This window comes from Sphingomonas carotinifaciens (genome assembly GCF_009789535.1).
Lineage (GTDB): Bacteria > Pseudomonadota > Alphaproteobacteria > Sphingomonadales > Sphingomonadaceae > Sphingomonas > Sphingomonas carotinifaciens.
The window spans coordinates 1,123,135-1,178,216 of the sequence record NZ_WSUT01000005.1 but is presented as its reverse complement, the minus strand read 5'-3'; the positions used below and the strand labels follow the sequence as shown (position 1 = coordinate 1,178,216).

At 67.8% G+C, this 55,082-nt stretch carries 56 protein-coding genes and 1 other RNA gene (2 of these 57 only partly in view); 31 read left to right on the top strand and 26 right to left on the bottom strand.

Annotation, left to right across the window (positions count from 1 at the left end; genetic code table 11):
* From GQR91_RS07535 to GQR91_RS07520, 4 genes are all read left to right on the top strand, one after another.
* Positions 1–403, top strand: the 3' portion of a protein-coding gene (locus GQR91_RS07535) for a hypothetical protein (RefSeq protein WP_149682228.1). The gene continues 107 nt to the left of window position 1, outside the view; 403 of the gene's 510 nt are visible here — the last part of the coding sequence; the start codon falls outside the window, past its left edge; the stop codon is at positions 401–403.
* A 259-nt stretch (positions 404–662) separates the two neighbouring features.
* Positions 663–1,916 carry a putative DNA modification/repair radical SAM protein gene (locus GQR91_RS07530; RefSeq protein WP_149682229.1) on the top strand — a complete coding sequence of 418 codons (1,254 nt, stop codon included), beginning with the start codon at positions 663–665 and terminating at the stop codon, positions 1,914–1,916.
* A gap of 80 nt (positions 1,917–1,996) precedes the next feature.
* Entirely contained in the window at positions 1,997–2,482 is a 486-nt protein-coding gene (locus GQR91_RS07525; RefSeq protein WP_149682230.1) for a hemerythrin domain-containing protein, read from the top strand.
* Between the two features lie 35 nt (positions 2,483–2,517).
* Positions 2,518–3,909: a UdgX family uracil-DNA binding protein gene (locus tag GQR91_RS07520; protein WP_149682231.1), complete on the top strand. Its 1,392-nt coding sequence runs from the start codon at positions 2,518–2,520 to the stop codon at positions 3,907–3,909.
* Between the two features lie 268 nt (positions 3,910–4,177).
* On the opposite strand, the gene GQR91_RS07515 is transcribed toward GQR91_RS07520, so the two are convergent.
* The gene (locus GQR91_RS07515; protein WP_149682232.1) at positions 4,178–4,975 is read right to left on the bottom strand and encodes an aldo/keto reductase; all 798 of its coding nucleotides are present in this window, start codon (positions 4,973–4,975) and stop codon (positions 4,178–4,180) included.
* Positions 4,976–5,064: 89 nt separating this feature from the next.
* Here GQR91_RS07515 and GQR91_RS07510 point away from each other — a divergent pair, with 89 nt between their 5' ends.
* Positions 5,065–5,700 (top strand): DedA family protein, encoded by a 636-nt coding sequence (locus GQR91_RS07510; protein WP_112381973.1) that lies wholly within the window; start codon positions 5,065–5,067, stop codon positions 5,698–5,700.
* Here the strand turns inward: GQR91_RS07510 and GQR91_RS07505 are convergent.
* The 11 genes from GQR91_RS07505 to ssrA form a co-directional block, all read right to left on the bottom strand.
* Entirely contained in the window at positions 5,681–7,072 is a 1,392-nt protein-coding gene (locus GQR91_RS07505; protein WP_149682233.1) for a hypothetical protein, read from the bottom strand. The two genes, GQR91_RS07510 and GQR91_RS07505, sit on opposite strands and share 20 nt — an antisense overlap.
* Positions 7,072–7,533 (bottom strand): hypothetical protein, encoded by a 462-nt coding sequence (locus GQR91_RS07500; RefSeq protein WP_112381971.1) that lies wholly within the window; start codon positions 7,531–7,533, stop codon positions 7,072–7,074. Before GQR91_RS07500 ends, GQR91_RS07505 begins: the two co-directional genes overlap by 1 nt.
* 14 nt (positions 7,534–7,547) lie before the next feature.
* Positions 7,548–8,090, bottom strand: coding sequence for a demethoxyubiquinone hydroxylase family protein (locus GQR91_RS07495; protein ID WP_235903999.1), 543 nt, complete (start codon positions 8,088–8,090; stop codon positions 7,548–7,550).
* Positions 8,087–8,581 (bottom strand): disulfide bond formation protein B, encoded by a 495-nt coding sequence (locus GQR91_RS07490; RefSeq protein ID WP_149682377.1) that lies wholly within the window; start codon positions 8,579–8,581, stop codon positions 8,087–8,089. The genes GQR91_RS07495 and GQR91_RS07490 overlap by 4 nt, the downstream gene beginning before the upstream one ends.
* Positions 8,581–9,915 carry a S41 family peptidase gene (locus GQR91_RS07485; RefSeq protein WP_112381969.1) on the bottom strand — a complete coding sequence of 445 codons (1,335 nt, stop codon included), beginning with the start codon at positions 9,913–9,915 and terminating at the stop codon, positions 8,581–8,583. The genes GQR91_RS07490 and GQR91_RS07485 overlap by 1 nt, the downstream gene beginning before the upstream one ends.
* Positions 9,916–10,814: 899 nt before the next feature.
* A complete protein-coding gene (locus GQR91_RS07480; RefSeq protein ID WP_149682234.1) occupies positions 10,815–11,978 on the bottom strand; it encodes a murein hydrolase activator EnvC family protein in 1,164 nt (387 codons plus the stop codon).
* Between the two features lies 1 nt (position 11,979).
* Positions 11,980–12,402, bottom strand: a complete 423-nt coding sequence (locus GQR91_RS07475; protein ID WP_149682235.1) for a 23S rRNA (pseudouridine(1915)-N(3))-methyltransferase RlmH — start codon at positions 12,400–12,402, stop codon at positions 11,980–11,982.
* Positions 12,403–12,415: 13 nt separating this feature from the next.
* Positions 12,416–12,817: a ribosome silencing factor gene (rsfS, locus tag GQR91_RS07470; RefSeq protein ID WP_112381966.1), complete on the bottom strand. Its 402-nt coding sequence runs from the start codon at positions 12,815–12,817 to the stop codon at positions 12,416–12,418.
* 29 nt (positions 12,818–12,846) lie between these two features.
* Positions 12,847–13,479, bottom strand: coding sequence for a nicotinate-nucleotide adenylyltransferase (locus GQR91_RS07465; RefSeq protein ID WP_112381965.1), 633 nt, complete (start codon positions 13,477–13,479; stop codon positions 12,847–12,849).
* Positions 13,443–14,705 (bottom strand): glutamate-5-semialdehyde dehydrogenase, encoded by a 1,263-nt coding sequence (locus GQR91_RS07460; protein WP_149682236.1) that lies wholly within the window; start codon positions 14,703–14,705, stop codon positions 13,443–13,445. Before GQR91_RS07460 ends, GQR91_RS07465 begins: the two co-directional genes overlap by 37 nt.
* A gap of 113 nt (positions 14,706–14,818) precedes the next feature.
* Positions 14,819–15,189, bottom strand: a transfer-messenger RNA (tmRNA) gene (gene ssrA, locus GQR91_RS07455).
* A gap of 37 nt (positions 15,190–15,226) precedes the next feature.
* Between ssrA and GQR91_RS07450 the strand changes: the two genes are divergently transcribed.
* Positions 15,227–15,658, top strand: a complete 432-nt coding sequence (locus tag GQR91_RS07450; RefSeq protein WP_112382261.1) for an RrF2 family transcriptional regulator — start codon at positions 15,227–15,229, stop codon at positions 15,656–15,658.
* Here the strand turns inward: GQR91_RS07450 and mscL are convergent.
* Positions 15,655–16,140 (bottom strand): large conductance mechanosensitive channel protein MscL, encoded by a 486-nt coding sequence (gene mscL, locus GQR91_RS07445; RefSeq protein WP_149682378.1) that lies wholly within the window; start codon positions 16,138–16,140, stop codon positions 15,655–15,657. The two genes, GQR91_RS07450 and mscL, sit on opposite strands and share 4 nt — an antisense overlap.
* Positions 16,141–16,245: 105 nt before the next feature.
* On the opposite strand from mscL, the gene GQR91_RS07440 reads away from it, so the two are divergent.
* Genes GQR91_RS07440 through GQR91_RS07425 form a run of 4 tightly spaced genes read left to right on the top strand, consistent with a single transcriptional unit; the run spans position 16,246 to position 18,858 of the window.
* Positions 16,246–16,833 (top strand): LemA family protein, encoded by a 588-nt coding sequence (locus GQR91_RS07440; protein ID WP_149682237.1) that lies wholly within the window; start codon positions 16,246–16,248, stop codon positions 16,831–16,833.
* A 5-nt stretch (positions 16,834–16,838) separates the two neighbouring features.
* Entirely contained in the window at positions 16,839–17,693 is an 855-nt protein-coding gene (locus GQR91_RS07435) for a TPM domain-containing protein (RefSeq protein WP_149682238.1), read from the top strand.
* Positions 17,693–18,361, top strand: a complete 669-nt coding sequence (locus GQR91_RS07430; RefSeq protein ID WP_149682239.1) for a TPM domain-containing protein — start codon at positions 17,693–17,695, stop codon at positions 18,359–18,361. The genes GQR91_RS07435 and GQR91_RS07430 overlap by 1 nt, the downstream gene beginning before the upstream one ends.
* Positions 18,358–18,858, top strand: a complete 501-nt coding sequence (locus GQR91_RS07425; RefSeq protein WP_112381959.1) for an NUDIX hydrolase — start codon at positions 18,358–18,360, stop codon at positions 18,856–18,858. Before GQR91_RS07430 ends, GQR91_RS07425 begins: the two co-directional genes overlap by 4 nt.
* 62 nt (positions 18,859–18,920) lie before the next feature.
* On the opposite strand, the gene GQR91_RS07420 is transcribed toward GQR91_RS07425, so the two are convergent.
* The 3 genes from GQR91_RS07420 to GQR91_RS07410 are packed head-to-tail and all read right to left on the bottom strand — an operon-like array spanning position 18,921 to position 22,719.
* A complete protein-coding gene (locus GQR91_RS07420) occupies positions 18,921–19,202 on the bottom strand; it encodes an ETC complex I subunit (RefSeq protein WP_112381958.1) in 282 nt (93 codons plus the stop codon).
* A gap of 12 nt (positions 19,203–19,214) precedes the next feature.
* Complete coding sequence (hrpB, locus tag GQR91_RS07415) at positions 19,215–21,680, bottom strand: ATP-dependent helicase HrpB (protein WP_149682240.1); 2,466 nt, start codon at positions 21,678–21,680, stop codon at positions 19,215–19,217.
* Between the two features lie 28 nt (positions 21,681–21,708).
* On the bottom strand, positions 21,709–22,719 hold the full coding sequence (locus tag GQR91_RS07410; RefSeq protein ID WP_149682379.1) for a polyprenyl synthetase family protein: 1,011 nt from the start codon (positions 22,717–22,719) through the stop codon (positions 21,709–21,711).
* Between the two features lie 119 nt (positions 22,720–22,838).
* Here GQR91_RS07410 and GQR91_RS07405 point away from each other — a divergent pair, with 119 nt between their 5' ends.
* Positions 22,839–23,117 carry a chorismate mutase gene (locus GQR91_RS07405; RefSeq protein WP_112381955.1) on the top strand — a complete coding sequence of 93 codons (279 nt, stop codon included), beginning with the start codon at positions 22,839–22,841 and terminating at the stop codon, positions 23,115–23,117.
* 4 nt (positions 23,118–23,121) lie between these two features.
* On the top strand, positions 23,122–23,796 hold the full coding sequence (locus GQR91_RS07400) for a nucleoside/nucleotide kinase family protein (RefSeq protein ID WP_149682241.1): 675 nt from the start codon (positions 23,122–23,124) through the stop codon (positions 23,794–23,796).
* Positions 23,797–23,844: 48 nt separating this feature from the next.
* Here the strand turns inward: GQR91_RS07400 and GQR91_RS07395 are convergent, their stop codons facing one another.
* Complete coding sequence (locus GQR91_RS07395; protein WP_149682242.1) at positions 23,845–24,447, bottom strand: NADPH-dependent FMN reductase; 603 nt, start codon at positions 24,445–24,447, stop codon at positions 23,845–23,847.
* Between the two features lie 121 nt (positions 24,448–24,568).
* Here GQR91_RS07395 and GQR91_RS07390 point away from each other — a divergent pair, with 121 nt between their 5' ends.
* Genes GQR91_RS07390 through GQR91_RS07380 form a run of 3 tightly spaced genes read left to right on the top strand, consistent with a single transcriptional unit; the run spans position 24,569 to position 27,851 of the window.
* On the top strand, positions 24,569–26,614 hold the full coding sequence (locus GQR91_RS07390) for a carbon starvation CstA family protein (protein ID WP_149682243.1): 2,046 nt from the start codon (positions 24,569–24,571) through the stop codon (positions 26,612–26,614).
* Entirely contained in the window at positions 26,611–26,796 is a 186-nt protein-coding gene (locus GQR91_RS07385; protein ID WP_112381951.1) for a YbdD/YjiX family protein, read from the top strand. Before GQR91_RS07390 ends, GQR91_RS07385 begins: the two co-directional genes overlap by 4 nt.
* On the top strand, positions 26,793–27,851 hold the full coding sequence (locus tag GQR91_RS07380; RefSeq protein ID WP_249042524.1) for a sialidase family protein: 1,059 nt from the start codon (positions 26,793–26,795) through the stop codon (positions 27,849–27,851). Before GQR91_RS07385 ends, GQR91_RS07380 begins: the two co-directional genes overlap by 4 nt.
* A 64-nt stretch (positions 27,852–27,915) precedes the next feature.
* On the opposite strand, the gene GQR91_RS07375 is transcribed toward GQR91_RS07380, so the two are convergent.
* Both GQR91_RS07375 and GQR91_RS07370 read right to left on the bottom strand, forming a co-directional pair.
* The gene (locus tag GQR91_RS07375) at positions 27,916–28,587 is read right to left on the bottom strand and encodes a DUF1013 domain-containing protein (RefSeq protein WP_112381950.1); all 672 of its coding nucleotides are present in this window, start codon (positions 28,585–28,587) and stop codon (positions 27,916–27,918) included.
* A 123-nt stretch (positions 28,588–28,710) separates the two neighbouring features.
* On the bottom strand, positions 28,711–29,712 hold the full coding sequence (locus tag GQR91_RS07370; RefSeq protein WP_174236634.1) for an NAD(P)H-quinone oxidoreductase: 1,002 nt from the start codon (positions 29,710–29,712) through the stop codon (positions 28,711–28,713).
* Between the two features lie 74 nt (positions 29,713–29,786).
* Between GQR91_RS07370 and GQR91_RS07365 the strand changes: the two genes are divergently transcribed.
* The 13 genes from GQR91_RS07365 to GQR91_RS07305 all read left to right on the top strand — a co-directional run bounded on the left by GQR91_RS07365 (position 29,787) and on the right by GQR91_RS07305 (position 42,170).
* On the top strand, positions 29,787–29,981 hold the full coding sequence (locus tag GQR91_RS07365; protein ID WP_149682244.1) for a DUF1192 domain-containing protein: 195 nt from the start codon (positions 29,787–29,789) through the stop codon (positions 29,979–29,981).
* A 154-nt stretch (positions 29,982–30,135) separates the two neighbouring features.
* Entirely contained in the window at positions 30,136–32,460 is a 2,325-nt protein-coding gene (gene clpA, locus GQR91_RS07360) for an ATP-dependent Clp protease ATP-binding subunit ClpA (RefSeq protein WP_112381948.1), read from the top strand.
* A gap of 141 nt (positions 32,461–32,601) precedes the next feature.
* Positions 32,602–32,805 carry a hypothetical protein gene (locus tag GQR91_RS07355; RefSeq protein ID WP_112381947.1) on the top strand — a complete coding sequence of 68 codons (204 nt, stop codon included), beginning with the start codon at positions 32,602–32,604 and terminating at the stop codon, positions 32,803–32,805.
* A 48-nt stretch (positions 32,806–32,853) separates the two neighbouring features.
* Positions 32,854–33,093 (top strand): exodeoxyribonuclease VII small subunit, encoded by a 240-nt coding sequence (locus GQR91_RS07350; protein ID WP_149682245.1) that lies wholly within the window; start codon positions 32,854–32,856, stop codon positions 33,091–33,093.
* Between the two features lie 2 nt (positions 33,094–33,095).
* Positions 33,096–33,995: a polyprenyl synthetase family protein gene (locus tag GQR91_RS07345; protein WP_149682246.1), complete on the top strand. Its 900-nt coding sequence runs from the start codon at positions 33,096–33,098 to the stop codon at positions 33,993–33,995.
* Positions 33,992–34,495: a pantetheine-phosphate adenylyltransferase gene (gene coaD, locus GQR91_RS07340; RefSeq protein ID WP_149682247.1), complete on the top strand. Its 504-nt coding sequence runs from the start codon at positions 33,992–33,994 to the stop codon at positions 34,493–34,495. Before GQR91_RS07345 ends, coaD begins: the two co-directional genes overlap by 4 nt.
* A gap of 88 nt (positions 34,496–34,583) precedes the next feature.
* A complete protein-coding gene (locus GQR91_RS07335; RefSeq protein ID WP_149682248.1) occupies positions 34,584–35,303 on the top strand; it encodes a peptidylprolyl isomerase in 720 nt (239 codons plus the stop codon).
* The gene (gene queA / locus GQR91_RS07330; RefSeq protein WP_149682249.1) at positions 35,300–36,337 is read left to right on the top strand and encodes a tRNA preQ1(34) S-adenosylmethionine ribosyltransferase-isomerase QueA; all 1,038 of its coding nucleotides are present in this window, start codon (positions 35,300–35,302) and stop codon (positions 36,335–36,337) included. The genes GQR91_RS07335 and queA overlap by 4 nt, the downstream gene beginning before the upstream one ends.
* The gene (locus tag GQR91_RS07325; protein ID WP_149682250.1) at positions 36,334–36,870 is read left to right on the top strand and encodes an EF-hand domain-containing protein; all 537 of its coding nucleotides are present in this window, start codon (positions 36,334–36,336) and stop codon (positions 36,868–36,870) included. Before queA ends, GQR91_RS07325 begins: the two co-directional genes overlap by 4 nt.
* Positions 36,871–36,874: 4 nt before the next feature.
* Positions 36,875–38,017 carry a tRNA guanosine(34) transglycosylase Tgt gene (gene tgt / locus GQR91_RS07320; protein ID WP_149682251.1) on the top strand — a complete coding sequence of 381 codons (1,143 nt, stop codon included), beginning with the start codon at positions 36,875–36,877 and terminating at the stop codon, positions 38,015–38,017.
* On the top strand, positions 38,014–38,238 hold the full coding sequence (locus GQR91_RS07315; protein WP_149682252.1) for a hypothetical protein: 225 nt from the start codon (positions 38,014–38,016) through the stop codon (positions 38,236–38,238). The genes tgt and GQR91_RS07315 overlap by 4 nt, the downstream gene beginning before the upstream one ends.
* A gap of 7 nt (positions 38,239–38,245) precedes the next feature.
* Positions 38,246–41,077, top strand: a complete 2,832-nt coding sequence (locus GQR91_RS07310) for a M16 family metallopeptidase (RefSeq protein ID WP_268878318.1) — start codon at positions 38,246–38,248, stop codon at positions 41,075–41,077.
* Positions 41,078–41,114: 37 nt separating this feature from the next.
* A complete protein-coding gene (locus GQR91_RS07305) occupies positions 41,115–42,170 on the top strand; it encodes a cell wall hydrolase (protein WP_235904002.1) in 1,056 nt (351 codons plus the stop codon).
* Here the strand turns inward: GQR91_RS07305 and GQR91_RS07300 are convergent.
* Positions 42,097–42,420, bottom strand: a complete 324-nt coding sequence (locus tag GQR91_RS07300) for a hypothetical protein (protein WP_112381938.1) — start codon at positions 42,418–42,420, stop codon at positions 42,097–42,099. The genes GQR91_RS07305 and GQR91_RS07300 overlap by 74 nt on opposite strands.
* Before the next feature lie 164 nt (positions 42,421–42,584).
* Here GQR91_RS07300 and GQR91_RS19110 point away from each other — a divergent pair, with 164 nt between their 5' ends.
* Positions 42,585–42,743 (top strand): hypothetical protein, encoded by a 159-nt coding sequence (locus GQR91_RS19110; protein ID WP_162843979.1) that lies wholly within the window; start codon positions 42,585–42,587, stop codon positions 42,741–42,743.
* A gap of 831 nt (positions 42,744–43,574) precedes the next feature.
* Here GQR91_RS19110 and GQR91_RS07295 read toward each other — a convergent pair.
* The 6 genes from GQR91_RS07295 to GQR91_RS07270 form a co-directional block, all read right to left on the bottom strand.
* Positions 43,575–43,964, bottom strand: coding sequence for a hypothetical protein (locus GQR91_RS07295; protein ID WP_164727743.1), 390 nt, complete (start codon positions 43,962–43,964; stop codon positions 43,575–43,577).
* A 52-nt stretch (positions 43,965–44,016) separates the two neighbouring features.
* A complete protein-coding gene (locus tag GQR91_RS07290) occupies positions 44,017–44,490 on the bottom strand; it encodes a hypothetical protein (RefSeq protein ID WP_164727742.1) in 474 nt (157 codons plus the stop codon).
* Between the two features lie 94 nt (positions 44,491–44,584).
* Positions 44,585–45,040 carry a DUF3597 domain-containing protein gene (locus GQR91_RS07285; protein WP_112381935.1) on the bottom strand — a complete coding sequence of 152 codons (456 nt, stop codon included), beginning with the start codon at positions 45,038–45,040 and terminating at the stop codon, positions 44,585–44,587.
* Positions 45,041–45,520: 480 nt separating this feature from the next.
* A complete protein-coding gene (uvrA, locus tag GQR91_RS07280) occupies positions 45,521–48,427 on the bottom strand; it encodes an excinuclease ABC subunit UvrA (RefSeq protein ID WP_164727741.1) in 2,907 nt (968 codons plus the stop codon).
* A 106-nt stretch (positions 48,428–48,533) separates the two neighbouring features.
* Positions 48,534–50,366 carry a methyl-accepting chemotaxis protein gene (locus tag GQR91_RS07275; protein WP_149682253.1) on the bottom strand — a complete coding sequence of 611 codons (1,833 nt, stop codon included), beginning with the start codon at positions 50,364–50,366 and terminating at the stop codon, positions 48,534–48,536.
* Between the two features lie 184 nt (positions 50,367–50,550).
* Complete coding sequence (locus GQR91_RS07270) at positions 50,551–53,634, bottom strand: TonB-dependent receptor domain-containing protein (RefSeq protein ID WP_149682254.1); 3,084 nt, start codon at positions 53,632–53,634, stop codon at positions 50,551–50,553.
* 196 nt (positions 53,635–53,830) lie between these two features.
* Here GQR91_RS07270 and GQR91_RS07265 point away from each other — a divergent pair, with 196 nt between their 5' ends.
* Entirely contained in the window at positions 53,831–54,862 is a 1,032-nt protein-coding gene (locus tag GQR91_RS07265) for a glycosylasparaginase (RefSeq protein ID WP_149682255.1), read from the top strand.
* Positions 54,859–55,082, top strand: partial view of a copper homeostasis protein CutC gene (locus GQR91_RS07260; protein ID WP_149682256.1) — the 5' end (the start) only. It continues 520 nt past the right edge of the window; 224 of the gene's 744 nt are visible here — the first part of the coding sequence; its start codon is at positions 54,859–54,861; its stop codon lies off the right edge, out of view. The genes GQR91_RS07265 and GQR91_RS07260 overlap by 4 nt, the downstream gene beginning before the upstream one ends.

The window sequence follows — 55,082 nt, the reverse complement described above, 5'->3', positions numbered from 1 at the left end:
CGTCCGCGCGCTGTATCTCGGCAACTGCCTGCGCGAACTGGACCGCTTCCTCCACGTCCTCATGGACGAGATCGCCGGCGGCGAGCCGATACGCCCGCTGTCGCTCCACCATACCACCGCGAACAAGCTGGGCGGCCACGCCCATGCCCGGTGGGACATGGCGGCCGACCAGGCGCGTCTCAACGCCCTGTGCCGGTCGCGCACCTGCCTGTTCCATCATGACGGCTGGGTACGCCGCCCCGATCTGCCCCGCGGCCGCTGGATGACCGCCGGCTGGCCCGCCCCTGCCTCGACCACGCTGCGCCGCTATGCGGTGGGCGAGCATCTCCATCTGTCGGGCGCCGATCTTGCCGACACCTGCGCCTTCTACCAGCATCTGGCCGATCGCCTCGTCCGCGCCTGAACCGCCGCCGGCATCGCCTGTGCCGAACTGTCCTACACCCGCCCGACCTGCTATGACGCCGGCATGCCCCCGGTGCCATCAGGTCCCGCCCCGATCCGCCATATTGCGATTGCAACAATAGTAAGTGGACACGGACCGGGGGACGTAGTGTCCACTTCCACGCTCTTGGCACCCTCCCCGCGCGCTTTTTGCCCCGCGAATCACCGGCAGGTCCGCGCCGCGCCTTGCCCCTGCCGCCCCCCGAACATATATCGAACGAATGGCGCAGCTCGACACCCGGCAGAAGCTCGAAATCCTTGCCGACGCTGCGAAATATGACGCATCCTGTGCGTCCTCCGGCACCGCCAAGCGGAACAGCCGCGATGGCAAGGGGCTGGGCTCGACCGAGGGCATGGGTATCTGCCACGCCTATGCGCCCGACGGTCGCTGTATCAGCTTGCTCAAGATCCTGCTGACCAACAGCTGCATCTTCGACTGCCATTATTGCATCAACCGCAAATCCTCGAACGTCCGCCGCGCCCGCTTCACCGCGGATGAGGTCGTGAAGCTGACCATCGCCTTCTACAAGCGCAATTATATTGAGGGTCTGTTTCTCTCCTCGGGCATCATCCGCTCGTCCAACTATACCATGGAGCAGATGGTGGAGGTCGCCCGCGCCTTGCGGGAGGACCATCATTTCCGCGGCTATATCCATCTCAAGACGATCCCCGACGCCGATCCGGAGCTCGTCCGCCTCGCCGGCCTGTATGCCGACCGCGTCTCGATCAACGTCGAGCTTCCCACCGCCGGCGGACTGAAGCGTCTCGCCCCGGAGAAGGACGGCGCCCGGATCGAGGGTGCGATGGCCGATGTGAAGTCCTCGATCATCGACACGCGCGATGCGGCCAAGCGCTACAAGTCCGCCCCCCGCTTCGCGCCCGCCGGCCAGTCGACGCAGATGATCGTCGGCGCCGATGCGGCCACCGACCGCGACATCGTCTCGCGCGCCTCGACCCTCTACGACCGTTTCCAGCTTCGCCGCGTCTATTATTCCGCGTTCAGCCCGATCCCCGACGCGTCCGCCGTGCTCCCGCTCCAGCGCCCGCCGCTGATGCGCGAACATCGCCTCTACCAGTCGGACTGGCTGATGCGCTTCTACGAATATCAGCCGCACGAGGTCGTCGCCGCCGCCGACGATGCCACCGGCATGCTACCGCTCGATATCGATCCGAAACTGGCCTGGGCGCTGAAGTTCCGGCAGCATTTTCCCGTCGACGTCAACCGCGCGCCGCGCGAACTCCTGCTCCGCGTGCCCGGCCTGGGGGTGAAGGCGGTGAACGGCATCCTCGCCAGCCGCCGCTGGCGCCGCCTGCGCCTCGACGATGTCGCCCGCCTCACCGTCTCGGTCGCCAAGCTGCGCCCGTTCATCGTCACTGAGGATTGGCGCCCAGTCATCCTGTCCGATCGCGCCGACCTGAAGACGCTGGTCGTCCCCAAGAAGAAGAAGGAGCAACTCGAACTGTTCGCCGCCTGACACGCTCTGGTGTGAGAATGAATCGCGGATGAAACGAGCAAGCCTTTCGCCGGTTGAACCGGCCAAAGGAGACAGCACCGATGGCCACCGCTCAAATCTACGCCGACCTGAAGCGCGACCATGACAAGCAGCGCGACATGCTCAAGCAACTGGCCGAGCTGAAGGGCGATTCGTCCGAGCGCCAGAAGCTGTTCGAGGCTTTCCGGCTGGAGGTGCAAAGCCACGCCGCCGCCGAGGAGGAGTCGCTCTACGCCACCATGCTCGGCGACCCCGAACTGCGCGACGATGCCCGCCATTCAGTCAGCGAGCACAAGGAGGTAGACGACCTGCTCGGCGAGTTGATGGACCTCGATTTCGCCTCCGACGAATGGGAGTCGAAATTCTACCACATGCGTCACCGCTACGAGCATCATATCGATGAGGAGGAGGAAGAGATGTTCCCCGCCGCGGAGAAGGAACTCGACGACGCGACCGAGCAGAAGCTTGGCCAGATCTATGAGGACCGCAAGCCCAAGGAACTGGAAGAAGCCAAGGCGAACCCGCCGGGCGGCGACGAGCGCGAATGATCGACCGGATGACCGTCGGGGCGGCCGGCTGAACGATGCGCGTCGTCACCCTCCCCCAGCCCGATGATTTCGACGGTTGGCGTGACGCCGCGCGCGGCCTCGCCGCAGACGGCGTACCGCCCGACGACATCGTCTGGCAGGTCGGCACCACCCCCACCGACCTGTTCGCGGGTGAGGCCGTGGCGCACGCCGCGCCCTCACCAAACGCCGGCTTCTCGGTGCCCCGCCCGTTCATGGACCTTGCCCGCCGCGCCGCGCTGGCCTCCGATCCCGAGCGCTGGGCGCTGCTCTACACCGCGCTGACCCGGCTGCGTACCCAGCCCAAATTGCTGGAGGATCAGGCCGATCCGCTGGTCCGCCGACTGGAATCGCTCGCCAAGGACGTTCGACGCGACATTCACAAGATGCGCGCATTCGTCCGCTTCCGCGAGGTGGACGAGGACGGCACGCCGCGCTTCGTCGCCTGGTTCGAACCCGACCATCATATCGTCCGCGCCAACGCCGCCTTTTTCGTCAATCGCTTCGCCTCGATGCGCTGGTCGATCCTGACGCCGGAGGTGTCGCTGCACTGGGACGGCGAAACGCTCAGCGAGGGCCCCGCCGCCAGCAAGGCCGACGCCCCCGATGGCGACCCGACCGAGGAGGTGTGGAAGACCTATTATGCCAGCATCTTCAATCCCGCCCGCATGAAGGTCGGCGCGATGTTGAAGGAGATGCCGCGCAAATACTGGAAGAACATGCCGGAAACCGCGCTGGTCCCGCAACTGATCGCCGGCGCACAGGCACGGGAGGCGCGCATGATCGACACCGCACGGCAGGAGGTGGGCGGCAACAGCCAGATGGCGTGGGAGGCGCTGCGCGAGGAAGCCGCCGGCTGCACCCGCTGCCCGCTCTACAAGCCGGCGACGCAGACGGTTTTTGGCGAGGGGCCGGTCGATGCGCCGCTGATGTTCGTCGGCGAACAGCCTGGCGACCAGGAGGATCTGGCCGGCCGCCCCTTTGTCGGCCCGGCCGGCCAATTGTTCGACCGCGCGCTGGCGCAGGCCGGTGTCGACCGCACCCGCGCCTATGTCACCAATGCGGTCAAGCACTTCAAGTTCGAACCCCGCGGCAAGCGCCGCATCCATGCCAAGCCGAACACCGGCGAGATCGACGCATGCCGCTGGTGGATCGAACAGGAACAGATGCTGATTCAGCCCAAGGTTACCGTGGCGCTCGGTGCCACCGCCGCACGTTCGCTATTCGGCCGCACGATGACGATCAGCCGCGAACGCGGCCGCGCCCAGACGCTGGCGGACGGCGGCACGGCGTTCATCACCGTCCACCCCAGCTACCTGCTACGCCTTCCCGACCCGGCCGCGGCAGAAGCGGAATATGCCCGCTTCGTGGAGGACCTGAAACAAGCGCATGCCGCACTGACGGGCTAGGGTCGAATTTGATCGTAGGTGGTCGCCCTCACCCTTCGCCGCTTTCGGCGTTTTTTCCCTCTCCCGCTGCTGGAGGGAGCGGCGCAGCCGAGGAAGGGTGAGAGTGACCGAAGGCGATCGAATTTTTCACTCTAAAATGCCGCGTGTCACTCCATCACCACGACCGCGTTTTCTCCCCACCATCCGTTCGTGCTGAGCGAAGTCGAAGCACAGCCTCGCTCAGCAGGAACCGAGCGGTCTGGAAATGCTCCCTTGTCGCAGACAGCCCTCAGAACGTCGCGGGATCCGGCCCGATCCGCCCATCCTCCCGGTCCAGCCCGTCGATCGCGGCCATATCCTCGGTATCCAGCGTCAGGTCGCTGCTCGCGAAATTGTCGCTCAGATGCTCCGCATCCGCCGCCTTGGGGATCACCGACAGACCGTGCGCCAAATGCCAGGCGATCACCACCTGTGCCGCCGACCGCCCGTGCTTCTCCGCGATCCCGGCGATCACCGGATCCTTGAGCAACGGGCCACCCTGCCCCAGCGGGCTCCAGCTCTGCGTCACGATACCCTTGTCGGCATGATAGTCGCGCAAAGCCCGCTGCTGGAAATTCGGGTGCAGCTCGATCTGGTTGACCGCCGGCGCGACGCCCGTCGCATCGATGATCGCATCCAGATGCTCGGGCAGGAAGTTGGACACGCCGATCGACTTCGCCTTGCCCGCCTCGCGCAGAGCCACCACGGACTTCCACGCCTCGACATGATCGCCCGCCGCGGGCACCGGCCAGTGGATCAGGTAGAGGTCGACCGCCTCGACACCCAGGAGCGCCAGGCTCTCGTCCAGCGCCGCCTCGGCATCGCGGTGCCGGTCGTTCCACAGCTTGGTGGTCAGGAACGCATCGGCGCCCTTGTAACCGTCGCCCACCCCGCGCTCGTTGTTGTAGATCGCGGCGGTGTCGACCAGTCGGTATCCGATATCCAGCCCGCGCCGCACGATGGCGGCGACATGGGCATCGGGAATCTTGAAGGTGCCCATGCCCAGTTGCGGCATGGTGCGGCCGTCGTTCAGCGTCAGATCGGTCATGCCCGGGCCAACCGCCCGCCCCCCGATCGGGTTCCGCCGGCCACGCGGGCGATTGACGCCCGCATCGCGATCGCGCAAGTCCGCACCCCATGGTCGAGCAGATTTTGGGCGCCCTCGCATCCTTTGCGATCTGGGTCATTTCGTCGGGTGGCTATCTGGGCATCATGCTGCTCATGGCGATCGAAAGCGCATGCATTCCGCTGCCGTCCGAGATCATCATGCCCTTTGCCGGCTATCTCGTCTCCACCGGCCGGTTCGACCTCTATCTGGCGGCGACCGCCGGCGCGCTCGGCTGCAATCTCGGCTCGATCGTCGCCTATGAGATCGGCAAGCGGGGCGGCCGCCCCCTGGCGGAGCGCTGGGGTCGCTATCTTCTGATCGGCCCCGGCGAACTCGACGCGGCCGACCGTTTCTTCGCGCGCTGGGGCTCGGCGGCGGTGCTGATCGGCCGCCTGCTGCCCGTCATCCGTACCTTTATCGCCTTTCCCGCCGGCGTCGCGCGCATGAAGCTGGTGCCCTTCCACCTCTACACCTTTATCGGCTCCTGGCCCTTCTGCCTCGCGCTTGCCTATGTCGGGCGCGAGCTGGGCGAGAAGTGGAACAGCGATCCGCGGGTCAAGGCCTTCTTCCACCAGGCCGATCTGCTCATCGGCGTCGTGCTCGTCGCGGCTGTCGCCTTCTACGTCTGGCACCGCATCCGCGGCCTCAAGCGCGCCCGCGCCTGACGCTCCAGCCCAGTGCCGCGACCAGCGGCACCGCCACCACGGCCCATAGCGCCAGCCCTTCCCAGGGCGACCATCCCCACCATTCATTGGGGATGGTGCGCAACTGCCCCGTCACGAACCGTTCCCGCCACACCGCGTCCCGCAGCGCATTGGGCACCGCGGCATAGGCCATGATCTCGGCCGACGCGATCACCAGGTTGATCGCGATCGACAGCGCCAGCACCGCACAGGCCATCATCCGCGCCCAGGTCGATCGCAACGCTGCCCAGAATTGGGCCAGCCCCAGCGCGGCAAGCCCCGCCAGCGGCATGGCATGGCGCGGCCCGGTCGAATTGCCGCCATCCCAATAGACATAGGCGGCATTCACCAGCAGCGCGATCACCACCACACCCGCCGCCATGATGCCGATGTCGCGCGTCCGGCGCCCCTCCACCAGCAGGCACAATCCCGGCACCGCCAGCGCCAGAATCGGCGCCACCCAGATCAGCCCCCGCCGCACGCTGAACAGGATCGCCTTCAGCACGTCCATCCGCGGCATGGTCAGCCCGAACAGCCCCTGCTGCATCCCCTCGAACCCGACCACGCCCGAATATCCGACCCGGAACACGGTGCCGAACGCGAACAGGTTATAGGCCAGCAGCGGCAGCAGCCCGATCATCCCCGCCCCGATCAGCACGCCGACGTTGCGCCCGGCCCGGGGCTCGCCCCGTGCCCGCCAGATCGCCCACAGCGCGATCACGCTGCCGGCCAGCACCGCCTGATATTCGACCACCACCGCCCAGCCGAGCGCCAGTCCCGTGACCGCCAGCCCGCGCGCACCGCCACGCATCCCGCTCCAAGCGGCGATCACGAACAGCGCCGCCACCACCGCATGGCCGAAGATCGTCGTGGACCAGCCCCAGACCGGCGTGCCGAGCGCATAGCCCAGGCTGGTGAACAGCGCCGCCGCCGCCGATCCGCTCACCATCAGCGCCATGTCGAACAACAGGACAGCGGCAATCGCCGTCAGCAACGCGGGCCCGGTCGCCGCCGCGATCCGGGTGCGCAACCGCATGTACCGCTCGAACCCCGGATCATAAACCGCCAGCGTATGATCCGCCGCCCGCTCGCCCGTCACCCGATCGGCGATCCACACCGCGGGCAGCGCCATCAGCGTCATGCCCGGCGCCTTGTCCAGATAGGCGTGGCGCTCGAACACCGCCTTGTCGATCGTCATCGGTGCAAAGGCATCGATCCGCGCGCTGCCGTCCTCCACCATCGCCACGGCGGCGAACAGGCGCGTCGCGTTGTTGGGGTTGAACTCCCATGATCCGAACCAGGCGCAGGAAAACCAGACCAGCAGGAACAGCGCCGCCCGCATTCCCCTCCGCATCAGGGCACACGCGACTCCTGCAGGCGCCGATCGGCGTTCACCGCACGATTTTCGCGAACGCGCTGGTTGAAACAGCCGGTCTGTCCGCCCGCCCCGATCGTGGAGCAACTGCCGATGCTGTTCGTGCCGACGCCCTCGTTCGTCGTACCGGTGGCGCGCACCGCCCAGCTTTCATTCTCGGGCGTGATCTGCAGCTCGCGCAGTTCCTTGGGCACGCGGAACTGTTCCTCGGCACTGCGCCGCACGCACACCACGATCTCGTTGCCGTTATTGTCGGTCGGGCAGCGCTCGTTGCCGAACAGCGTCAGCACGCCGTTGACCGGCGCGTTGCGCGACACCTCGCCCGGCCCCGTCACCGGCTTCGGCTTGGTCGCACCGGGCAGCGCCACGCCCTGCACCGCCTGCGTCGCCGCCGCGGGTCCGGCGACCAGCACCAGCGCCATCAGCCATGCCTTGGTCATCACCACCCTCTCCCTCAGATCCGCTTCGCCGCGGCGATCGCCGCCTTGCAGCCCAGCCGGATGAACCCATACAACACCGGATAGCCGAACGTCTCCTCCGCGCCGGATGCCAGCGCATGGTCGCGATGTTCCAGCTCCTCGGCCTGGAAATCGGCGATCGCCTCGGACAGTTCCGGATCGCTGTCCGCCAGCTGGTCGAGCTGCGCCTGGTAATGCTTGTCGATCTCGGTCTCGACCGCGGCGGTACACGCCATCGCCGCATTCGGCCCGATCGCCGCGGTCACCGCGCCCAGCGCGAAGCCGGCCACGTCCCAAAAGGGCTGGAGTATCGTCGGCCGCACCCGCCGTTCGACGATCATCCGGTCGAAAAAGGCGCGGTGCCGCTCCTCCTGCTCCGCCATATGGTGGATCGCCCGCGACGAGGGGTGCCGGTCGCCCAGCACCGCCAGCTGCCCCGCATAGATGCGGGTGGCGCCATATTCGCCGGCCTGATCGACCCGGATCATCGCCCGCGTCGTTTCGCGCCGGTCGCCCGGCATCCATCCCAAAGCGCTCATCGTGCCTTCCTCATCAGCACCAAGATGGTGGCCGCGCCCCCCAACGAGAAGAGGGCGTTGAACCCGGCCAGCGAGATGCCGGCCAACGTCCACTGCGCCACGTCGCAGCGGATGACGGGCGCGCGCATGATCGCATCCAGCCGTTCGGCCGCGCTCATGCCCCCCATCTGCACCGTGGAGGTGCAGGCGGTGAAGCCCTGCCACCAACCATATTCCACCCCGGCATGCGCCACCCCGATCGCACCGGACACCGCGATCAGCAGCGCCGCCAGGATGATCAGCGACCCGCGAATGCTGCGCTGGGGCACGAAGAACGCCGCAAAGGCCGGCACCAGTGCCGCATAATGCGGCCAGCGTTGCCAGTGGCACATCTCGCACGGGTACAGCCCGCCGATCAGTTGCGACGCCCATGCCCCCGCCAGCAGTGCCGCCGGCAGCAGGAACGCGATCCGGTTCGCCTGCCGTTCGCCCGCCGTCACCCGCCGCGCCATCACTTCACCGGCGGCTTGGTCGCCGCGGCGACCTGCGTCGCCCCGCCCAGCCGCGCGATCGTCTTGAGCGCATAATAAAGCTGGAAGTCCTCGATCCCCTGCTTCTTCAGGCTGTCGGGCGTCGCGGCGAAGCGCGGATCGGTCTTGGTATCCTCTTCCAGTATCTTGTCGTCGGCCTTCACCTCGTTGATCAGGTGGCGGCGCAGGTCGGCCTCCCGGAACACGGGGCGTGACTTGTAATCGGGATCGGAAATCTGCGGCACCGCCAGGTCGGGTTCGATCCCGCCCTCCTGCACCGAACGGCCGGACGGCGTGTAGTAGCGCGCCGTGGTCAGGCGCAGCGCCGTTTCCGGCCCCAGTGGCAGCAGCGTCTGCACCGATCCCTTGCCGAACGTCCGCTCGCCCATCACGATCGCGCGGTGATGATCCTGAAGCGCGCCCGCCACGATTTCGGAGGCGGAGGCCGTGCCCGAATTGGTCAGCACGATCACCGGCAGGCCATGGGCGTCATCGCCGGCCTTGGCATAATAACGCTCGATATCGCTCTTCTCGCGGCCGCGCTGCGACACGATCTCGCCACGCTCCAGAAACGCGTCGGACACCGCGATCGCCTGGGTCAGCAGGCCGCCGCCATTGTCGCGCAGATCGACGACGTAGCCGAGCGGGCGATGCCCCAGCGACTTGTCGATCGCCATGATCGCCGCGCGCGTATCCGCCCCGGTGTTCTCGGAGAAAGTGTTGATGTTGATGTAACCGACATCGCCGCGCACTTCCCACTTCACCGGACGCTGCACGATCACCTCGCGCACCAGCGTCACCTCCAGCGGCTTGTCGCGCCCCGGCCGCACCAGCGTCAGTGCGATCTTGGTCCCCGGCTTGCCGCGCATCACGCCGATCGCCTCGTCCAGCGACTGGCCATAGATCAGCTTGCCGTCGATATGCGTGATATAGTCGCCGGACTTGATGCCCGCCCGCCCCGCCGGCGTATCCTCCTGCGGCGCGATCACCTTGACCGCGCCATCCTCCATCGAAACGGTCAGGCCCAGTCCGCCGTAATTGCCCTCGGTCTGGATCTTCAGATTGTCGAAATCCAGCGCATCGACATAGCTGGAATGCGGGTCGAGCGCCGCCAGCATCCCCTGAATCGCACCCTTTATCAGCGTCTTGTCATCGACCTTGTCGACATAGTCGGCCTTGACGCGGTTATACACCTCCAGGAACTGGTCGAACTCGCGATAGGTACCGCTGTCGACGGCGGCCATCGCGGCGGTGGCGAGCGGCACCATGGCAAGCGTGCCGACGATCGCAGTGGCAGTAAGCAACGGACGGGGCATCGAGGGTCCTGAGCCTTGGAGGAATATGCCACATTAGCGGCAACCGCGCCGCCGATCAAAGCGATAGCGCGGCTGAACAGAGGCTGGCTGGCGGCAGGAGGTGCAACCGTTTGGATAATGGCGGCCCATCCCGTGGACAGATCGCCCCGACAGCGCGATATCTTTGCCGGAGAAGATGGGCCACGGCGGCCATCACGGGGATGGCAGATTGCGCGACATGCTGACCATCTGGACCTTGGACTGGGTTCCCAATGGGCCCCGCGGGTTCGTGCGTGATCTTCGGCTGCGATGGGCGGCCGAAGAGGCAGGACTGGCCTACACGGTCGCCACCGTCCCGTTCGACGGGCGCCAGAGCGGTTTCCGACCGATCTAGAGCAAGCTGCGTGAAATCCGATTCACCCCGCTCCGTTCGTGCTGAGCCCTTCGACTGGCTGGCAAACCAGCCGCTCAGGATAAACTTCAGCGCTAAGCTGAAGTCGAAGCACAGTCTTAGCGCTTGGCCTTCGACTTCGGCACCACGCGCCGAAATTTATCCTGAGCTTGTCGAAGGGCTCAGGCCGATCGGATGGATACGGATGTGTGATGCAGATCCAACGCGCAATTTACTCGACCGTGATGATTTTACCTTGACCCGTTCGTGCCGAGTAGAGATCGAGTAGCTCCGCAGGAGCGTATCGAGAGCTCGTATCGAGGTACCGCCGCGCGAGCCAACCTGTCTCTCGATACACCGTCTCGATACGCGGCTCTGCCGCTACTCGACGGCTACTCGAGACGAACGGATGATAATCAAACCTCACGTCATCCGGCTCAAGCACTGACGACCTTGTCTGTACGTCGAGTTCGCGCGTGATCGATTATTGAAGACCGCGACACGTCCCCATCACGCCCGCGTTGCACTCTCACCCCAACAACGCCGCGATATCCACCGGCTGCCCCCGCCGCCGCAACTCCACCGACACACGCGGCGTCTCGTCCCCACCGGCACGGCCAAGCGGCGTTCCCGCCGTCACGCGCATACCCGGCCGTACCGCCAGCGCGCCCAATCCGGTGACCAGGCTCGTCCACCCCCCACCGTGATCCAGGATCACGATATCGCCATAGCCGCGGTAGCGCCGGGCATAGCGCACCAGGCCGTCCGCCGGCGCCATCACCGTCGCCCGTGGCTCCGTGACCAGGGTCAGTCCGCGTGCCCGCACCCCAGCGGGGGATAGCTCGCCAAACCCGCTGACCAGCCGCGCGTCGCGCACCGGCAATCGGTAGGTTCCGGGCTCCGGCACCGATCCCGTCACCCCCGGCGCCAATGGTCGCGCCAGGGGCACGGGCAGCGCGGCAAGATCGCTCGCCGTGGTTTGGGCCGCGCCATCCTGCGCCATGCGGTCGACCAGGTCGCGGGCCGCCTCGCCCATCGCCAGCGCGCGGTCCGCCTCGCCGATCGCGGTCTGGCCGATCGCCTCCGCCCGCGCGCGGTGACCGGCGGCGGTGTCGGCCAGTTCGCGGCGCGCGCCCTCCAGCTTGCGGCGCCCGGCGACCAGCGCCTGTGCCGCCACTTCGGCACGCGCACGCATCACCCGCGCCGCGGCGATGCCGCGCCGCACGGCCTCGGTCCGGGTGCGGATCGCCGGCAGGGTGCTGGCCAGTACCGCGCGGCCATGCACCAGATCGCTGACCGATCCCGGTTGCACCAGCGTCGCCGCCATCGGCCGCACCGCCAGCCCCTGCATCGCCGCCAACAGGCGCGCGACCGGCGTCTGCGCATCCGCCAGCCGGGCCTCGCGCGCTTCGCGCAGACGGTCGATCAACGCGACCCTCGCCTCGGCCGCGCGCACATCCGCCGCCGCCGCCTCGACCCGTGCCGCCATCGCACGCTCGCGCACCTCGGCCCGCTCGGCCACGCCGCGCACCCGCGCCGCATCCGCCATCAACTGCACCGCCCGGTCCTGCGCCACCACCGCCGCCCGCTTCGCCGCCGCCAGCCGCCGCGCCTGCTCCGCCGCATCGGGCACCCGCGCCGCACCGCTCCCCGCCAGGATCAGCGCCAGCGAGAAACCGAATGCGACCCGCATGTCAGCCTTCGCGGTGATAGGGATGATTGGCCAGGATGCTGGTCGCGCGGAACAGTTGCTCGGCCAGCATCGCGCGTGCCATCAGGTGCGGCCATGTCGCGCGCCCGAACGACAGCAGCAGGTCGGCCTCGGCCCGCGCCGCATCGTCGAAGCCGTCCGCAGCGCCCAGCATGAAGCGCACCTCGCGCACCCCATCGTCACGCCAGCGACCCAGCCGCTCGGCAAAGGCCATGGAGGGCAGGTTCTCGCCCTTTTCGTCCAGCAGGATCAGCCGGCTCTGCCCTTCGCGCGGCGGCACGCGGCCGCCCGTATCGGGCAGTTCGGTGACGCGCGTTGGCCAGGCGATCCGCTTCAGATAGCGGTCGACCAGTTCCGCCTCGGGCGAACGTCCGATTCGCCCGCGTGCGACGATGTGCAGCAACACGGGCGGTGAAGCGTCAGGCTTGGGGGGCAGGCGTCGGGGCGGCCGCCGGCGCATCGCCGAACGCCCACATCCGCTCCAGATTGTAGAAGGTCCGAACCTCGGGCCTGAACAGGTGCACGATCACGTCATTCGCATCGAGCAGCACCCAGTCGGCGGTCTGCAGCCCCTCGATCCGTACGATCCGGCCGAATTCGGCCTTGATCTTCTCGGCCAGTTTCGTCGCCATCGATGCGACCTGCCGGGTCGAACGTCCGCTGGCGATCACCATATAGTCGGCGATCGAGGACTTGCCCGCCAGCGGGATCGAAACGGTCTCCACCGCCTGGTCGTCGTCCAGCGAGGCGAGGATCAGGCGGTGCAGCGCCTCGACCTCTGCGGCGTCGGACGGCTTGGGCGATTGGGGGGAAGTGGCCAAGTTAGCTCCTGGGTTGGACGACGGCATGCTTAAACTTTACGCACATGCCAGTCTGGATCGCGGGCACGTACGCCCGTGGCGGAAATGGGGTCGGGGCGAAAGCGCAACAGCACAAGGGCCGGCCGTCTCCACGTCATCCAGTTCGTCGCCTGGTCCGGGCGCCGTTCAAAGCGCCGGAACCAGCCCATGGCGGGTGCCGATTGGGCCGATGTAGTGTATCCCGGACGCGCGACAACCGCAATCGGGATTGCGCGGGCAATGGTGCGCCAATCGCGCCAGCGGTGAAACTGCGCAAGATTGTCGCTCCCCATCAGCCAGATGAAGCGGATGTCGGGGTATCGGCGGATCAGTTTGCGGATGGTGTCCACGGTGTAGCGCGTGCCCAGCCGGGTTTCGATCGCGCTTGCGCGGATGGGGGCGCGGCGTGCCATCCGGCGCGCCGATGCCAGGCGTGCGGCCAGCGGCGCCATGTCCGTCGCGCCCTCCTTCAACGGATTGCCGGGCGAGACCATCCACCACACTTCATCCAGCTTCAGCGCGCGGATCGCGTTCAGGCTGATGCCGCGATGCCCCTTGTGCGCCGGATTGAACGATCCGCCGAGCAGGCCGACATAGCGTGGCCGGCTCACCCGCGGATCTGCCCGCTCCCGCGGCCGACCCATTTATATGTCGTCAGGCCCTCCAGCGCGACGGGCCCACGCGCGTGCAGGCGCCCCGTCGCGATGCCGATCTCCGCGCCCAATCCGAATTCGCCGCCATCCGCGAACTGGGTGGACGCATTCCACAGCACGATCGCGCTGTCGACCTGCGCCAGGAAGCGCTCCGCCACGTCCTGATCTTCGGCGACGATCGCATCGGTATGGCCGGAGGAATGCGCCCCGATATGCGCCAGCGCGCCGTCCAGCCCGTCGACCAGCGCGACCGACGCGATCGCGTCCAGATATTCGGTGTCCCAATCCTCGGGTGCGGCGGCGGCCACCTCGGGCACCAGCGTGCGAATGCGTCCGTCGCCCCGTACCTCGCATCCGCCCCCGCTAAGGACCCGTACCAGCCCCGCCACGTCGCGGTAACTGCGGTCGATCAACAGCGTTTCCATCGCGCCGCAGATTCCGGTGCGCCGCAACTTGGCATCGCGCACGATCCGGCCGGCCATGTTTTCGTCTGCCGATCCATCGACATAGACATGGTTGATGCCATCCAGATGCGCCAGTACCGGAACCCGCGCCTCGGCCTTCACCCGCGCCACCAGGCTCTTCCCCCCCCGCGGAATAATCAGGTCGATCGCGCCTTCCGCGGCGAGCATCGCGCCGACCGCGGCCCGGTCCGTGGTCGATACCAATTGCACCACATCCGTCGGCAGGCCAGCTTCGGTAAGGCCGTTTGTGAAAGCCGCATGGATCGCCCGGTTGCTGTGCGCCGCTTCGGAACCGCCGCGCAGGATTGCGGCATTGCCGGACATCACCGCCAGCGCCGCGGCATCCGCCGTCACGTTCGGCCGACTTTCATAGATGATGCCCAGCACGCCCAGCGGCACGCGCACACGTGTGAGTTCCAGCCCGTTGGGGCGGGTGCGCGTGTCGATCACTTCACCCACCGGGTCAGGCAACGCCGCCACTGCTTTAATGGCATCCGCAATAGCCTCAACACGTCGGGCATCCAGTCGCAACCGGTCCTGCATCGCGCCGGACAGATCGTTGGCCTCAGCCCGTGCCATATCCTCGGAATTGGCCAGGAGGATCCCAGCCAAATCCGCGCGTACGGCCTCGGCGGCTGCGCGAAGGCCATTTGCCTTGGCAGAAGTCGGCTGATGGGCGAGCGCGCTTGACGCGCGGCGCGCACGTGCCGCCATTGCAGCGATCATCTCGAACGGACTATCGATATCGGCCATGCGTCGCGGCTTATCATGCACCCATTCAGCACGCCACCATGCCCGCGGACGTATCACGACACCAGATATGAGGAAGTGGGGAGCTTCTGTTGCTCGGTGCCCCCCGTACCGCCGGTGTCTGCTTCTGTTGCCCGGTGCAGCCCAACCGCGCTTTTGTCCGATGTAATTTAAACCGTGAGGTTCAAATTACGCGGCAATCGCAAGAGCCTCGTTATCGTTGGCACTTGTATATATGGGCCGTCACGGTGGTCCCATTCCGAACGAAAACAGCGCTTTTCAACACACGTCGATCCTGGTTCGGCCCCATCAGCGACGCTGGTCGCACGAAACTCGCCATGGCGAATCCCTTACGTCAGCTGCGATGGTGGAGCCGCCGGGTACTGCCCCCGGGTCCGCTGCGTCTATTATACGCCGCAATTTATCGCCATAGTCGGGTGAACCCGACGGGAGCGATATAGGGATCGGAGAAGCGGAGCGCAAATGCCTTTCGCTTGCCCCAATTTGGGTTCATGGGAAGCACCATGTTGACCCAGCGTTCCCGTTACGCGCTGCGTGCGATGCTGTTCCTGGCGCAAGCCCAACCGGGCTCCCCGCCCACCTCCATGACGCGGATCGCGGCGGAGGCGAACGTGCCGCGCAAGTTCCTTGAGCTGATCCTGGCGGATCTGCGTGGTGCGGGGCTGCTCGACAGCCATCGCGGCAAGATGGGCGGATATCGCCTGTCGCGCCCCGCGCACCTGATCTCTCTCGGCGACATCATTCGCATCATCGAGGGTCCGCTTGCGCTCGTTCCATGCGTCAGCCGCACCGCGTATCGCCCATGCACCGATTGCAAGTCGGAGGCAGACTGCGCGATCCGGCATGCGATGGCACGCGTGCGTGATGAAACCGCACGCATCCTGGACGGGACCAGTCTGGCCGACGCGACCGCGAAATCCCTCGCCGCCGCCTAACGGGGCTCGGATGCGGTGGGCGGCGTCGACCGGCTGCGCAACTCGTCGCGGATTTCGCGCAACAGCACCACGTCGGCAGGATCGGCCGCCGGCGGCGCCGTTCCCTGCTTTTTCTCATGTTCGGCCAGCGCGACCAGCCGGTTGACGCTGCGTACCAGCATGAAGACGATGAAGGCCAGGATCACGAAGTTGATGACGACGGTGATGAACTCGCCATACCCCAGCAGCGGCACTCCCGCCGCCTTCAGCGCGGCATAGCTGTCCGGCGAACCGCGATAGCTGGCCGGAATCGGTCCGAGCCGAAAGAAGTAGCTCGAAAAATCGAAACCCCCGAAGATCCAGCCGACAACCGGCATGATGACATCATCAGTCAGTGACTTGGTGATACCGCCAAACGCGCCGCCGATGATAACGCCGACCGCCAGGTCGAGCACGTTGCCGCGCGCGATAAAGGTCTGGAATTCCTTGAAGAGTCCCGCCATCGACGCTTGCTCCCTATTGCTGTGGGCAAGGTTAACCCTGGATATTGCTTTCGCCAAGCCTGCCGACTGTCCTATAGGAACGATACAGGTTCAGGAGACCCGTCGATGAAGTTTCGCGCCCCGCTTACCATCATGGCCGCCGCGTCGCTGGCCGGTTGTGGCCTCAACAGCGTGCCGACCTCCGAGGAAAATGCCAAGGCCAAGTGGGCCGACGTGCAGGCCGCCTATCAACGCCGCGCAAGCCTCATCCCCAATCTGGAAGCGACGGTGAAGGGTGCTGCGGCATCCGAGCGGCAGATATTGACGGACGTGATCGCGGCGCGGGCACGGGCGACGCAGGTGCAGGTGACGGGGGATGAGCTGACCGACCCGGCGAAGATGGCGCAGTTCCAGGCGGCGCAGGGGCAGTTGAACGGCTCATTGGGGCGGCTGCTCGCCAATGTCGAGGCTTATCCCGAACTCAAGAGCCAGAACAATTTTGCGACCTTCATGGACCAGTTGGAAGGCACCGAAAACCGCATCAACATCGCGATCCTCGACTATAACAAGGCCGTGCAGGAGTATAACACGCGCATCCGTACCTTCCCCGATGCGGTCGGGGCGCGTGTGTTCTACGGAGCCAAGCCGATGGTCCCCTATCAGGCAACGACGCCGGGTGCCGAGAACGCGCCCAAAGTGGATTTCGGCGGCTGATCGCGATGGTCCCGCTGCGCCGGCTGACGATGCTGACAGGGCTGTGCCTCGTCGCAACGACAGCGCAGGCACAAACCTTTCCGAAGTTCAGCGGCCTGGTGGTCGACGCGGCGGATGTGCTGCCGCCCGCACGGGAAACACAGGTCCGGCAGCGGCTCGAGGCGCTTCAGCAGCAGACCGGGCGACAGCTCGTCGTGGCCACCATCCCCGACCTTCAAGGCTATCCGATCGAAGATTACGGCTACCGCCTGCTGCGCGCCTGGGGGGTCGGGCTGAAGGACGCCAATAACGGTGCGATCCTGCTGGTGGCGCCTGGTGAGCGCAAGGTTCGGGTCGAAGTGGGGTACGGTCTGGAGCCCGTTCTGACCGACGCGTTTTCCGGCAACGTCATCCGGCAAGACATCATACCGCGCTTCAAGGCGGGGGACCTGCCCGGTGGTGTCGTGGCGGGTGCCGATGCGCTGGCCGAACAGCTGGCCCGTCCAGACGCGGAAGCAAAGGCAAAGGTGGCGGAGGCCGCAAAGACGTTCGATGCGGCGCAGCGCGGGCGGACGCGCGAACAGGGCAACGTTCCCATCGGCCTCATCTTCTGGGGGATCATCGGCTTTGCCGTGTTGATGTCCTTTGTCGGTCGGCGGGGCGTGAAAGGCCGGCGATATCGCGGGGATAGCGGGATGATGCCGGTGATTCTGTGGAGCATCGCCAACGAGATCGGGCGGGAAGCCGGCCGGGGTGGCGGCGGCGGTGGCGGATGGGGTGGCGGCTCGTCCGGCGGCGGCGGTGGGGGCTGGATGGGCGGCGGGTTTACCGGCGGTGGCGGCGGATCGGGCGGCGGCGGCGGCGCTTCGGGGAGTTGGTGATGCGGCTGAGCGACACGGATCATGCGCGCGTCGCCGGGGCGGTTGCCCGTGCGGAGGCAAACACCGCGGGCGAGATCGTGACGGTGCTGGCGCGCCGGTCGGACGCCTATCACGATGCGGCATTGCAATGGTCGGTGCTCGCCATGCTGCTGATGCTGGCGCTGCTCGCCAGCGTGCCGGGCATGGCCGAGGCGGTGCACGCGACCTTCGAGCCCTGGGACGAAGCCCCCTCCCCGCGCACCCTGATGCTGATCGCGCTGGTGCTGGCGACGCTGACCTTTATGGGCGCACGCCTGCTGCTGGCGTGGCGGCCTTTGAGGCTGGCGCTGACACCGGGGCGCACCAAGACGCGGCGCGTGCATCGGCAGGCATTGGCGCTGTTTCGGGCAGGGGCCGAGAAGCGGACCAAGGGGCGGACCGGCGTGCTGCTCTACGTGTCCGCCGAGGAACACCGCGCCGAGATCATCGCCGACGCCGCGATCCACGACCATGTCTCGCCCGAATGCTGGGGCGAGGCGCTGGCGCCTCTGCTGGCCAAGATGCGGGCCGGGCGCCCGGCGGACGGGATCGTCGCCGCGGTCGAGCGGATCGGCGCGATCCTGGCCGAACGCATCCCATCCAAGGAGAATGACGTGAACGAATTGCCCGACAGGTTGATCGAACTGTGAGCGTCGTCTGGGAAGGAAAATACCTGGCCGCGCACAAGGAAGGCACGTGGGAATATGTCGCGCGGCGCGGCGGCATCGGCGCCGCGGTGATCGTCGCGGTGCATGAGGGCCACCTGATCCTGGTCGAGCAGCACCGGATACCGATCGGCCGCGCCTGCCTGGAGCTGCCGGCCGGACTGGTCGGCGACGAGGATGCCGGCGAAGCGACGACCGACGCCGCCGCGCGCGAACTGGAGGAGGAAACCGGCTACCGGCCGGAGCGGATCGAGGATTTGGGCTTCTTCTATTCGTCGCCCGGCATGTCGTCCGAAGGGTTCAACCTCGTTCGTGCGACCGGGCTGGCGCGCGTGTCGGACGGCGGCGGGCACGAGGGCGAGAACATCACCGTCCACCGCGTACCGCTGGCCGAGGTGCCCGCCTTCATCGCGCAGAAGCGCGACGAAGGACTGGGGATCGACGCAAAGCTGCTCTACGTGCTGGGCGCGGGGCTGGCCTGACAGCGTCGCTGGAAACGCGCAAAAACGCGCGTTTCAAAGCAGCGCCGCCCCCCCCCCCCGCCTCAGCGGAAATTGTCGGCGTAGGCCTGCAGCTTCAGGGTCGCGGTCGGGGTGGGGACGACGTGATGATCGATCCCCTCGCGCTCGCAATAGGCGACCGCGGCCTCCAGCGTCGGGAAGAACAGACGCACCTGATCCCGCGTGTCGCCGCTGCCGGCCCAGCCGGTCAGCGGATCGGCCTTCTTGGCCTCCGCGGGGGCGAATTCGAGCTGCCAGTGATCGGTCCGGGCTTTGCCGGACTGCATGGCGTTCTTGGGGCGCTTGAAGATACGGGCAGTGGCCATAATGGCGTCTCCTTATCGCGAACCGGCGGCTCTTGCATCCGCCTTTTTCGTGCGCAGCGTCGGCGCCGCACCCGCAGGGTCGTCCGGCCAGGGATGGCGCGGATACCGACCGCGCATCTCCTTGGCGACCGCCGCCCAGCTTCCCGCCCAGAAACCGGGCAGATCGCGCGTCGTCTGGATCGGTCGCCCGGCCGGCGAGGTCAGGCTGAGGACGAGGGGCACGCGGTCGCGGCCGATCACCGGATGCTCGGCCAGCCCGAACAACGCCTGCGCCCGCAATTCGACGCGCGGCCCACCCTCCGCCGCATAATCGATCGCATGCGTACTCCCGGCCGGGCTGGTGAAATGCGGCGGGGCCATGGCGTCCACCCGGCGCTGTTCATCCCAGTCGAGCAGGTTGCGGATCGCCTCGGTCAGCGCAGCCGGCGCAATGGCATCGAGCCGGCGGCGGTTTTCGAGCAGCGGCGCAAGCCATTCGTCCAGCCGGTCGACAAGCGCCGCGTCATCCAGCGCGATGCCGGCATAGGCGGCCCGTGCCCGGTAGGCATGGGCGCCGTCCGGCCAGGGCAGGCGATCGAGGCCATGGGTACGCACCCCCTCCAGCAGCGCAGCGGCGATGGTGGCGGGGTCGGCGTTCGAATCGGGACCGCCCAACAGGCGAAGCGCACCAAGGCGGCGTTCGCGCTGCGGCTGGACGCTGCCGGTCAGGGGATCGAAGACGGCCGTGCGGCGGATCTCGATACGATCGGCGAACAGCGCCTCCACGGTCGACGGATCGATCGCCGCGGCGGAGAGGATGCGCGCGCCCGACGCCGCGCCCTGCGTCTCGCCGACGGCGAGCCATTCGGCGGTGGCAAGCGGTGACGCGGGGTCGAGACGGAAGCCGCGGCCACCGACAGAGGCCCAATGCTCGCCGCCCTGATCGCGGCGGCGCGCGATGCGATCGGGATAGGCAAGCGCAAGGCAAAGCCCCGGTGTGACGTCCAGATCGGGTCGCTCGGCCGGCTGGTCGCCTGTTCCACGCGGTAACGGGAGGGTGGACCATCGCCGGGCGAGCGCGCGGGCGGCGTTGGCCTTGGGACCCCGGTCGCTGCGCCACCGACGCAGGCGATTGTCCAGATCGACATCGTTGCCGCCGAGACCGCGTTCGCCGAGCAGGACGGCGATGTCGGCGGCGAGCGTGGTGGCGCCGTGATCGGCGGCGCGGATCAGCATATGGGCAAGGCGCGGCGGCATCGGCAGACGCGCGATGGCACGGCCATGCGCGGTGGGGCGGCCGGTGTCGTCCAGTGCCTCCAGGGTGGTGAGGCGGGCGCGTGCCTCCACCACGGCAGGTTCGGGTGGAGCGTCGAGCCAGTTCAGGTCGCGAGGGTCCGCCACGCCCCAGATGGCGGTGGCGAGCAACAGCGCCGACAGGTCCGCTTCCAATATCTCGGGCGGGTCGAAGCGCGGCAGGCCGGCGGTCGCGGCTTCCTCCCACAGCCGATAGGCGGTGCCGGGCCCCTGCCGGGCGGCACGGCCCGCACGCTGCACCACGGCGGCCTGGCTGGCGCGTTCGGTGACGAGGCGGGTCATGCCGGCGGCGCGATCATAGCGCGGGCGGCGGGCGAGGCCGGAGTCGATGACGATGCGGATACCGTCGAGGGTCAGGCTGGTTTCCGCGATCGAGGTGGCGAGGACGATCTTGCGGCGCCCCTGTGGATCGGGGCGGATGGCGGCGCGTTGCGCGGCGGGGTCGAGGGTGCCGTGCAGGAGGTGGAGCGCGATGGCGTCGGGCAGGGTGGCGAGGCGTTCGGCGACGCGCTCGATCTCGCCGACGCCGGGAAGAAAGGCGAGGATACCGCCCTCCTCCTCGACAAGGGCGCGGCGGATGGTGGCGGCGACCGCATCCTCGATGCGGGCGTTCGGGTCGCGGCCGACATGGCGGAGCGTCAGCGGGTAGCTGCGGCCTTCGCTCTGGATGATGGGGGCCTGGCCCATCAGAGTGGCGAAGCGGCTGCCGTCAAGGGTGGCGGACATGGCGACGAGGCGCAGGTCGGGGCGGAAGCCGCCTTGCGCATCGAGCGCGAGGGCAAGGCCGAAATCGCCGTCGAGGCTGCGCTCATGCACCTCGTCGAACAGGACGGCGGAGACGCCGGCGAGTTCGGGATCGGCCTGAATGCGGGCGACAAAGATACCCTCGGTCACCACGGTGATGCGGGTGGCGGCGCTGGTCGCGCTGTCCATGCGGGTGGCATAGCCGAAGCGGTGGCCGACGGGCTCGTTCGCGATCGCCGCCATCCGCTCGGCCGCGGCGCGCGCGGCAAGGCGACGGGGGGAAAGAAGCAGGATCTCGCCGTCGCACCAGGGCTGGTCGAGCAGCGCGGGCGCGACGCTGGTGGTTTTGCCGGCACCCGGCGGCGCGACGAGCACGGCGTTGCGGCCGTCCGCCAGCACGGCGAGCAGGTCGGGCAGAACGGCGTCGATCGGGAGCGTCATGCCGGCACCCTGCCCGCCCGCAACAGGATCAATAGGCGCGCGCGACCGCGAATTCGACCGCTTCGATCATCGCCGCCTTGGCCGGGCTGGCGGGGAAGCGGGCGATCGCCTCGATCGCGAGGCTGCCATAATGGCGGGCGCGGGCGAGCGTGTCGTCCACCGCCTTGGTACGGCGGACGAGCTCGATCGCATGGGCGAAATCCTCGTCGGAGGTGCGGCGCCCCTCCACCGCGTCCTTCCAGAAGCGGCTGTCCTCGTCCGACCCGCGGGCATAGGCGAGGATGACGGGCAGCGTCATCTTGCCCTCGCGGAAATCGTCGCCCGCATCCTTGCCCATCGTGCCCGCGTCCGAGACATAGTCGATCGCATCGTCGACGAGCTGGAAGGCGATGCCGAGATTGCGGCCATAGGCATCGAGCGCCTGCTCCTCCGCCTCCGACCGATCGGCGACCACCGCGGCGATGCGGCAGGCGGCGGCGAAGAGCGCGGCGGTCTTGGCGTCGATGATCGTCAGATAGCGATCCTCGGTCAGCGTCACCTGCCGCGCGGCGGTGAGCTGGTTCACCTCGCCCTCCGCGATGACGGCGGACGCGTTCGACAGGATGTCGAGCACCTTCAGGCTGCCCGCCTCGACCATCAGCTGGAACGAGCGGCTGAACAGGAAATCGCCGACCAGGACGCTGGCCGGATTGCCCCAGATGATGTTGGCGGTGCGGCGGCCACGGCGCAGGTCCGAGCCATCGACCACGTCGTCGTGCAGCAGCGTGGCGGTGTGGATGAATTCGACCGCGGCGGCGAGCACGTGGTGATGCGTTCCCTGATAGTCCAGCAGCAGCGCGCTGGCGAGGGTCAGCATCGGGCGCATGCGCTTGCCGCCCCCGGCGATCAGATGACCGGCAAGTTGCGGAATCAGCGGGATATCGGAGGTCATGCGATCCAGGATCACCTGGTTCACACGATCAAGATCGGCCGACACGAGCTGGACCATCGGCTCCAGCGACGGCGCGGACGGGGCGAGGCGGGTGGCGGTGGCGGTCATGGACACGGGTTCAGCCTGTGACGGCATCGGGGGGCGAACGCAAGTGTTCTTGCCTGAAGCGCTTGCCCTTGCGCTGGCCCGCCCGCAAAGAGGCTCCGCCTGTTGCCAAGGAGAATTTCGTGCCGGACGACGTGCTGAAGGGCTATCGCCAGTCGATCGACAATATCGACGCCGCCTTGGTGTGCATGCTGGCCGAGCGGTTCAAGGTGACGCAGGCGGTCGGCCGCTACAAGGCGGAGAACGGCCTGCCGCCCGCCGATCCGGGGCGCGAGGAGGCGCAGATCGCCCGGTTGCGCCAGCTGGCCGCCGATGCGCAACTCGACCCGGAATTTTCCGAGAAGTTCCTGCGTTTCATCATCGACGAGGTGATCCGCCACCATGAACGACTGAGGGGCTGAAGGCATGGCCTTTCTGCTGGCGATCGAGGGGGCGGACGGCGCCGGCAAGGCGACCGCGACCGCCGCGGTGGTGGCGCATCTGGCGGCACAGGGGCTGTCCGCCTGCGCGCTGTCCTTTCCGCGCTACACCGACACGGTGGGCGGCTGGGCGCTGGGCGAATATCTGGCGGAGCGATTGCCCCGCGCGGTGAGCCCGCAGGCGGCCGCGACGCTTTATGCGCTCGACCGGTTCGAGTCGCGGGCGCATCTGGTCGACATGGCGGCGCGCCATGACGTGGTGGTGTTCGACCGTTATATCGCGTCCAACATGGCGTATCAGGCAGCGCAGGTGCCGGATGGCGAGGCGGAGGCGCTGATGACGTGGATCGCGCGGCTGGAAACCGGGCAGTTCGCGCTGCCCGTGCCTGATCTGTCGGTCTATCTGGATACGCCGCTGGCGGTGGCGCGCACGCTGATCGCGCAGAAGCGCCGGCGCAGCTACACCGACGACACCTATGACGCGTATGAAGCCGATCTGGGGCTGCAGGCGCGGGTGCGGGCGAATTATGCCGCGATGGCGGATGCGGCGATGCTGGGCGAGTGGATGACGGTGGAAACGGTGGCGCATGCCGCTCTGCGCCCGCCCGAGATGATCGCGGCGGAGATCGCCGACGCGGTGATCGGGCGGCTGGAGGGTTAAAGGCTGCGCCATCTGCACGGGTGCACCCTCGTGCGAACGGCGACTGCCCTATGTCTTCGATTCGATCGTGCCCGCGAGCGGGGCGAAACGGGCGACCTGACGGCCGACCAGGCGTAGTTGGTCGACCACCGCGGGCTCGCTGGCGCTGCCCTCGTCGTCGAACTTGGTGAGCTGGCTGTTGATCGCCGCGGCAAAGGGCGTCGGCCAGCCGCGCAGGGCGTGGACGATCGAGCGCAGCGCCGCGATGGTCGAGCCCGTCGCCTGCCAGCCATAGGCGGTGGCGATCAGGCCAACGGGCATATCGGCCAGATAGGGTCGCGGATCGCGCGCGGTTTCCTCCAGCAGGTCGAGCGCGTTCTTCACCACGCCGGAAATGCTGCCGTGATAGCCGGGGCTGGCGATGATGACGGCGGAGGCCTGGCGGACGGTGGCGACGAACTCCTGTTCCTCTGCGGTACGCTCGGGCGCGCGCGGGTCGTAGAGCGGGAGGCGGGCGAGATCGGCGCCCCCGAAGACGCGGGTGCGGAATCCTTCCGCCCCGGCCGCCTCCACCGCGATGCGGAGCGCACGCTCGGTGGAGGAAACGCTGCCGATCGTGCCGCCGATGCCGACGACGAGCGGTGCAGCGGTGGAGGGTGCCAAAGATGCCATGCGCGCCTTTCAGCCCGGCAGGCCCCATGGGGGCAAGCGGAATGTTCAAAAAACGGCGGCTGCAAACATTTTCATCCGGCCGCTCTGGCAATGCGGCGGCGCCCGTCTAGAACATGGGGCCATGGTAAAGCATCTCCCCTGGATCGCACTGGCGCTGGTAGGCGCCGGTGCCCTGGCCGTGATCGCCAGCGTGCGCGGCGAGCCGATCAGCGCGCTGTGGATCGTGGCGGCCGCGATGTCGGTCTATCTGATCGCCTATCGCTACTATGCGCTGTTCATCGCGCGGGTGATCGGGATCGATCCGTCGCGGCCGACGCCGGCGGTGCGGCGCGCGGACGGGCTGGATTACGTCGCGACCGACCGCACCGTGCTGTTCGGCCATCATTTCGCGGCGATTGCGGGGGCGGGGCCTCTGGTGGGGCCGGTGCTGGCCGCGCAGATGGGCTATCTGCCCGGCACGCTGTGGATCCTGGCGGGCGTGGTGCTGGCGGGCGCGGTGCAGGACTTTCTGGTGCTGTTCATCTCGATGCGGCGCGACGGGCGTTCGCTGGGCGAGCTGATCCGCATGGAGATGGGGGCGGTCGCCGGCACGGTCGCGCTGTTCGGCGCGTTCATGATCATGGTCATCATTCTCGCCGTGCTGGCGTTGATCGTGGTGCGGGCGCTGGCGGAGAGTCCGTGGGGGATGTTCACCGTCGCGGCGACGATCCCGCTGGCGATGCTGATGGGCGGCTATACGCGCTGGCTGCGGCCCAGCCGGATCGGGGAGGTGTCGATCATCGGCTTTATCGGCCTGATCGCGGCGATTATCTTCGGGCAGTCGATCGCCCTGTCGCCGACGCTGGCGCCGCTGTTCACCTTTACCCCCGTCCAGCTCTGCTTCATCCTGATCGGATACGGCGCGGTCGCCTCTGTCCTGCCGGTCTGGCTGTTGCTGGCGCCGCGCGATTACCTGTCGACTTTCCTCAAGATCGGGGCGATCGCGGCGCTGGCCATCGGCATCGTCGTCATGGCGCCGCCGCTGCGCATGCCGGCGCTGACCCAGTTCATCGACGGCTCCGGCCCGGTGTGGGCGGGCAGCCTGTTCCCGTTCCTGTTCATCACCATCGCCTGCGGTGCCGTGTCCGGCTTCCACGCGCTGATCGCCAGCGGCACCACGCCCAAGCTGATCGCCAGCGAGGCGCATGCCCCGTTCATCGGATACGGCGCGATGCTGATGGAAAGCGCGGTGGCGATCATGGCGCTGGTCGCCGCATCGATCCTGGACCCCGGCATCTATTTCGCGATGAACGCGCCGGCCGCGGTGCTGGGCACCGATCCGGCAAGCGCGGCGGCGGCGGTGACCGCGATGGGCTTTCCCATTTCCGGCGACGCCCTGGCGCAGGTGGCGCGCGACGTGGGCGAGACCACGATCATCAGCCGTGCGGGCGGCGCCCCGACGCTGGCGGTGGCGATGGCGGAAATCTTCAGCCACCTGATCGGCGGACAGGCGATGAAAGCGTTCTGGTATCACTTCGCCATCCTGTTCGAGGCGCTGTTCATCCTGACCGCGGTGGATGCCGGCACGCGCGCCGGCCGCTTCATGCTTCAGGACCTGATCGGGCTGGCAGTGCCGCGCTTCCGGGGGACGAGCGCGGTGGCGCCGGGGCTGATCGCAACCGCCCTGTGCGTCGCGGCCTGGGGCTTCTTCCTCTACCAGGGAGTCACCGATCCGCTGGGCGGGGTGAACACGCTGTGGCCGCTGTTCGGCATTTCCAACCAGATGCTGGCCGCCGTCGCGCTGATGCTGGCGACCGTGGTGCTGTTCCGGATGAAGCGCGAGCGGTTCGCCTGGATCACGGTGGTGCCAACCGTCTGGCTGCTCGCCTGTACCGTGTCGGCGGGGTGGCTGAAGCTGTTCTCGGCCGATCCGCGCGTCGGCTTCCTGGCGCATGCGGCGAAGTTCTCGGACGCCGCAGGCCGCGGCGAGGTGCTGGCCCCGGCCAAGTCGATGGCGGACATGGGGCGGATCGTGTTCAACGATCGCATCGACGCGGCCCTGTGCGCGATCTTCCTGGGCGTGGTCGTCGCGATCTTCGTCTATGCGGTGCGCGCCTGTCTGAGCGCGCGGCGCATCGACCGGCCGAGCGTAACCGAGGTGCCGCCGATGCTGGTGGCGGCGGAATGAGCGCGTTCCTCGCGCGGCTGGCGGAGACGGCGCGGCTGATGGTCGGCGTCCCCAGCTATGACGCCTATCGCCGCCACATGGCCGAGCATCATCCGGATGCCGAGCCGATGAACGAGGTGGCGTTCTTTCGCGAGCGGCAGGAGGCACGCTATGGCGGCAAGAATGGCGGGCGGTGTTGTTGAGCGGGTGGCGTGGGGCCGTCGGTGCGGTGGCGGCGGTCATGAGCATGGCGGCGCCGGCCGCTGAGCAGGCGCCATCGCCGATCCTGTTCCGCGAGTTCATCTACCGCACCGCCCCCTATCCACAGGCGCATGCCTCCACGCTGGTCGAGCTGCCCGGTGGCGAACTGGCCGCATCATGGTTCGGAGGTACCGGCGAGAGCCGGCCCGACGTGGCGATCTGGTTTGCGCGGCGCGGGAGCAAGGGCTGGTCGACGCCGGTCGCGGTCGCTCGCGGCGATGGCCAGCCGACCTGGAACCCGGTGCTGTTTCAGCCACCGGGCGGAGACCTGCACCTGTTTTACAAGGTGGGGCCGAGCCCGCGCGAATGGTGGGGGATGGTGATCACCTCCGCCGATGGCGGCCGCCACTGGTCATCGCCCCGACGCCTGCCCGATGGCGTGCTGGGCCCGATCAAGAACAAGCCGGTGATCGCACCCGATGGCGCATGGCTGGCACCATCGAGCAGGGAGGAAGGCAGCGCCGCCGACAATTATTGGTCGCTGCGTATCGAGCGGAGCGTGGATCAGGGCCGGACGTGGCAGGTGGGGACGCGCATCCCCTCCCCCATGCATATCGAGGCGATCCAGCCGAGCATCCTGACCCACCGCGACGGCCGGATGGAACTGGTGGCGCGCACGCGGCAGGGCGCGCTGGCGATGAGCTGGACGCGCGATGGCGGCAAAAGCTGGTCGCCGCTCGCTGCGATCGACCTGCCCAACCCCAATGCCGGCGCCGACGCGGTGACCCTGCGCGACGGGCGGCAGCTGATCGTCTACAATCACGCCGCGCACCGACCCGACACGCCGGGCGACGGCGATCGCTGGCCGCTGAACATCGGGCTGTCCGACGACGGCGTGCATTGGCGCGCCGTGTTGACGCTGGAGAGCGAACCGGTGCCCGACGGCTATGCCTATCCGGCGGTGATCCAGACCCGCGACGGGATGGTGCATGTCACCTACACGCACAACCGCACGCGTATCGCGCATGTGGTGATCGACCCGCGGCGCATCCGCTGACGCGAAAAAGGGCACCGCCGCACCGGCGATGCCCTTTTCCCCAAGCCTTCCGGCCGCGCGCCGATCAGTTGCGGAACAGCGCGTGCGGGTCGGTGATCTCGTCGCTGCGGCCGGTGCCGTCGGCGTCGCGCTCCTGCTGCGCGCGTTCGGCGCGCAGGCTGGCGATCAGGGCCTCGCGGTCGCCCTCCAGGCGGGTGTCGGTGGGGGCAGGTTCGGTACCCGCGGCCTTGCCGGCCTTGGAAACGGCGGTGTCCAACTCGCGCTGGGTGGTCAGGCCCAGCGTCACCGGATCCTTGGGCGTGATGTTGGCGATGTTCCAGTGGCTGCGGTCGCGGATCGCGGCAATGGTCGTGCGCGTCGTGCCGATCAGGTTGGAGATCGCACCGTCCGAAATCTCGGGATGGTTGCGGATGATCCAGGCGATACCGTCCGGCTTGTCCTGCCGCTTGCTGACCGGCGTGTAGCGCGGGCCCTTGGTACGGCGGACCTGTTCGGGGCCCTTGGTCATCTTCAGGCGATAGTCGGGGTTCTTCTGGCCCTTGTCGATCTCGTCTTGCGTCACCTCGTGCGCGCGGACCGGATCGCGGCCGGTCAGCTTGGTGGCGGCGGTGTCGTCGGCGATCGCCTGCACTTCCAGGATGTGGAGGCCGCAGAAATCGGCGATCTGCTCGAAGGAGAGCGACGTGTTGTCGACCAGCCAGGAGGCGGTCGCATGGGGCATGAGCGGCTGGGCCACGGGGTCACTCCGTCGGAAAATAAAAGGGCCGCCCCTCATCGGAGCGGCCTTAGCATGGCTTCGACTTAATACCGCGGCGGTATTTCGGCAAGGTGTCGCGGGGCCCCCGCCCCTTATCCGCGCCTATCCGACGGTCAGCACGATCTTGCCGACATGATCCCCCGCCTCCATCCGCGCATGCGCCGCCGCCGCCTCGGCCAACGGGAAGACGCGGTCGATCACCGGGCGCAGCTTGCCCGCCGCGACATGTGGCCAGACGGTGCGGATCAGCTCGTCGGCGACCAGCGACTTGAACGCGGCGTCACGGGCGCGCAGCGTGGAGCCGGTCAGCGTCAGGCGGCGGCGCATCACCTGCCACAAGGGAATCGTCGCCTCCGCCCCGCCCTGCACCGCGATCGAGACGTGACGGCCATCCTCGCCCAGGCATTGCAGGTTGCGCGGCACATAGTCGCCGCCGACCATGTCGAGCACCGCCTGCACCCCCTTGCCGCCGGTGATCGCCTTGACCTCGGCGACGAAATCCTGCCGCTTGTAGTTGATCGCGTGCGCGGCGCCCAGCACGCGGGCGGCGGCGCATTTCTCGTCCGAACCGGCAGTGACGATCACGGTCAGCCCGAAGATGCGGCCGAGCAGGATCGCCATGGTGCCGATCCCGCTGGTGCCGCCATGGACCAGCACCGTATCCCCCTCCGTCGCATAGGCGCGCTCGAACAGGTTGGTCCACACGGTGAACAGCGTTTCGGGAATCGCCGCGGCCTCGACCATCGACAGGCCGTCGGGCACCGGCAGGCACTGGCCGGCGCAGACCGCGACATATTCGGCATAGCCGCCGCCCGACACCAGCGCGCATACCGGCTGGCCGAGCAGCGCATCGTCCACATCGGGGCCGAGCGCGACGATCGTGCCGGCGACCTCCAGTCCGGGAATGGACGGCGCGCCGGGCGGCGGGGGATAATTGCCCTGGCGCTGCGCCACGTCGGGCCGGTTGACGCCGGCGGCGGCGACGCGGATCAGCACCTCCCCCTCGGCGGGTTGCGGCACCGGGCGCGTGACGGGGACGAGTATCTCCGGCCCGCCATGCCCCTCCGGGTCGATCGCCGTCATCATCTCTGGCACCTGCGCCATTCGATCGCCCCCGTTTGCCGATAATGGCACCGTTATTGACATCGCGGGCGGGCGGGTCAACGCTGCGTCCCGTCATGGACATCGACGACTCTCCTGCCCGACGCGACGACCCGCTGACCCTGCTGGCGAAGGCGGACCTCGATCCCCTGTCGGTGGCCGAGCTGGAAGCGCGAGTCGCGGCGCTGGAGCGGGAGGCGGCGCGGACCCGCGATCACATGCAGCGCGCGGGCCGCCACCGCGTCGATGCAGAGGCGCTGTTCAAGCGGTGAGACACCGTGCACCGGCCGGGCGCGACGCCATTTGCCGGTGCGGCTCCGTTGCGAGCGATATCGAATCCGGCGTGATGCTTGATGCCGACCCCCGGCGTTCCGACATAGTGTGCAACGGGCATGCCCTGACGGGTTGCCCGACTGGAGTACCCTGATGCCATCTTTCGCCCCCGCTCTTGAAACCACGCTGCACAAGGCCCTGGAGGCCGCATCGTCGCGGCGCCATGAATATGCGACGCTGGAGCACCTGCTGCTCGCGCTGATCGACGACGAACATGCGTCCAAGGTGATGCAGGCGTGCCAGGTGGACCTGGGCGAGCTGAAGGCCACCGTGGCGCATTATCTGGACACCGAGTTGGACGCGCTGAAGGTCGATGCGGCCACCGACCCCTCGCCCACCAGCGGGTTCCAGCGCGTGGTGCAGCGCGCGATCCTGCACGTCCAGTCGTCGGGCCGCGACGAAGTAACCGGCGCCAACGTGCTGGTCGCGCTGTTTTCCGAGCGCGAATCCTATGCGGTCTATTTCCTCCAGCAGCAGGACATGAGCCGGCTGGATGCGGTGAGCTTCATCAGCCACGGCGTCGGCAAGGGCGGTCAGGCGAGCGAGGCGGCCAGCCCCAAGGGCGCGGCCGAAGAGGAAAAGCCCGCCAAGGCGCAGCCCGAAAAGGGCAAGACGGAAAGCGCGCTCAAGCAGTTCACCGTCGACCTCAACGAAAAGGCCAAGAACGGCAAGGTCGATCCGCTGATCGGGCGCGGGCCCGAGGTGGACCGCACCGTGCAGATCCTGTGCCGCCGGTCGAAGAACAATCCGCTCTATGTAGGCGATCCGGGCGTCGGCAAGACCGCGATCGCGGAAGGACTGGCGCGCAAGATCGTCGAGGGCGAGGTGCCCGACGTGCTGAAGCCGGCGGTCATCTACTCGCTCGACATGGGCGCGCTGCTCGCCGGAACGCGCTATCGCGGCGATTTCGAGGAGCGGCTGAAGGCGGTCGTGAACGAACTCGAAAAGATGCCGCATGCCGTGCTGTTCATTGATGAGATCCATACCGTGATCGGCGCCGGCGCCACCAGCGGCGGCGCGATGGATGCGTCCAACCTGCTGAAGCCGGCTTTGTCGGGCGGCACGATCCGCTGCATCGGTTCGACCACCTACAAGGAGTTCCGCAACCACTTCGAGAAGGATCGCGCGTTGCTGCGCCGGTTCCAGAAGATCGACGTGAACGAGCCGACGATCGAGGACACGATCAAGATCCTCGCCGGACTGCGTTCCGCGTTCGAGGAACATCATTCGGTCAAGTATACGCCCGATGCGATCAAGTCGGCGGTGGAGCTGAGTGCACGCTACATCAACGACCGCAAGCTGCCCGACAAGGCGATCGACGTGATCGACGAGGTGGGCGCGATGCAGATGCTGGTGCCGCCGTCCAAGCGCAAGAAGACGATCACGCCCAAGGAGATCGAGGCGGTGATCGCGACCATGGCGCGCATCCCGCCCAAATCGGTCTCGTCCGACGACCGGCAGGTGCTGGAGACGCTGGATACCGACCTGAAGCGTGTCGTGTTCGGCCAGAACAAGGCGATCGAGAACCTGTCGGCGGCGATCAAGCTGAGCCGGGCGGGCCTGCGCGATCCGGACAAGCCGATCGGCAACTATCTGTTCACCGGCCCCACCGGCGTCGGCAAGACCGAGGTCGCCAAGCAGCTGGCCGCGATCCTGGGCATTCCGCTCCAGCGGTTCGACATGTCCGAATATATGGAGCGCCATTCGGTCAGCCGGCTGATCGGTGCGCCTCCGGGCTATGTCGGCTATGACCAGGGCGGCCTGCTGACCGATGCGGTCGATCAGAATCCGCATTCGGTGCTGTTGCTCGACGAGATCGAGAAGGCGCATCCCGACCTGTTCAACATCCTCCTCCAGGTGATGGACAACGGGAAGCTGACCGATCACCACGGCAAGACGGTCGATTTCCGCAACACCATCCTGATCATGACGACGAACGCCGGCGCGTCCGACATGGCGCGCGAGACGGTGGGCTTCGGCAACCTGACCCGCGAGGGCGAGGACGAGCAGGCGGTGCAGCGGATGTTCACGCCGGAGTTCCGCAACCGCCTGGATGCGATCGTGCCCTTCGGATACCTGCCGCCCGAGGTCGTGGCGCGGGTGGTGGACAAGTTCATCCTGCAACTGGAACTGCAACTGGCCGATCGCAGCGTGCACATCAGCCTGGACGATGCCGCCAAGAGCTGGCTGACCGAAAAGGGCTATGACAAGCTGTACGGCGCACGGCCGATGGGCCGCCTGATCCAGGAGAAGATTAAGCAGCCGCTGGCCGAGGAATTGCTGTTCGGCAAGCTGGTGCACGGCGGCGAGGTGACGGTGAAGATGAAGGACGGCGCGCTGTCCTTCGCGATCGAGCCGGCCGCGCCCAAGAAGCAGAAGAAGAAGGGCGGCCGCGCAGAGGCGATCGACGCGAAGTAAAATTACCCGCCAGGCGATTCGACAAAGAGGCCCCGGCAGCGCATCCCGCTGCCGGGGCCTTCTTCTTTGCCGCGGCCTAACCCGGCCAAGCAGTTGAATACGCGCCGGAATGGCGATACGCCTGACGACAGGAGATCGATCATGCGCGAGCGTCGGATCATTGCTGCGGTTATTGCCCTGCTGGTGCTGGGGCTGATCGTGCGACATCCGACCGCCGATATCCGCCTGATCACCCATGATCGCAGCGATCCGGCACCACATCAGATGCAGGCGGCGCTCGATACCGGCCTGATCGGGGTGCGCGTGCTCTATACCTGGACGGTACGGTCGCTGGACGCCCGTTAACTGCCGCTTGCCTTGCCTCCCCTGCCCGGCTGGCCCATAGCAGGCGCCATGAATATTCCGATCGAAGACCTGTCGTTTGAGGACGCGCTGAAGGAGCTGGAGCGGATCGTCGGCCGGCTGGAAAGCGGCGAGGCGAGCCTGGACGAATCGATCCGCCTGTACGAGCGCGGCGACCGGCTGCGCGCGCGCTGCGCCGAGCGGCTGGACGCGGCCCAGGCCCGGATCGAGGCGATCCGGCTGGACGCCGAGGGCAAGCCGACCGCTACCCGTCCCTTCGCGGCAGGCTGAGCATGGCGACCGCCACGGTGATGCTGGGCGACGCGCTGGCCGATGTCGCAGCCGAGATCGATGCGCGCTTCGATGCGCTGCTGGAGGTGCCGGACGATCCACGCGCGCCGCTGTACCGGGCGATGCGCCACGCCGCGATCGGCGGGGGCAAGCGGCTGCGCCCGTTGCTGGTGTTCGCCACCGCGGCGCTGTTCAACGTCGACAAGGACCGGGCAGCCCGCGTCGCCACCGCGCTGGAGGCGATCCACGTCTATTCCCTGATCCATGACGACCTGCCGGCAATGGACGATGACGACATGCGCCGTGGCAAGCCCACCGTGCACAAGGCGTTCGACGAGGCAACCGCGATCCTGGCGGGGGACTGCCTGCATGCGCTGGCCTTTGAAATACTGGCGGAGCCGGACACGCATCCCGAGCCGCATGTCCGCGCCGAACTGATCCTGGACCTGGCGCGTGCCTCCGGCCCCTCGGGGATGGCGGGTGGACAAGCGATGGACCTGGAGGCCGAGACCGGCGATTTCGACCTGAACACCGTCACCCGGCTGCAACAGATGAAGACGGGCGCCCTGATCACCGCGGCGGTGGAGGCGGGCGCGATCCTGGGCCGGGTGGGGCCGGAGGGCCGGACGCATCTGCGCGGATACGCGCATGACCTGGGCCTTGCCTTTCAGATCGCCGACGATCTGCTGGACGCCGAGGGCGACGAAACGGTGGCGGGCAAGAAGCTGCGCAAGGACGGCGATGCCGGCAAGGCGACGTTCCTGACCCTGCTGGGCGTGGAGCGGGCGCGGGCGCAGTGCGGGATGCTGGTCGACCAGGCGGTCGAGCATCTGCGCCATTACGGGCCCGAGGCGGATTTGCTGCGCGCGGTTGCCCGCTATGTGGTGGAGCGCGACCATTGACCCGGATCGGCGTCTATCCCGGCACCTTCGACCCGGTCACGCTGGGCCATATGGACATCATTCGGCGCGGCGCGAAGCTGGTCGACCGGCTGGTGATCGGGGTGACGACCAACCCCTCCAAGTCGCCGATGTTCACGCTGGACGAGCGCATGGCGATGGTCCGGCGCGAGGTGGCGGATGTGGGCGGCGAGATCCATGTCGTCGCGTTCGATTCGCTGCTGATGGATTTTGCCGAGCGTGAAGGCGCCCGCGTAATCGTTCGCGGCCTGCGTGCGGTGGCCGATTTCGAGTATGAGTATCAGATGGCCGGCATGAACCAGCAGATCAATCCGCGGGTCGAAACCGTCTTCCTGATGGCCGACGTGGCGCTGCAACCCATCGCCAGCCGGCTGGTCAAGGAAATCGCGCTGTTCGGCGGCGAGATCGGCCGCTTCGTGCCCCCGACCGTGCGCAACGAGGTGGTGGCACGGGTCGGGCAGATCGGACGCAAGGGTAGCTGAAACCCGACGCCACCTGCGCGACGTTCAGTTTGGCGCAAGTGCGGATTTGCTCTAGAGCGCCGTGATCCTGATAGCCCTTGGGGAAGAAATGCGCGTTTTCGCCGGTATAGTTGCAGTGGTGGCCAGCTTGTTCGCGGTGCCAGCCGCCGCGCAGGTGCAGGCACCGGTGGCCCCGCGGGCGGCACCGCCGCTGGTCACGGACAAGGAAAATCTGTGGCTGCTCGATCTGTCGACCGGTGGCCGGGTGACGATCTGGCTGCGTCCCGATGTCGCGCCCAAGATGGTGGAGCGCATCAAGACGCTGACCCGACAGCATTTCTATGACGGGCTGCTGTTCCACCGCGTGATCGACGGCTTCATGGCACAGGGCGGCGATCCCAAGGGCGACGGCACCGGCGGGTCGGAGCTGCCCAACGTCCCGTCCGAATTCAACTATCTGCCGCACGTGCGCGGATCGGTGTCGGCGGCACGCGCCGATGATCCGAACAGCGCCAACAGCCAGTTCTTTATCGTCTTCCAGCCGCGCCTCGCGCTCGACAAGAAATACACGGTGTTCGGCCGGGTGATCGACGGCATGCAATATGTCGATCCGATCGAGCGGGGCGAGCCGCCGGCGAACCCGTCGCGGATCGTCCATGCCTATATTGCGGCGGACAATCCCCCGCCCTTCCAGCCGCTGCCCGTCGCCGCCCCCGCGGCCGGGCTGGGCGCGCCGGTGACGTTGCCGGGGGCCGCGGTCGCCGCGCCCAAGCCGGCTGTCCGGACTCCGGCGCCGGCGGCGCGGAAGGCCGCGCCGAAGCGCCAGTGAACGTCGACCTTTTCGACTTCGCGCTTCCCAACGACCGCATCGCGCTGCACCCCGCCGCCCCGCGCGATGCGGCGCGGATGTTGGTGCTGGATGGCGAGGCGACGCGCGACGCAGAAGTGCGCGACCTGCCCGGATGCCTGCGTGCCGGCGACCTGCTGGTCTTCAACGATACGCGCGTCATCCCGGCGCAACTGGAGGGCCGACGGGGCGAAGCGCGGATCGGGGCGACGCTGCACAAGCGTGAAGGGCCGCGCCGGTGGCGTGCCTTTATCCGCAATGCCAAGCGGTTGCGCGACGGCGATGTGATCGATTTCGGCGCGGGCGTTGCCGCCACTGCGGGCGAGCGGGGCGAGGATGGCAGCTTCGTGCTGGATTTTGCCGGTGACGAACCAGTCGAGTTGCTGCTGGAGCGTGCCGGCCGCATGCCGCTGCCCCCCTATATCGCGCAGAAGCGTGGGATCGAGGCGCGCGATGCGGACGATTATCAGACGATGTTCGCCAACGAACCCGGCGCGGTGGCGGCACCGACCGCGGCACTGCACTTCACGCCCGGCCTGATCGCGGCGCTGGAGGCGGCGGGGATCGGCCATGCCACGCTGACCCTGCATGTAGGTGCGGGTACCTTCCTGCCGGTCAAGGCGGACGATACCGCGGATCACCGCATGCATGCCGAATGGGGTCGCATCGACCAGGCGACCGCGGACCGGCTGAATGCGACGCGCGCGGCCGGCGGGCGGATCATCGCGGTCGGCACCACCTCGCTGCGCCTGATCGAGAGCGCCAGTGGCGAGGACCGGATCGTGCGACCGTTCGAGGGTGACACCGCGATCTTCATCACCCCCGGCTATCGGTTCAGGGGGATCGATGGGCTGATGACCAATTTCCACCTGCCCCGGTCGACGCTGTTCATGCTGGTATCCGCGCTGATGGGCCTGGAGCGCATGCAGGCCGCCTATGCGCACGCCATCGCGGCCGGATATCGCTTCTATTCCTATGGCGATGCGTCGCTGTTGCTGCCGGGGGATGATGCATGATCGCGCTGGTGCTGGCGGCGTTGATGCAGGCGGGCACGCCGGCTGCGCAGGAGGCCGAGATCATCGTGCCCGGCCCCGCCAAGCCGTCCGCACAGACGCCTGCGACGATGGTGCTGGAGCCGGTGGCGATGTTCATCGCGGCATGCGACGAGGATGGCGATGGCCGCACCGACCGGGCCGAACTGTCGGCCTGTGTCGATCGCTCGTTCCGCCTGGTCGATACGGGCGGCACCGGCCGCATGCGCTACCTGATCTTTGCGGACTGGGCGCAGCGTTTCCTGGGCGACCGCAACGCGCTGCCCAGCCCGTTCGAGGTCGATCGCAACAGCGACGACATGGTCGGGCTGGACGAGTTGCAGGCGCATTTCGCCAAGCTGTATTCGCGTTTCCACAAGGATGGCGGCGAGGGCATCAGCCGCGCCGAACTGCTGACCTTCCGGACCGCACCGATCGATGCGCAAGGGCCGACCCGCCCTGCCGAGCGCGGCCGCAAGCCAAAGGGCGAGACCGGACGGTCCCGCTGGAAAGACTGACCCGATGACCCGTTTCGCCTTTTCCATCCACGCCACCGACGGGCCCGCGCGCACCGGCGCGATCGCGATGGAGCGCGGCACGATCCGTACCCCCGCCTTCATGCCGGTCGGCACCGCCGCCACCGTCAAGGCGATGAAGCCCGGCGATGTCGCGGCATCGGGCGCGGACATCATCCTGGGCAATACCTATCACCTGATGCTGCGCCCCGGTGCCGAACGCGTCGCCCGGCTGGGCGGGCTGCATGACTTCATGGGCTGGGACAAGCCGATCCTGACCGATTCGGGCGGCTATCAGGTGATGAGCCTGGCGGAGCTGACCAAGCGGTCGGAGGACGGCGTCGCGTTCAAGAGCCATCTGGACGGCACCCGCCATCTGCTCAGCCCGGAACGCTCGATCGAGATCCAGCGGCTGCTGGGATCGAACATCGTCATGGCGTTCGACGAACTGGTGCCCACCACCTCGACGCGCGAGGTACAGGCCGCCGCGATGGAACGCTCGATGCGCTGGGCGAAGCGCAGCCGCGATGCATTCGACGGGGGCGGCGCGCATGCCGAGCATAATGCGATCTTCGGCATCCAGCAGGGCGCGCTGGACGAGGGGTTGCGCAAGGCGTCGGCCGACGCGCTGATCGATATCGGTTTCGATGGTTATGCGGTCGGCGGCCTGGCGGTCGGCGAGGGGCAGGAGGCGATGTTCGGCTGCCTCGATTTCGCGCCGGGGCAATTGCCGGTGGACAAGCCACGCTATCTGATGGGGGTCGGCAAGCCGACCGACATCGTCGGCGCGGTGGAACGCGGCATCGACATGTTCGACTGCGTGCTGCCGACGCGGTCGGGCCGCACCGGCCAGGCGTTCACGCGCACCGGTCCGCTCAATCTGCGCAATGCCCGGCACGGCGAGGATCAGGGGCCGCTCGACCCGTCCTGCGGCTGCCCGGTTTGCCGAACCTGGAGTCGTGCCTATCTCCATCACCTCGTGCGCGCCGGGGAGATACTGGGCGCCATGTTGATGACGGAACATAATATCTGGTTCTATGAAACGCTTATGGCTGATCTGCGCGCCGCCATCAGCGAAGGACGCTTGAGAGCCTTTGCGAACGCGTTCCGCGCGCGCTACGCCGGCAACCCGACGGGAGAGATGCAATGACCGACCGTACCGACGACGCCCCCAACGAAATCCTTGCCGCCGCCAAGGATGCCAAGGCGCATGCCGCCGCCGCCGCCGAGGCCGTGGCGGAGGCAGCGGAAGACGCCGCCAAGCGCTGGCCGCTCGCCAAGATCGGTCTTGGCGTGGGCATCGGTTCCGCCGCGATCGCCGCGGCAGCGCTCTATGCTGATCGCAGCCGGTCCAAGAAGAAATCCAAGTAAAGGATACATGATGCGCTGCTTGCGTGCCGCCCTGCTGTTGAGCGTTGCCACCCTGCCCGCCACGCTTTCCGCCCAGGAGCAGCCCCAGCCGCCGGCCGCAAGCGCGCGCATCCCGTCCATTCCCTTTACCGAGCGCACGCTGGCCAATGGCCTGCGCGTCTATGCCATTCGCGACACGACCACGCCCAACGTATCGGTGCAGGTGTGGTACGACGTCGGCGGGCGCGACGATCCGCGCGGGCGATCGGGTTTCGCGCACCTGTTCGAACATCTGATGTTCAAGGCGACGCGCAACCTGGTGCAGGAACAGATGGACCGGCTGACCGAGGATGTCGGCGGTTACAACAACGCCTCGACCGGCGACGACTATACCAATTATTTCGAGGTGATCCCCGCCAACCATCTGCAGCGGCTGTTGTTCGCGGAGGCGGACCGCATGGCATCGCTGGTGGTGGAACCGACCAGCTTCGCCTCGGAACGCGACGTGGTGAAGGAGGAATATCGCCAGGGCTTCGCACGGCCCTATGGCAAGCTGTTCCAGACCTATCTGCCCGAGATCAGCTATTCGGTGCACCCCTATGCGCGCGGGGTGATCGGCGACGTGGCGAATCTCGATTCGGCGACGATTGACGACGTGCGCGCCTTTCACGCCACTTATTACCGGCCCGACAATGCGATCCTGGTGGTGGCGGGCAATTTCGATCCCGCGCAACTGAACGGCTGGGTCGACCAGTATTTCGCGCCGATCAAGCGCCCGGCCGGCGAGATCCCGCGCGTCACCGTGACCGAGCCGCCGCGGGAGCGCCCCGTCAGCCGCACGGTGTACGAGGCCAACACCCCCCTGCCCGCGGTCCTGCTGAGCTGGCAACTGCCGCCCGATCGCGATGCGGACGTGCCCGCGCTCCAGGTGCTGGACGCAATCATGGCGACGGGCGAGAATTCGCGGCTCTATCGCAGCCTCGTCTACCGCGACGAACTGGCGCAGAGTGCGCAGACCTCGTTCGACACGCGGGCGGGCACGGGCACTTATGCGGTGTTCGCGATCATGGCGGGCGGCAAGGACGCCGCGGTCGGCGAGGCGGCGCTGCGCCGCGAAGTGGCCCGTTTCCGTGACGAAGCCGTCACGCCGGCCGAACTGGCCGAGGCCAAGAACGAGATCCTGACCGCTGCGATCAAGCGGCGCGAGACGGCGGAGGGAAAGGCGTTCCTGCTGGCGCAAAACGTCATCATCAACGACGATCCCACCGCCAGCGACAAGCAACTGGCCGCGGTGCAGCGCGTCACCGCTGCGGACATCCAGCGGGTCGCGCGCAAATATCTGGGTGACAACCAGTCGGCCGAGCTGCGCTATCTGCCGGAGCAGGCGAACAAGACGGGCGACACGGTGACGGTCGCGCCCACCGTCGTCACCCGCCCGCTGACCGCACCCGCCGACATCGCCATCGTTACGCCGGCACCCGCCGGGCAGCGCATCCTGCCGCCGCCGCCTGCCGCGCCGGTGAAGCCGGTGCTGCCCCAGGTCGCCGAGACGCGGCTGGCCAATGGCCTGCGCGTCATCACCGTGGAGCGGCACGACCTGCCGCTGGTCACCGCCTCGCTGGTGGCGGTCGGTGGCGCCGCGACCGACCCGGCCGGCAAGGCAGGGGCGAGCAGCCTGTCGGCCGGGTTGATGACGATGGGCACCACCACCCGGTCCGCCGCCGAGATCGCGCGCGCGGTGGAAAGCCTGGGCGGATCGATCGGCAGCGATGCCAGCCGCGACGGGGCCTCGGTCGACCTGACCGTCACCTCCGACCAGCTTGCGCCCGCAATGACCATCCTGGCCGATGTCGCCACGCACCCCGCCTTCGCCGCCGAGGAGATCGAGCGGGCACGCACGCAGACGATCGACGGCGTCGCGGTCGCGATGAAGAACCCGGCGCAACTGTCGGGCCTGGTCGCCAGCCGCGTCGTGTTCGGCAACCAACCATATGGCACCCCACTGGAGGGTACCCCGACCTCGTTGAAGACGCTGACCCAGGCGGACCTGAAGGCGGCGTATCAGCGGACATGGCAGCCCGGTCAGGCCGCACTGGTGCTGGTCGGCGACATCACGCCGGCCGCCGCCCGGACGCTGGCCGAGCGGTACCTGGGCACGTGGCAGGGCAAGGGCACCGCGGCCGCGGTGCCGGGCGACCGGGCAGCGTTCCCGGCGCCACGCGTGGTGGTGGTCGACATGCCCGATGCCGGACAGGCCGGCGTCGTCGTCGCGCGGCCCGGCATCGCGCGTGGCGATGCCCGCTATTACCCCCTCGCCGTCGCCAACACCGTGCTGGGCGGCGGGTTTTCTTCTCGGTTGAATCAGGAGGTGCGGATCAAGCGGGGGCTGGCGTACGGGGCGAGCAGCGGGCTTCAGGCGGGGCGCAGGCCCGGGCTGGTCGCGGCGCGCACCCAGACCAAGAATCCGTCGGCCGCAGAAGTGGTTACGCTGATTTCCGCGGAGATGGAAAAGCTGGGCAAGACGCCCGTGCCCCAGGCCGAACTCGCCACGCGCCAGGCGGTGCTGGTCGGCAATTTCGGGCGCACGGTGGAGACGACGGACGGTATCGCCGGCCTGTTGGGCGAGTATGTCGTCCAGTCCGTGCCGCTGGACGAGTTGCAGCGCTACACCGCCAAGGTGGAGGGCGTGGATCCGGCGGCGGTGCAGGCGGCGGCGGCCGCGCTGCTCGACCCCAAGGCGGCGAGCATCGTCGTGGTGGGTGACGCCAGGCAGTTCCTGCCGGCGCTGAAGGCACGCTACCCCCAGGTGGAGGTGGTGCCGGCCGCGGCGGTCAATCTGGACAGCGCCAGCCTGAAATGAGGTAAATTGGTGACCTTTTACCGGTAGCACTGCGCCGATGGGTCGCAGCACACCGTACACGGTCTCCAGGGCCACCCTGCGCCGCATGCTGGCGGGTTGGCTGGTGCTGGTCGGCCTGCTGCTGCTGGTCGCGCTGGGACTGGCGCTGCGCCCGCCGGCGGCGGCGGTGCCCCGGGTGGCGGTCCAGCGGTCCGTGGAGGAGGCTGCGGCGCCCAGCCCACCGGCGCCCGGCCGGGCCACCGGGACGGCCGACCTGCCGCCCCTGCCCGCCGGCGTGATCGACCGTGGCGATGCCGGCGTGACGCCCGCCCCGCCATTTCGCTGGGGGGCGGCGAGCGCCGTCGACCGCGCCCGCGCGCTGCAATGCCTGACCGCGGCGATCTATTACGAAGCGGGCGGCGAGAGCGACGCCGGAGAGCGCGCGGTGGCGCAGGTGGTGCTGAACCGCGTGCGGCATCCGGCCTTTCCGGCCAGCGTGTGCGGCGTGGTCTATCAGGGATCGGCGCAGGCGGGGTGCCAGTTCAGCTTCGCCTGCGACGGGGCGCTGGGCAGGGCACCGTCGGCGAGCGGCTGGGCGCGTGCGGCGCGGGCCGCGGCGGGGGCGCTGGCCGGCGGCGTGTTCGCCGGCGTTGGCCTCGCCACCCATTACCACACCTATGCGGTCAGCCCGTCCTGGGCACGGTCACTGGTGATGACGGATGTGGTGGGCGCGCATTTCTTCCACCGGTGGAAGGGATATTGGGGCACGGCGGCTGCCTTTACGCAGCGCTACGCAGGCGGGGAGCCGATGCCGGGCGGGGCGGCGCCGGGCGGGGCGGCACCGGGCGGGGCGGATGTCGCCCCGGCGGTGCCGGTCGAGATACCGCCGCTGCCCGGTGCGACCCCCGTCGCGACAGCGGAGGCACCCGCCGGGCCACGCGGTGCGGCGGCTCCTGCCCCGCCGCCGGCCGGTGACCGATTGCCCGCCTCCGGGCAAATCCTGGACCGGTGGCGGGATGTCGGCCAGCCGCTGCCGCGCTTTACCAGCGGCGCTGCTGGCGATCCTGCTTCTGGAAGCGGACCCGCTGCGACAGCACGTCGTAGCGACGATTGAGATCGGTCCGCTCGGCGCGGGTCAGACCACCGCCGCTGCGGCGATACCGCTGTTCCAGCCGATCGAGATCGCGGAACTGGACGCGCAGGCGATCCGCCTCGCGACGGTTCAGCGTGCCAGCGCGAATGCCCTGATCGATGCGCCGCTCCAGATTGGCCTGGCGGGCGTTGATCGGCTCCCAACGCTGGGCCTGTGCGGCGGCGGGGAGCAGCGCGGCGAACCCGAGGGTGGCGGCGATGATGGCTTTCATGGGTCTACTCCTTGGTTACGCGGCCATGTGATCTTGGCCTGATGACCATATGGGCGCCGTTCGTCGCAGACCTGTCCCGACTTTCCCGCAAAAGTGTCGCAGGCTGTGCCAGTCGTGGAGACTTCGTTCAGCTTGGCGGTTGAAGGCCCAGAAGGAGCCCGATCATGGACGATGACGCGATCAAGCCGACGACCGAGACGGAGCGGCCCAACCTGTCGACCGAGCATCAGCAGGACGGTGACGCACGGCGGCCAAGCGACACGCTGGACCGCGGACAGCCGCAGGCGGACGAGACGGTGCCGCGCAAATCCTCGCTGACGTGAGGGGCGGCATCCCGGCACCTTGAAGCATCATGCTCGGAACCTGATCCGACATCCGCTTGGCCTTGAGCGACGTTGAAGGCTGTGCCCACGTGACTGTGCTTCGACTTCGCTCAGCACGAACGGATCAGGTTGAAGGCCTGATGCTATAGCGCATGAAAGTGTCCCATATCCGACGCTAGAGCGGTTTCCGACCGATCTGCGCCATCGTGACGGAGCCGATTTTGGTTCAGGGCAAGAAGCGAGGAGCGGAGCGATGCCGGGGCATCGTGACCGACGAGCGACGTGGCTCTGGGCCAAAAATTGGCCCGCCCCGAAGGGGGTGCATCAGGAAGGCCGCTGGACGTCGTCGCGACGCTCGCAGGGGCAGACCAGCCCCTGCTTCGCGCCGCTCCTAGCCAGCAGCCTTCCTGATGCAATCACGATGACGCAGATCGGTCGGAAACCGCTCTAGCTACAGGCAGGACGCCTGGCGTTGCAGCAGGGCGGCGGCCGGCCCGTTCGTGTCGGATAGCGCAGACGGAGCGTGTCGAGTTTGCGCCGCACGTAGCGACATGTCTCTCGATACATCGTCTCGACACGCGGCTTTGCCGCTACTCGACTATTACTCGAGACGAACGGGAGGTTAGGGTCGGATTCGATCAGACATGGTCGTCCTCGCCCTTTGCCGCCTGCAGCGTCTTTTCCCTCTCCCGCCGGGAGCATCGGGTGAACGGTGCCCCGCACTGTTCAGGTCATGCCGGGGGCATGACCGACCCGATGCTGGAGCGGTGCAGCCGCGGACGGGTAAGGATGACCGAAGACGATCGAATTCCATTCCCGTCGCATTCCGCCTCAGGCGGTCGCGTGTTCGCGGCGGGGGGAGGTCTTGCCGGTCTGCGCATCCAGCCCGCGGGCGGTGAGCAGGTCGACCAGCGTGATGCCGAGAACAAGGCCGAGGGCGCCCCAGACGGCGCCGTTGCGCGGGTTTGAACGCGCAGCAAGACCGAGCGCGCCGATGTCTAGCGCGTCGCCGGCGACACGGCCCCAAACATTGGTCGCGGCCGCCGGGGCGGTGAGCAGTGCGGCACCCGTAGCCAGCTCGCGCAGGCCGAAATTGCGCACCAGTGTTTCATGGCCTTCGCTGTCCAGCGCGCTGGTGATGCGCTTTGGTGCCAGCGTTTCGGCCAGGCCGAGTGCCACGGAGAACAGGCCGAGGCCGAAGCTGATCGTCTTGTAGTTCATGGGAACATCCTCTCCTTGGCGGGGCCGCGGTGTCGCGACCCCTGCCCGGCCGTCAGGCGGCGCCGGCGCCTTCCGAAAAGCCGCTGCCGCGATCGGCGACCAGCGTCGGGGCCGGACCGGTGGCGGGGCGCAACGCCTCCTTTTCCTGCTCCGTCGGGGTCGCGGTGGGATCGGGGCGGAAGGCCGCGACCGCGCGATCGGTGTTGCCGGGGTGGCGGTCGCCCATCAGGTCGGTGGGGACGTGTTCGGCGGCCGGATTGGGCGTCTGGTTATGGAAATGCTTTTCCGCCTCGGCCTGGCCGCTGGGCAGATTGGCATCGAGCGCGGTGCGCGGATCGCGGTCACCGCCGAGCGGTGCGGCAGTGCCGCCGGCCGGGTTGCTCGCCGTGTCGGTGTCGCGCTTGGCAGCGGGCTGGATGGGGGGCAGTTCGGGCACGAAGCGGGTGCCGACGACCCAGGCGATGGCCGCCACCGCAAAGCCGCCGAGACCAAGGCCGGCCGAGCGACCCAAGGTTTTGTGTGGCATGGATTTTTCCTTCCGTAACGCCCCACGAACGGGCCGTCGGGGGATGAAGTTCCGGTGGTGCCCCGCCCCTTTCGGGCGAGGCGCCCGGCGGCGATCAGTCCTTCAGGCTGGCCGGCACACGGCCACCCGACTTTTCCAGCTCGCGCATCACGGCCTTGTGCAGCCAGATGTTCATTTCGGCCGAGCCGTCCTTGGCACCGCTATAGCCGAGTTCGGTGGCCAGTTCCTTGCGGTTGTCGAGGCTGGAATCGAGATCGAGCAGCTTCATCAGGTCGACGATCGACGTCCGCCAGTTGAGGTTCGGATTGCCCTTCGACTGGGCGATGCCGGTCAGCACCTGTTCGACATCGACCGCCTGCGCGGGAGCGGCGGCGGCGGGTGTGGCGGAGGCGGCGGGGCTCGACGGTGCCTGGGGCGGCGGCGGCGGGCTGGCGGGATGCGACTCCGCGGCCGTGGTCTGCGGCGGGGTGGTCTTGCGCCCGCTGAACTGGCCGCCAAGGGGGCCGTGTTCGCCGAAAATGGCGGTCTTGATCTTGCCGAAGATGCTCAATTCTTCCTCCACGGTGATGGCTTGCGGGTGGAAGAACGCGGGTGGGAGGGGTTTGATGCATCGACGTGGCGGGATTGGCTGGCGGCCGGCACGGGTCGTCGTGGGGGGAAGATGGGTCGAGGCGCACTTGCCCTCTGCCCCGCGGGGAGCATCAGGTGAACAGCGCCCCGCGCTGTTCAGCCCATGCCGGGGGCATGGGCGACCGGATGCTGGAGGGGCCCGCCGCGCAAGCGGTGGGAGGGTGAGGGGCCGACCAGCAGTGCTGCGCTTCGTGGCAACCCCTCACCCTCCCCACGGCTAAAGCCGCGGGTCCCCTCCCTCTCCCCGAAGGGGAGAGGGATTGAGGGTTACTGGCGGCTTGGGCGTACGTGCCCTTGTCAGCAGTGGCTTCAGGTATTTGCCGGTGTAGCTGCGGGGCTCCGCAGCGACGGTTTCGGAGGCGCATTTGCCCTCTCCCCCCATGGGGAGAGGGATTGAGGGTTACTCGGCGGCTTGGGCGTGCGTGCCCTTGTCGAGCAGTGGCTTCAGGTATTTGCCGGTGTAGCTGCGGGGCTCCGCAGCGACGGTTTCGGGGGTGCCGGCGGCGACGATCTCGCCGCCCTTGACGCCGCCTTCCGGTCCCAGGTCGACGATCCAGTCGGCGGTTTTGATCACATCCAGATTATGTTCGATCACCACCACGGTGTTGCCCTGTTCGACCAGCGCGTGGAGGACCTCCAGGAGCTTGCGGACATCCTCGAAATGCAGGCCGGTGGTGGGCTCGTCGAGGATGTAGAGCGTGTTGCCGGTGGCGCGGCGGGCGAGTTCCTTGGCGAGCTTCACGCGCTGCGCCTCGCCGCCCGACAACGTCGTCGCCTGCTGGCCGACCTTGACATAGCCCAGGCCCACCTCGACCAGCATCGCCATCTTGTCGCGGATCGGCGGCACGTTGACGAAGAAGGCGGCGGCATCCTCGACGTTCATGTCGAGCACGTCGGCAATCGACTTGCCCTTGAACTTCACCTCCAGCGTCTCGCGATTGTAGCGCGCGCCGTGGCACACGTCGCAGGTGACATAGACGTCGGGGAGGAAGTGCATCTCGATCTTCAGCACGCCGTCGCCCTGGCACGCCTCGCACCGCCCGCCCTTCACGTTGAAGGAGAAGCGACCGGGCTTGTAACCGCGCGCCTGTGATTCCGGGAGCCCCGCGAACCAGTCGCGGATCTGGGTAAAGGCGCCGGTATAGGTCGCCGGGTTCGATCGCGGGGTGCGGCCGATCGGCGACTGGTCGATGTCGATGACCTTGTCGAGATGCTGGAGCCCGGTGATCTTGTCGTGCTTGCCCTGCAGGATGCGCGCGCCGTTCAACTGGCGTGCGGCGGCGGCATAGAGCGTGTCGATGGTGAAGCTCGACTTGCCCGAACCCGACACGCCGGTGATGCAGGTAAAGGTGCCGAGCGGGATCGACGCGGTGACGCCGGTCAGGTTGTTGGCGGTGGCATTGTGCACGGTCAGCTGCTTGCCCGAGCCCTTGCGCCGCTTGGGCGGCACGACGACCTCGCGCGTACCGTTGAGGTAGTCGGCGGTGATCGAGGTTTTCGACTTGAGCAACTGCTTCAACGTGCCGTGCGCGACGATCTCCCCGCCATGGACGCCGGCGCCCGGCCCCATGTCGATGACGTAATCGGCGGTGCGGATCGCATCCTCGTCATGCTCGACGACCAGCACGGTGTTGCCGAGGTCGCGCAGGCGGCGGAGCGTGGCGAGCAGCATGTCGTTGTCACGCTGGTGCAGGCCGATCGAGGGCTCGTCGAGCACGTAGAGGACGCCGGACAGCCCGGAGCCGATCTGCGAGGCAAGGCGGATGCGCTGGCTCTCACCGCCCGACAGCGTGCCCGAGGTACGGTCGAGGTTCAGGTAATCGAGGCCGACATTGTTGAGGAAGCCGAGCCGCTCGACGATCTCCTTCAGGATGCGTTCGGCGATCGCGCGCTGCTGGTCCGACAGGTGGTTCGGCATGTCGGTGAAGAAGGCGAGCGCGTCGACCACCGACAGGCGGGTGCCGTGCGCGATGTCCCGGCCGGCGATCTTCACCGCCAGCGCCTCTGGCTTGAGGCGGGCGCCGTGGCAGGTGTCGCAGGGCTTGGAGGACTGGTATTTGGACAGTTCCTCGCGCATCCAGGCGCTCTCGGTCTGGAGCATGCGGCGGTTGAGGTTGCCGATCACGCCCTCGAACGGCTTCTTCACGTCATACGACTTCTTGCCGTCGACGAAGGTCAGCGTGACCGCCTTGCCCTTGGTGCCGTGCAGGATGATCGACTGGACCTTGGGGTCGAGATCCTTCCAGGCGATGTCGAGCGCGAAGCCGAATTCGCGCGCGAGGCTGCCCAGCACCTGCATGTAATAGGGGCTGGGCGGATTGGACTTGGCCCAGGGCACGACCGCGCCCTTCTTGATCGACAGGTCGTGGTTGGGAACGACGAGATCCTCGTCGAAGAGCAGCGTCTCGCCAAGGCCATCGCAGGCCGGGCACGCGCCCTGCGGCGCGTTGAACGAGAAGAGGCGCGGCTCGATCTCAGAAATGGTGAAGCCCGAGACGGGGCACGCAAAGCGTTCGGAAAAGACGATGCGGCCCGGCGGCGCGTGGTCGCCGAGGACCGCCGACTTGGGCGTGGTCGGCTCGACCGGATCGGCCGGGTCGACATAGGCGAGGCCGTCGGCCAGCTTCAGCGCGGTCTCGAAACTGTCGGCGAGGCGCGTGGCAAGGTCGCCGCGCACGACGAGGCGGTCGACCACCACCTCGATGTCGTGCTTGAACTTCTTGTCGAGCGCGGGGGCTTCCTCGATGTCGTACAGCTCGCCGTCGATGCGCACGCGGGTGAAGCCCGCCTTCTGCCACTCGGCCAGCTCCTTGCGATACTCGCCCTTGCGGCCGCGCACGACGGGGGCGAGGAGGTAGAGGCGCGTCCCCTCCGGCAGGGCCATCACCCGGTCGACCATCTGGCTGACCTGCTGCGCGGCGATCGGCTCGCCGGTGGCGGGCGAATAGGGAATGCCGACGCGCGCCCAGAGCAGGCGCATGTAATCGTAGATCTCGGTGACGGTCGCCACCGTCGAGCGCGGATTGCGGCTGGTCGTCTTCTGCTCGATCGAGATGGCGGGCGACAGGCCCTCGATATGATCGACGTCGGGCTTCTGCATCAGCTCCAGGAACTGGCGCGCATAGGCCGACAGCGACTCGACATAGCGGCGCTGCCCCTCGGCATAGATGGTGTCGAAGGCGAGAGAGGACTTGCCCGAGCCCGACAGGCCGGTGATGACCGTCAGCGTGTCGCGGGGGATGTCGATATCGACATCCTTGAGGTTATGCTCGCGCGCGCCGCGCACCGAAATCTTGGTCAGGGACATGAGGCGAGTTCTACTTCCGTTCCGCTCGGGAGGCCAGAGCCGGAAGATAGGAAGCGATCACCTGCGTTACGAGGGTGGCGGATGGGCCACCCTCGCCATCCCCATCCTAAAACGCGCTCCAGTCGTCGTCGTCGAGCTTCAGGGCGGCGTTGCCCTGTACGCGGGCCGGGCGCGCGGTGCGCGGTGACGGCATCTTCGCGACCGGCGCGGGGGCACGCGGGGCGGCGGGTGCCGGGGCGTCCTGGTCGTCGACGCGGAAGCGGTGGACCTGTTGTTCGAGCATGCCGGTCTCGTCGGTCAGGGCGCGGACGGCGGCGGTCACCTCCTCGACCATGGCCGCATTCGCCTGCGTCGCGGTGTCCATCTCGCCGATCGCCAGGTTCACCTGCTGGATGCTGGCCGCCTGCTCCCCCGCGCTGCCCGCAATGGCGGTGACGAAGGTCGCGATCTCGTTGATGCCAGTGGTGATCGCACGCAGCGACTGGTCCGTCTGCTGCGCCAGGTCGACGCCGCTGCGCACGCGCTGCACGGTGGCGGTGATGCGCGCGTTGATGTCGCGCGCCGCTTCTGCCGAACGTTCGGCCAGCGCGCGAACCTCGGACGCGACAACAGCGAAGCCCTTGCCCGCCTCGCCGGCGCGTGCCGCCTCGACCCCGGCGTTGAGCGCGAGGAGGTTGGTCTGGAAGGACAATCCGTCGATCAGCGCGATGATCTCGGCGATTTCGTTGGACGAGCGTTCGATGTCACCGATCGCGGCGACGGTGCGGCGCACGATCTCCTCGCTGGTGTTCACGTCGCGGCTCGCCTTGTGCACGATCGTCTCGGCGGCGCGCGCCTGATCGGCGGTCTGGCGAACGGCACCGGCGATCTCGTTGATCGCGGCCGAGCTTTCCTCCAGGCTGGCCGCCTGTTGTTCGGCGCGGCGCGCGAGGTCGTCGGTGGCGGCATGCATTTCGGCGGTGCTGGCGGCGATGCCGCTGGTGTTGCCGCGCACACCCGCCAGGGCCGCGGACAGGCGCGAGACGGCGGTGTTGAAGTCGCGTTCCAGCGAGGCATAGGAGGCCGGAAAGTCCTGAAGCCGGGCACGCAGATCGGATTCGGCGAGTTGCGCCAGCGCGGCGCCGACCTGATCGACCACCATCTGCTGCTCGGCATCGGCGCGCGCCTTGGCGACCGCGGCATCGCGGAACACCACCACCGAGCGCGACATCACGCCGATTTCGTCCCCGCGTGCCTCGTCGGCGACGGTAACACCGTGATTGCCGCGCGCCAGCGTATCCATGACGCCGGTCAGCCGCACGATCGGTCGCGCCAGCGAGCGGGCAAGCAGGACCGACAGGGTGATCGCCGCCGCCAGCAGGGCAAGGCCGCCCAGAACCAGCGCCCAGCGCCCGGTGCTGATCGCGGCATCGCGCATGTCACGCGCCGCGACCATATGCTCGGCCTGATCGGCACGCAGCGCGCGGAGTGGCGCCAGGACGGGGAGCATCGTCACGGTCTTGCTGGACGCACGCAGCACCTCCTGTGCGGCGGCAGGATCGGTACGCGCCTGTGCGATCAGCGGCTCGCCGATCTGCTGGCGCCAGTCGGCGATCTTGGCGGCCGAACTGGCCACCTGACGCGCCTGTTCGGGTTGCTGCTTCAGCATCGCCTGCAACTTGTCGGCGGACGCGATGCCATCCTCGCGCGCTTCGCGATATTGCTTCAGATAATTCTCGTCACGCGTGATAAGAAAGCCGCGCACCTGGCTGTTCTGGCGCAGGATGGCGATCTCCATCGCCAGCGCCTCGGTAAAGATGTCCTGTGCCAGAACGCTGCGGTGGCTGGTCGACTCGATCCTGGCGAAGGCGCCCCACAGCACCGCCATCATGACAAGCACGCCCAACACGACGAGCGCAAAGGCTCCGCCGATCTTCTTGGATATTGGCAGAGAATTCACGTCGTATCGCCCCCTGGGGTGGTTCTGGTTCCCGGTGGCTGATGTGGATCAAAGCCCATCAAGAGCAGGTTAACGCGCAAACGCCTTTTCAATGCTTTGCAGAGGGGTGCTCGTTTCGCGTCAAAAAAAAGACCTGCCGGCGAGGGGTGCCGGCAGGTCGAGGGGGGGAGCTTTTTGGAAGGAATCAGAAGTTGATCGTGGTGCCGATCGCGATCTGGCGGCCCAGCGAGTCGTAGCGCGCGGGGATAGTGTTGTTGCGTGCCAGCGCGATGTCGTACGAGTTCGGCAGGATCGGCGGCACCTTGTCGAACAGGTTGTTCGCGATGATCCGGAATGCGAACTGGCGGGCGATGTTGAAGGTCAGCGCCAGATCGAAATAGCTCTGCGGATCGATGCGGTAGAAGGTGGCGCGTGCCCGCTCCGGCGTGCCGCCGATCGCTTCGTCGCCCGAATTGTTGGCGCTGGTCAGCGAGCCGACATAGCGCCAGTTGAACGAGGCGTTGAAGACGTTGTCCGGCGTGCTCCAGGTGGTGCGGAAATTATGCGACCACTTGGGCAGCAACTGGCCGCAACCATTACCATAATAGCCCACGCAGTTGCGCTGCGGCTGGATCGGCGAGTCCTGGCCACCGGCGAAGGTGGTCAGCGAGCCGTTGAAGTTGAAGTCGAAGCGGCCGGCGCCGCCCGCGTTCAGCGTGTATTGGCTCTGGAAGTCCCAGCCGCGGGCGATGGACTGGTAATAGTTGGTGGTGCCCTGACGGATGAAGCCGCTGGTCGGGTTGGTGGCGCCCGGCGAGAAGAGGTTGCCGGCGGCGTTGCGGACGATGCCCGAGCAGAAGAACGGGTCGCCGCCCGAGCGCAGGCAGCCGTCGGTGTAGTAGCTGTAGTCGTTATAGCCCAGCGAGTCGTTGATCTTGATGCGGTAGCGATCGACCGAGAAGATCAGGCCGCGGATGAAGCTGGGCTTCACGACGAGGCCATAGGTCTGGGTGTAGGCGGTTTCGGGGTCGGCGACGAAGCCGCCCGAGCGGGTGGTGCACTGGTCGTTCGGGCAGATGAGCGAGGTGCTGCCGTACAGGGCGTCCGACAGGCCGGTGGCGCGGCACACTTCGCGCGAGGCGATGGGCGTGCCGTACACGACCTGGCCCGTGGCCGGATCGGTGGTGCGGGTGGGCGCGCAGAAGTCGTTCTGCGACCCCCCTTGCGTGCCGTAGCTGATGTTCTGCGCCTGGCGGATCTCGATCACGGTCGGCGCGCGCTGCGCCTTGTTGAACGAGGCGCGGAAGGTCAGGTCCGACACCGGCGCCCACAGCGCCTCGGCCTTCCAGGTGTTGAAGGTCTGCGGGTTGGAGCTGTACTTCGAAACGCGGAAGCCGCCATTGACCTGCAGCAGATGGGCGAACGGCTTGCGCTGCACGAGCGGCGCCTGCACCTCGATGTTCGATTCCCACACGTCCTGCGAGGTCGAGAAGTCCTCGCCGCCGTTCAACTGGCGGTACAGATCGTTGGCATAGCCGCGGAAGCTGTCCTTGCGATATTCGGCGCCGAGCGCGATGGCCAGGCCGTCCTCCGCGAAAGGCGAGGTGACGCCGTACTTGCCGAGATCGCCGGTCACGCTGGTGACGACGTCCCACAGCTCGCCGACGCTGCCCTGCGACTGGAGGTCGCCGGTCAGCAGGTAGTTCATCACCGCGGCACCGGGCACGCCGGCGCGGAACGCGTCGAGCGGTACGCACGACGGATCGGTGCCGTTCACCACCGAGCGGCAGGTGGGCGTGCCATTGACGCTGACCACGTCGAGCGCACGGTTGACGCGGGTGTAATCGGGGATGTCGCCCGCAGTGATCGTCTGCTGGTTGCGGGCATAGACGCCGCCGACGTCATAGGTCCACGCATCGCCCACCTTGCCGCGGATGCCAGCGGTCGCGCGGATGCCCTTGTTGACATATTCGTCGAGCACATAGGGCAGGTCGTTGAAGCGATAGCGCACGTCGAGCGGCGCGGTCGCGGTCGCCGAGCCTGCCTGCGCGCCGCACAGCGTCGTCGCCTGCGCGCCCGACAGGAACGGGTTGTCGCAATTCACCTGATACGGCGTGGTGCCATAGGCGGTGTAGCTGAGGATGCGGTTGGGATAGCGGTTGTAGGACTTGTCCCGGAACCAGATCGCCGAGCCGTACAGTTCGGTATCCGAACCCAGTTGCAGCGTGGCAAAGCCGCCGGCGTTCCAGCGCTCGAGCTGGCGCTGGTAGGAATAGCCGTCATACGGGTTGGCGGCGTTGCCCGGCCCTGCGCCATAGGGCACGAAGGTGCGCGTGCCGTTGGGGTTGTTCACCAACTGCGCGCCGTTGTTCACGGTGCCGGCGGGCTGGATGTAGCCGCTGGGCGAATAGGTGGACAGGGTGCAGGACAGCGGACCGTCCTTGCCGTTTTCGACCAGCTGGCAGGGCGAGCTGGAGCGCGCCGAATAGTCGACCACGTCGGCCTGGCGATAGTTGACGAAGCCCATCAGGCTGAGCGCGTCGCCGAACAGCTTCTTGCCGGCGGTCAGCGTGATGTCGGACCGGCCGCCATCGTTGGTCAGCCCGCGCGGCGAGGTGAAGGAATTGTTGCGTGCGATCGGCGAAACCAGCGTGTCGCGGTTGTTGTGGTTGTAGAAGCTGTAGTTCGCATCCAGCCGGACGCCCTCGAAGCTGGGGCGCAGGATGAAGTTGACGACGCCGGCGACCGCGTCCGAGCCGTAGACCGACGAAGCGCCGCCCGACAGCACGTCGATCCGCTCCAGCAGCGACGGCGGGATGATGCCGGTGTCCTGGCCGTTCTGCGTGCCCAGACGCTTGCCGTCGATGAGCACCAGCGTGCGCTCAAAACCCAGGCTGCGCAGCTTGATACGCTGGCGGCCGTCCGAATCCTGATAGTTCTGCTGGCTGTCCGGTGCGACCTGCGGCAGGCGGTTCAGCACTTCCTCGACGTTCAGCGGCGCCTGTGCCTTGATGTCCTGCGTGGTGACCGAGGTGATCGGCGCGGCGGACGCGACGTTGGGCCGCTGGATGCGCGTGCCGGTGACGACCAGGGTCTGGCCCTCGCCATCCTCCTGCGGTGCCGCGGCCTGCTGTCCGCCGATCGCGGCAGCGCGCGTCTCGGCCGACTGCTCGACCGCATCGGTGGTCGCCGGATCGGTATTGGACGCTTGCTGCGCCAGCGCCGGCACGGCGGATAGGACCAGCGACCCCGCCAGCGCCATGATCGATACAGACTGCTTCAGAACCATCTCGAACCCCTTGCCCCACATTTTGTTGATTCAATTCCGTGGGTTAAGAGCCATGTTTTCGAGAGATTCTCTTATCAGTCAATACCTCATTGATACCTTTGGGTAGACCAATGCAGTTTAAATGTTGCAGCCAGGGACAAGGCATGCATTGTTCGGGACAAGGCGCAGTGGACGATCCGGGCCAAGGGGGATGACGATGACGACGCGGCGATCGGTACTTCAAGCATCGGTATTGGGCGGGATGGGCGCCGCCGCGGCGATGGCGGGCGGCGCGCGGGCGGCGGGCAGGGACGCCGCCGGTTCGGCGCTGATCGTGTCGACCTGGGATTTCGGCGCCGCCGCCAACGATGCCGCCTTTGCCGCGATAAAGGCGGGCGGCACGCTGATCGATGCGGTGGAGGCCGGCGGCAAGGTGCCGGAGGCGGACCCGAGCAACCATTCGGTCGGCTATGGCGGCTATCCCGATCGCGACGGGCATGTGACGCTGGACGCGGTCATCATGGACGATGCCGGCGGCGTCGGTGCGGTGGCGGCGCTGGAGGAGACGATGCACGCGATCTCCGTGGCGCGCGCGGTGATGGAGAAGACGCCCCACACCATGCTGGTCGGCGAAGGCGCGACGCGCTTTGCGCGCGACCAGGGCTTTCCGCGCCAGAACCTGCTGACGCCGGAGGCCGAGGCGGAATGGCGCAAATGGCTGACCACCGCCCGGTATCGCCCGGTCGCCAACAGCGAGGTCGGCACCTATGGCGCCGCGGCGCCCCATCGCACGCCCGGCGGCGCGCTGGACCATGACACGATCGGCCTGCTGGCGCGCGACACCAGCGGCCGGATGGCGGGCGCGTGCACCACATCGGGCATGGCGTTCAAGATGCGCGGCCGGGTCGGCGATTCGCCGCAGGTCGGCGCCGGCCTCTATGTCGAACGCGGCGTGGGCGGCGCCACCTCCACCGGGCTGGGCGAGGAAGTGACCCGCGTATCGGGCACCGCCCGCGTCGTTGCCTCGATGCGCGCCGGCCTCGCGCCACAGGCGGCGTGCGAGGAAGTGGTGCGCCACATCGCGGCCCTGCGTGGTGATGCGATCAAGGGCGTGCAGGTCGGCTTCCTGGCGATGGATACCAGGGGGCGGATCGGCGCCTTCTGCCTGCTGCCCGGCTTCACCTATGCGGTGACCGACACCGCCGGGCGGACGAAGGTGCTGAAGGCGCCGTCGTTGTTCAAGGCATGACGTACCGGCTGGAGGTCTGTGTCGAGGATGCCGCCGGGATCGCCGCGGCGGCATCGGGCGGCGCCGACCGGATCGAGCTGTGCAGCGCGCTGGGCGTCGGCGGCCTGACGCCGCCGGCCTCGCTGATCCGCGCGGCGGCGGCGGCCCCCCTGCCCGTCCATCTGCTGTGCCGCCCGCGTGAGGGCGGGTTCGTCTACGACGCGGCGGACCGGGCGCTGGT

What these genes read in the sequence shown, in the direction of transcription:
- uvrA (WP_164727741.1), bottom strand. Translation starts at nt 48,427, where the DNA reads ATGTCCCTGACCAAGATTTCGGTGCGCGGCGCGCGCGAGCATAACCTC.
- GQR91_RS07345 (WP_149682246.1), top strand. Translation starts at nt 33,096, where the DNA reads ATGGCGACCGCCACGGTGATGCTGGGCGACGCGCTGGCCGATGTCGCA.
- GQR91_RS07265 (WP_149682255.1), top strand. Translation starts at nt 53,831, where the DNA reads ATGACGACGCGGCGATCGGTACTTCAAGCATCGGTATTGGGCGGGATG.
- GQR91_RS07350 (WP_149682245.1), top strand. Translation starts at nt 32,854, where the DNA reads ATGAATATTCCGATCGAAGACCTGTCGTTTGAGGACGCGCTGAAGGAG.
- GQR91_RS07430 (WP_149682239.1), top strand. Translation starts at nt 17,693, where the DNA reads ATGCGGCTGAGCGACACGGATCATGCGCGCGTCGCCGGGGCGGTTGCC.
- GQR91_RS07295 (WP_164727743.1), bottom strand. Translation starts at nt 43,964, where the DNA reads ATGAACTACAAGACGATCAGCTTCGGCCTCGGCCTGTTCTCCGTGGCA.
- GQR91_RS07485 (WP_112381969.1), bottom strand. Translation starts at nt 9,915, where the DNA reads ATGCCCCGTCCGTTGCTTACTGCCACTGCGATCGTCGGCACGCTTGCC.
- GQR91_RS07270 (WP_149682254.1), bottom strand. Translation starts at nt 53,634, where the DNA reads ATGGTTCTGAAGCAGTCTGTATCGATCATGGCGCTGGCGGGGTCGCTG.
- GQR91_RS07325 (WP_149682250.1), top strand. Translation starts at nt 36,334, where the DNA reads ATGATCGCGCTGGTGCTGGCGGCGTTGATGCAGGCGGGCACGCCGGCT.
- GQR91_RS19110 (WP_162843979.1), top strand. Translation starts at nt 42,585, where the DNA reads ATGGACGATGACGCGATCAAGCCGACGACCGAGACGGAGCGGCCCAAC.
- GQR91_RS07335 (WP_149682248.1), top strand. Translation starts at nt 34,584, where the DNA reads ATGCGCGTTTTCGCCGGTATAGTTGCAGTGGTGGCCAGCTTGTTCGCG.
- GQR91_RS07465 (WP_112381965.1), bottom strand. Translation starts at nt 13,479, where the DNA reads ATGGGTCGGCCGCGGGAGCGGGCAGATCCGCGGGTGAGCCGGCCACGC.
- GQR91_RS07410 (WP_149682379.1), bottom strand. Translation starts at nt 22,719, where the DNA reads ATGACCGCCACCGCCACCCGCCTCGCCCCGTCCGCGCCGTCGCTGGAG.
- mscL (WP_149682378.1), bottom strand. Translation starts at nt 16,140, where the DNA reads ATGGCGGGACTCTTCAAGGAATTCCAGACCTTTATCGCGCGCGGCAAC.
- GQR91_RS07395 (WP_149682242.1), bottom strand. Translation starts at nt 24,447, where the DNA reads ATGGCATCTTTGGCACCCTCCACCGCTGCACCGCTCGTCGTCGGCATC.
- GQR91_RS07495 (WP_235903999.1), bottom strand. Translation starts at nt 8,090, where the DNA reads ATGAGCGCTTTGGGATGGATGCCGGGCGACCGGCGCGAAACGACGCGG.
- GQR91_RS07490 (WP_149682377.1), bottom strand. Translation starts at nt 8,581, where the DNA reads ATGGCGCGGCGGGTGACGGCGGGCGAACGGCAGGCGAACCGGATCGCG.
- GQR91_RS07480 (WP_149682234.1), bottom strand. Translation starts at nt 11,978, where the DNA reads ATGCGGGTCGCATTCGGTTTCTCGCTGGCGCTGATCCTGGCGGGGAGC.
- GQR91_RS07310 (WP_268878318.1), top strand. Translation starts at nt 38,246, where the DNA reads ATGATGCGCTGCTTGCGTGCCGCCCTGCTGTTGAGCGTTGCCACCCTG.
- GQR91_RS07355 (WP_112381947.1), top strand. Translation starts at nt 32,602, where the DNA reads ATGCGCGAGCGTCGGATCATTGCTGCGGTTATTGCCCTGCTGGTGCTG.
- GQR91_RS07520 (WP_149682231.1), top strand. Translation starts at nt 2,518, where the DNA reads ATGCGCGTCGTCACCCTCCCCCAGCCCGATGATTTCGACGGTTGGCGT.
- GQR91_RS07315 (WP_149682252.1), top strand. Translation starts at nt 38,014, where the DNA reads ATGACCGACCGTACCGACGACGCCCCCAACGAAATCCTTGCCGCCGCC.
- GQR91_RS07530 (WP_149682229.1), top strand. Translation starts at nt 663, where the DNA reads ATGGCGCAGCTCGACACCCGGCAGAAGCTCGAAATCCTTGCCGACGCT.
- GQR91_RS07385 (WP_112381951.1), top strand. Translation starts at nt 26,611, where the DNA reads ATGAGCGCGTTCCTCGCGCGGCTGGCGGAGACGGCGCGGCTGATGGTC.
- tgt (WP_149682251.1), top strand. Translation starts at nt 36,875, where the DNA reads ATGACCCGTTTCGCCTTTTCCATCCACGCCACCGACGGGCCCGCGCGC.
- GQR91_RS07460 (WP_149682236.1), bottom strand. Translation starts at nt 14,705, where the DNA reads ATGGCCGATATCGATAGTCCGTTCGAGATGATCGCTGCAATGGCGGCA.
- GQR91_RS07505 (WP_149682233.1), bottom strand. Translation starts at nt 7,072, where the DNA reads ATGCGGAGGGGAATGCGGGCGGCGCTGTTCCTGCTGGTCTGGTTTTCC.
- GQR91_RS07440 (WP_149682237.1), top strand. Translation starts at nt 16,246, where the DNA reads ATGAAGTTTCGCGCCCCGCTTACCATCATGGCCGCCGCGTCGCTGGCC.
- GQR91_RS07305 (WP_235904002.1), top strand. Translation starts at nt 41,115, where the DNA reads ATGGGTCGCAGCACACCGTACACGGTCTCCAGGGCCACCCTGCGCCGC.
- clpA (WP_112381948.1), top strand. Translation starts at nt 30,136, where the DNA reads ATGCCATCTTTCGCCCCCGCTCTTGAAACCACGCTGCACAAGGCCCTG.
- GQR91_RS07515 (WP_149682232.1), bottom strand. Translation starts at nt 4,975, where the DNA reads ATGACCGATCTGACGCTGAACGACGGCCGCACCATGCCGCAACTGGGC.
- GQR91_RS07420 (WP_112381958.1), bottom strand. Translation starts at nt 19,202, where the DNA reads ATGGCCACTGCCCGTATCTTCAAGCGCCCCAAGAACGCCATGCAGTCC.
- GQR91_RS07450 (WP_112382261.1), top strand. Translation starts at nt 15,227, where the DNA reads ATGTTGACCCAGCGTTCCCGTTACGCGCTGCGTGCGATGCTGTTCCTG.
- GQR91_RS07435 (WP_149682238.1), top strand. Translation starts at nt 16,839, where the DNA reads ATGGTCCCGCTGCGCCGGCTGACGATGCTGACAGGGCTGTGCCTCGTC.
- GQR91_RS07400 (WP_149682241.1), top strand. Translation starts at nt 23,122, where the DNA reads ATGGCCTTTCTGCTGGCGATCGAGGGGGCGGACGGCGCCGGCAAGGCG.
- GQR91_RS07500 (WP_112381971.1), bottom strand. Translation starts at nt 7,533, where the DNA reads ATGACCAAGGCATGGCTGATGGCGCTGGTGCTGGTCGCCGGACCCGCG.
- GQR91_RS07390 (WP_149682243.1), top strand. Translation starts at nt 24,569, where the DNA reads ATGGTAAAGCATCTCCCCTGGATCGCACTGGCGCTGGTAGGCGCCGGT.
- hrpB (WP_149682240.1), bottom strand. Translation starts at nt 21,680, where the DNA reads ATGACGCTCCCGATCGACGCCGTTCTGCCCGACCTGCTCGCCGTGCTG.
- GQR91_RS07510 (WP_112381973.1), top strand. Translation starts at nt 5,065, where the DNA reads ATGGTCGAGCAGATTTTGGGCGCCCTCGCATCCTTTGCGATCTGGGTC.
- GQR91_RS07300 (WP_112381938.1), bottom strand. Translation starts at nt 42,420, where the DNA reads ATGAAAGCCATCATCGCCGCCACCCTCGGGTTCGCCGCGCTGCTCCCC.
- GQR91_RS07365 (WP_149682244.1), top strand. Translation starts at nt 29,787, where the DNA reads ATGGACATCGACGACTCTCCTGCCCGACGCGACGACCCGCTGACCCTG.
- GQR91_RS07525 (WP_149682230.1), top strand. Translation starts at nt 1,997, where the DNA reads ATGGCCACCGCTCAAATCTACGCCGACCTGAAGCGCGACCATGACAAG.
- GQR91_RS07370 (WP_174236634.1), bottom strand. Translation starts at nt 29,712, where the DNA reads ATGGCGCAGGTGCCAGAGATGATGACGGCGATCGACCCGGAGGGGCAT.
- GQR91_RS07290 (WP_164727742.1), bottom strand. Translation starts at nt 44,490, where the DNA reads ATGCCACACAAAACCTTGGGTCGCTCGGCCGGCCTTGGTCTCGGCGGC.